This is a genomic window from Streptomyces coryli (assembly GCF_011044975.1).
Classification (GTDB): Bacteria; Actinomycetota; Actinomycetes; order Streptomycetales; family Streptomycetaceae; genus Streptomyces; species Streptomyces coryli.
Map to the genome: position 1 here is coordinate 1 of NZ_JAAKZV010000014.1, position 57,671 is coordinate 57,671.

The window sequence follows — 57,671 nt, forward strand, 5'->3', positions numbered from 1 at the left end:
TTTCGGGGGCGGGCGCGGGGTCGTTCGCGGGCGGGGCGGTGCCGTCCGCGGCAGGCTGGTCGGGCACCTCGTGGAGGTGCTCGAGCGTCCAGCCGTCGCCGTGTTTGGCGCGGGCCAGCAGGCGGTCTTCGGTCCAGGGGGTCATACGGTTTCCTCCAGTGAGGTGTCGAGGACGTAACCCCGGCCCCAGACGGTGCGGATGGCCAGTCCGAGCGGACTGATCCGCAGCCGGATGCGCATCATGTGCAGATCCAGGGCGTTGCGGGTGGTGGCGCATTCCTGTTCGCCGAGCCGGAAGCGCAGCTCTTCCCGGGGGACAACCTGGCCGTACCTCGCGACCAGCAGCGTCAATAACTCCGACTGGGCCGGCGAGAGCGTCACCGACTGGGCGCCGAAGTGCAGGACTCCGCTCGAGTCGAGGTGGGGCGAGTGGTTGTGCCGGTAGCGGTGCATGAGGGCGTCGGCGCGGGCCTTGAGGTCCTGTGAGGGGACCGGTGCCCGTACCCAGTCCTCGTAGATGTCGTGGCAGACGGGAGCTTCCAGGCCGGCCTCGACGACCAGAATCCGTGGCACGCCGCGGGACCGGAAGTCCTCCCGGAGGTCTCGCTCCACCGGCCAGCGAAGCAGCTGCACCGTGAGGTGGTTGGTGGCCGGGCCGCCTACCTCCTGCAGCTCGTAAGTGGTCATTCGAACCCCGTCTCTCCCGTGACCTGGCTCCGGTGTCGATGTCCAGTCAGGGCCCGGGACGCCGTGCCGATCGGGTCGGACGGAGAGGCATCCCGGGACCTGGGTGACCACGCGGATGAAAGGGAGGCTGCCGGGGTCACCACTACCTAGAAAAATACCAGGAAGTTGGTTTGTTTCACTAGCGGAGAGCGGGATTGTCCCTGATTGCGGCAGCGTCAACTCGGCTGTATTAGACGGCAGTTGGCGAGGGCGCGCATGAGTCCGTCCGGCCCGCGCGCTCGGGGGATCGTGAAGCGCGCGGACCGGACGGGGTACGGGGAGCTGCTGCTCCGGACGCCTGCTAGGGCTGCGCCGGGGGATCGGCCTGCTCGATCGCCGGCTGCTGCTCCTGGGTGAGGGCCGCTGCTTCCGCGGCCGCGGCGAGGACCGACTCGGCTGCCGAGTCGAGGGTGGTGAGGACCCACTCCTCCACCTCGATGCCGCTCCGTTCGGCCGCCTGGTGCCACCGCTCGAAGTGGTCGCCCGGCACCGGCAGACGGTGCACGGGGGTCGCCGCCGGGGTGCCCCCCGTCGGCTTGGCTTCGCGGAGGGCGCCGCGTAACTGCTTGGTCGTCCAGGAGGACGCCTCCGCCCGGTCGAGCCACTGGTCCTGCTCGTCGGGCGGCAGCGAGGCCACTTCCGCGTGGTGCTGGAAGGTCAGCCGGGCGCGTCTACGGTCCATGTCGAAGCGTCGCGCCACCCACGCATAGTTGCGCAGGGTCTGGTACTGCAGACCGGCCGTGCGGATGCCCTGCTGGTACCGGTCGGAGTAGTGCTCCTTGCCGTATGCCATCCAGTCGCCCAGCCACCAGGAGGACGAGTCGACCACGCCGGCGAGCCGGCGGCCGGCCTGCTGCCAGTCGTCGAAGGTGAGCAGGTCGGGGATGAGTAGCCCGACCCTGGTGGTGAGGACCTGATCGCCGCGCGGCATTCCGGGGCGGACTCCGTGCTGCGCGCCGGCGCCCCGGCCGGGAAGGGGAGCGGCTGCGCGCCCCTCCAGCCGCGCGGGCTGTGACTGCTCTCTGCCGCTGACACTGTTGTCCGCGATCATGTACCCGACCCCCGTCCAGGTGTTTTCTTCAAGGATTCGGAATGCTGCGCTGCCCGATCGCTGGGTGTGGTGGGCATGGCGTGACTGTCGCAGCTGGGAAGAATGTTCGGGTCCCGGAGGAAAGACACCGGACAGAGCCCGCGGCCGCGGTGGCGCCGCCGGCCCGCCGGCCGGGCGGTGCCGCCCCCGCGCGAGCGCCCGCGCGGGGGGTGTGCTGTGGGCCTTCAGGACGGATTCGGCTCCGTAATTCCCGCGCTCCGATAACCCTCCCGCTGACGGGCGTTATCGCCGTGCCTGGCGGACGAAAACCGATCGATAACGACGGGTAAATGCCGCTCTTTAGCGTTTCTTTCAGTCGCAGCAAGCACCGCTCAGACGGGAGAAACCAAGATGCGTAAGAACCTCATCACCGTGACGAAGTCCGCCGCCGTCGCCCTGACCGCCGTGGTGGCGGCGCTCGCCCTCAGCGGCACCGCGGCGGCCGCCGACGACGGCGCCTCGCACACCGTCAACGCGGCCGCTGCCTCCACCGACGGCGTCAACGGCGACCCGGGCGGCTGGCTCACCTCCGACCCCGGCGGCTGGAGCGCCACCGACCCGGGCGGCTGGAGCACCACCGACCCCGGCGGCTGGTGAGCCGCAGCCGCATACGGAAACCGGCGGCCGAAATCATGCGGCCGGACTTCCGCTCAACACCCGTCCGGATAAACCCGGAACCCGTTCGCACCTGAGAGGCCTGGATTAATCAGGCCGGTCACCTACATTGGTTCCTATCCGTGGATTGTTAATCCCGATAGGGGGCTGCTGTGGGTGAGCAGATCAAGTTCAGCGCATTGGGGCCGCTCACCGTAACCGTGGACGGCGCGAGCATTCCGCTCGGCGGCGCCCGGCAGCGTACGATCCTCGGCCTGCTGCTGGTGGTCCCCGGCCGGGTGGTCCAGCTCGACACCCTGGTGGACGCGGTCTGGAACAGCAATCCGCCGCCCACCGCACGCACCCAGGTGGCGATCTGCGTGGGGGCCCTGCGGAAGATATTCAAGAACGCCGGCGTCGAGGGCGACGTACTGCTCACCGAGCACCCCGGATACGTTCTGCGCACCGAGGGGCACTGGTTCGACCAGGCGGAGTTCAGCGAACTGATCCGCACCGCCGAGGCCCAGGCCCAGCAGGGCAGCCTCGAGGATGCCGCCCGGTCCTACGCCGAAGCCCTCGGCCTGTGGCGAGGCCCCGCCTTCGCGGGAGTGTCCACCCAGCTGATCGACGACGAAGCCGCCCGGCTGGAAGAGCTGCGGCTCAATGCCTGCGACGACGCCGCCGGCGTCGAGCTGGAACTGGGACGGCACCAGGAACTCATCCCCACCCTCGCCGCGATGGTCCGCGACCACCCGCTGCGGGAGCGCACCCGCTACCACCTGATGCTCGCCCAGTACCGCTCGGGCCGCCGGGCCGACGCGATGGAGACCTATCGCGACGCGCGCACCCAGTTCATCGAGGAACTCGGCATCGAACCCGGCCCGGACCTGCAGGAGCTGCACGACGCGATCCTGCGCGACGACCCCTCGCTCGCCACCCCGGCCCAGCCGGCCGCGGAGCGACGCGGCACCGCCCCGGCGGTCACCGTGCCCAGCGAACTCCCCGCCGACGTACCGGCTTTCACCGGCCGCGCCGATGAACTCGCGGCACTGGAAAGCCTGGTGACGGCGTCCGAGGACGCCGAGGACACCGCCGCGGCCGCCGCCGGCACCATCGGCCTGATCACCGGCGCCGCCGGAATCGGCAAGAGCGGCCTGGCGATGCGCTGGGGCTACCGCGCCGCGCAGCACTTCCCCGACGGGCAGCTCTTCGCCGATCTGCGCGGCTACGACGAACACCACGAGCCGGCCACCGCCCAGGACATCCTCAGCCGCTTCCTGCGCTCCCTCGGCGTCTCCGGCGAGCAGATCCCCGCGGACGTGGAGCAGCGCGTGGCGATGTACCGCAGCCTGCTCACCGACCGGCGGGTCCTGATCGTGCTGGACAACGCCCGCAGCCACGCGCAGCTGCGCCCGCTGCTGCCCGGCGGCGGCCGCTGCTGCGTCCTGGTGACCAGCCGCGAGCAGCTCGAGGAGCTGGTGACCTGGCCGCCGCAGGCCCGCGTGCACCTGGGCCGGCTCTCCGTCGACGAGGCCGTCTCGCTGCTGACCGCCATCGTCGGCGAGCGGCGGATCGCCACCGCCCGCGCGGACGCCGTCCGCCTGGCCGAGCTGTGCGACCGGCTGCCGCTCGCGCTGCGGATCGCCGGCGCCCGGCTCGCCTCCAAACCGCACTGGACCGTGCGGTACCTGGTGAAGCGGCTCAGCGACGAGCACCGCAGGCTCGACGAGCTGAGCCAGGGCGAGTCGCAGGTCCGCGCGGGCTTCGCGCTCAGCTACCGGTATCTGCCGGAGCAGGCGGCCCGGTTGCTGCGCCTGCTGGGGCTGCTGGACGCCCCGGACTTCACCGCCTGGGCGGCGGCCGCGCTGCTGGACGGCGACCCCATGGACGGCGCCATCGTCGTCGAGGAACTGGTCGACGCCCAGTTCCTCGAGGTGGCGGGGGAGGACCCGACCGGGCAGCTGCGCTACCGCATGCACAGCCTGGTCCGGCTCTACGCCCGTGAACGGGCCCTCGAGGAGGAGCCGGAGCCCGAGCGCGACGGCGCCGCCCTCCGGTATCTGCGCACCGTCCTGACCATCGCGGAAGCGGCCGACCGGCGCGAGGACGCCGGCACCGGCACCGGCATCCACAGCGACGAGGCGCGCACGGCGGTGGACGCCGGCCTGCTGGAGGAGCTGCTTGCCGTGCCCCTGGTCTGGTACGAGGCCGAGCGGCTCTCGCTCGTCGCCGCCGTGCGCCAGGCCGTCCGTACCGGACAGGCGGCGATCGCCTGGGACCTGACCGTATGCGCCTCGATCTTCTTCGGGATCCGCAACTACACCGAGGACTGGCGGCAGTGCTGCGAGGAGGCCCTGGCCGCCGCCGAGGCCGCCGGCGACCTGCGCGGGCAGGGGGCGATGCACTACGGGCTCGGGGCCCTCGAGCTCGGCCGCAGCCAACTGGACAGCGCCACCGGCCACTTCGAGCGAGCGCTGCGGCTGTACACCGACGCCGGCGAGGACCACGGGCGGGCGATGACCCTGCGCAGCCTCGCCCAGGGCGACCGGCTGCGCGGCGATGTGGACCTGGCGCTGGGCCGGTTCGCGGAGGCCCTGCCGATCTTCCGGCAGGTCGGCGACCGCTACTGCGAGGCGCACACGCTGAGCAATATCGCCGAGACCGAACTGGACGCGGGCCGGCCCGAGGCGGCCCTGCCCTCGGCCCTCCACGCGGTGCAGCTGGAGGAGAGCAGGGGCGAGGACACCCGTAACCTCGCCCAGGCGCTGTACCGCCTGGGCCGGGTGCACGGCGGTCTCGGCCGGCTGCAGGCCGCCGAGGAAGCGTTTCTTCGTGCGGTGCGGATCGTCAAGGAGAAGGCCGACATGATCGGTCTGGCGTACACGCTGCTCGGCCTCGGCGAGACGCGGCTGGCCCAGGACGACGTCGAGCTGGCCGAGGCCACGCTGACGGATGCGCTGGAGATCGCGGAGGAAGCCCGCAGCCCCATGGTGGCGGGCCGCATCAGCATGGTGCTGGGCGACATCAGCTGGCGTAAGGGGCAGACCGAGAAGGCGCAGAGCCGGATGGCTGCCGCCCGGGAGCGGTTCCAGGCGGTCGGGGCGTCGGCGTGGGAGCAGCGCGCGGCAAAGGCGCTGAGCGGCTTCGCCGCGGTCCACCGCTGAACGGATTCCGCGGGCTGCGCCCCCGGGCCTTCAGGCGGTCGGGTTCGAACGGCTTCTGCCGGATTTCTTTCTACGGGCCGGGTGTCCTGTCGCCAGGACGGTGACAGCGCTCAGGGCTTCGACCGCTCGTCCAGCAGGGCCGCCATGCTGGACAGGACCGCGTTGCAGGCCACTTCATGCAGGGCGAGGCGGTGCTCCAGCGCCACTACGAGACGGGCGGCATCCATGGATTTGCCGCCGATCTCGAAGAAGTTGTCGGTGCGCCGGATGCGGTCTTCGGGCACCCCGAGCACCCGCGCCCACAGGGTGAGCAGCCGGCGCTCGCTGTCGGTTGCGTTCATTTCGCTCCTCAACTGAGGCTTCGGGCCAGTGCGTCGGCTTCGTCCTGCAGGACGTGCTGGGCGAGCACCTCCAGGGCGCTGCTGTACAGCCCGGCGAGTCCCAGCACCTGCTGCCGGGGCAGTACGCCGGCGGGGTAGCCGAACCGGACGCCGAGCTGCGGTCCCCTGCCCGTGTCGGTGACGGCCGCGTCGATCTCCAGCGCGGCCGTCGCCGGCATGGCCGGATCGAGGGCGGCGGTCAGATCGTGGCTGCCGGGCACCAGGCCGAAGCCGGTGTCCCGCAGCTGATCCGGAAGGTCGGTGCGCCCGCACCGGTCCAGGTAGTTGAAGACGATCTGTCCGGCCGGGCGGCCGGCCAGCTCGACGGCGGTGCCGGGGTTGAGGTGGCGCAGCAGCCCGTAGCCGATCCCCTGGCCGGGGATCCGGCGCAGCTGCTCCTTGACCGCCCTGACCACCGCACCAGCCGCCGGCCCGCCGGCCAGCGCGTCGTCGAGGTCGCTCCCGACGATGTCGAGCCGGGCCGGATGGACGCTGGTGAACCGGCCCACCGTGGACGACAGATCGGCGCCCGGAAGCACGCCCTTCTCCCGGCCGTGCCCGACCAGCTGCACCAGCAGCGAGGATTCGTACGCGCCGCGCGCGGCCCGCCAGCGGGACACCGCCAGCGCCAGCGCCCCCAGCAGACCGTCGCGCACCCCGCACCGGCAGGCGGCGGGGACCTCGGTGAGCAGCGCCCTGGTGACCGACGGCGGGATGCTCAGCCGGACGTGCTCGACGGTGGCCTGGGTGTCGACGGCGGGGTCCAGGGGGCGCGAGCCCAGCAGGGGGTCGGGGCCCTCGAGCACCGAACGCCACAGCGGGAGTTCCGCCTCCCGCCGCGGCCCGGCCGCCTCCTCCACCAGGGCGTGCGCCCACCGCCGCAGCGAGGTGCCGGTCGCCGGCAGTTCAGGTGGCTGCCCGGCCCGTACGTACTGCCATGCCGCCGCCAGATCGGGGATCAGGATCCGCCAGGACTCGACGTCGGCCACCAGCTGGTGCAGCACGGCGACGAGCCGGCCGGGCTCCTGTGTGCCCGGGTCGAACCACACGAACTGTGCCATCACCCCGGCCACCGGGTCGAGCCGGCCGGTCGCCGCCCCGAGCTCGCGGGCGGCCTGCTCCCGCCACTCCTCGTCCCAGGCGCCGTCGCAGGCCACCCGGTGGACGAGGGGGGCGACGTCGATGCTTCCGGGCGCGGCGGTACGCAGTCCGCCGCCGTCCAGTGTCGAACGCAGCACATCGTGCCGGTCGAGTACGGCCGCGAGCGTGGCGGCGAGGCCGTACTCGTCGATTCCGGCCGGGAGTTCGAGCACCGCGGACGTAGCGGAGCGGCGGACGCCGCCACCCAGCTCCAGGAGGTGCTTCACGGCCGGGAGATGCGGCATCCAGCCGACGCCGCCCGCCAGTTCCGGCGGCACCACGGAGCCGCGGTCGGCGCAGAGCCGGGCCAGCTCCGCCACCGTACGGTGCTGGAAGATCTCGCGTGGCGAGATCTCCACGCCCAGCGCGCAGGCCCGCGCGGACACCTGAACGGAGCGGAGGGAGTCGCCGCCGAGGCCGAAGAAGTCGTCGTCCGCGCCCACTTGGTCCACGCCGAGCACCTCGGCGAACACCGTCGCCAGCTCCTGCTCCGGCCCGGTGGCCGGGGCCCGGTACACCCCGTCCCGGGCGACCGGGGCGGGCAGCGCCGCGCGGTCCAGCTTGCCGTTCGGGGTCAGGGGCAGCCGCTCCAGCACCATGAACAACGACGGCACCATGAACTCCGGCAGCCGGGCGGACGTGAACCGCCGCAGCTCAGGCACCGATAGCCCCGCAGCCGGGGCTCCGGGGCCCGTGGCGCCCGCCGGCACGACATAGCCGGCCAGCTGCTTGCGGCCGTCCCGCTCGTGCACGGTCACCACCGCCTGTGCCACCGCGGGGTGGGCGGTCAGGACGCCCTCCACCTCGGCCGGTTCGATCCGCAGGCCGCGGATCTTGACCTGGGTGTCGCTCCGCCCGGCGAAGTCCAGCCGGCCGTCGCGGTTCCAGCGGGCCAGGTCGCCGGTGCGGTACATCCGCGATCCGGGCGGCCCGAACGGGTCCGGGACGAAACGGGCCGCCGTCAGCGCCGGCCGGCCGTGGTAGCCGCGGGCCAGCGACTCACCGGCGACGTACAGCTCTCCCACCACACCGGGCGGGACCGGCCCCAGCGCCTCACCCAGGACGTACGTGCGCATGTTGCCGATGGGCGTGCCGATGGGCGGGTTACGGGCCGGATCCCACGCGTCGCCGGCTTCCACGGTGAAGGTGCCGGCGTAGAAGCTCTCGGTCTGCCCGTAGCCGTTGACCACCCGTACGCCGGGGAGGGCCTTGCGCACCCGGGCGACCAGCGACGCGGGCAGTGCTTCGCCGGCGAAGACCAGGGTGTCCACCGCGACCTTTCCGACGATCCGGTCCAGGACCTCGGAGAACACCGACGGAACCGAGGAGATGACCTCGCAGCGCCAGACGTCCCGCTCGGCCAGCTCCTGCACGTCGCCGACGACCTCGACGCAGCCGCCCGAGGTGAGGGCGGTGATGATTTCGAACACCGACACGTCGAAGTTCACCGACGTACTGGCGAGCATCTTCGCCCAGGGGCCCATGCCGACCACGGCGGCCAGGCGCAGCACCCCGTTGACCACATTGCGGTGGCTGATGCTCACCCCCAGCGGGGTGCCGGTGGAGCCGGAGGTGTACATCACGTACGCCGTGTTGTCCGGCCGTAATCCGGTGCTGCGCGCGGCCACCGGGGGGCCCGTGAGCTCCAGTTCGTCCAGCAGCACCATGGGCACCTGATGCTCCGGCAGCCCACCCGCGGCCGCCGAGTCGGTGAGCAGCAGCACCGGCCGTGCCTGCCCGAGGATCAAGCCCAGCCGGGCGCTGGGGAAGCGCGGATCCACCGGCACATAGGCCGCGCCGGCCAGCCAGATCCCCAGCACCGCCACCACCAGGTCGGCCGATCGCGGCACGGCCAGCGCCACCAGCGACTCGGGCCCGGCGCCGCGCGCCGCCAGCACCTCGGCGAGCCGGCCGGCCCGCTGGTACAGCTCCCGGTAGCTCAGCCGTTGCTGCCCGCAGACCACGGCCAGCGCGTCCGGCGCTATCTCCAGCTGCTCGGCGAAGAGTTCGGGCACCGTCAGCTCGGGGGTCAGCGCCGCCGCCCCGGCGGAGGCGGCCAGCCGCTCCCGCTCCTCGGGGAGCAGCACGTCCACCGCGCCGATGCGCCCCTCGGGGGCGGTGACGAGTGCGCGCAGGATCCGCAGGAAGCGGTCACCCATGAGCTCCACGGTGTGGGTCTCGAACAGGTCGGTGGCGTAGTCGACGACGCACCGCATCGCTTCCCCAGGGGGCCCGGCCTGGAAGCTGAACTCCAGGTCGAAGCGGGCGGTGCCGGTCGGGAGCGCCTCTAGACGGCCGGCCACGCCGGCCAGGTCCAGGGTGCCGCGGTCCTCGCCCTGCCAGCTGAACATCACCTGGAACAGCGGATGGCAGGCGGCGGACCGCTCCCGGGACAGCTCCTCCACCAGCCGCTCGAACGGGGCGTCCTCGTAGTCATGGGCGGTCAGGGTCTGGTCCCGCACCCGGCTGAGCACCTCGGCGAACGTCGGATCACCGGCGAGCTCCGCGCACAGCACCCACGTGTTGGTGAAGAGTCCCACCTGTTCCCGCAGCGCCGCGTCGGTGCGGCCGCGGAAGGTGCCGCCGATGGGGATGTCCTGGCCGGCGCCCAGATGGTGCAGCAGGACGGCCAGCGCGGTCTGCATCACCATCGAGGTGGTCGCGCCCCGCGCCGTGGCGAGGTCCTCGGCCGCGGCGAGCAGTTCCGGGGCGACCGGGAAGCCGGTGGACGCGCCGCGGTGGCTGACGGTGGCCGGCCGCGGCCGGTCGTAGGGCAGTTGCAGCTGCTCGGGTACGTCGGCCAGCCGTGCGCGCCAGTAGTCCAGCTGGCACGCCAGGACGCTGTCCGGGTCGCTCTCGTCGCCGAGCATCGCGCGCTGCGACAGCGTGTATGTGGTGTACGGGACGGCCGGCGCGGCCCAGCGCGGGGCCTCGCCGCGCAGCCGTGCGGCGTAGGCCCGGGACAGGTCGCTCATGAGCGGGCCGATGGACTCGGCGTCGGCGGCGATGCGGTGGACGCTGAGCACCAGGACATGGTCCGCCGGGCCGCGGCGCACCAGCGTGGCGCGCACCGGGAGTTCGGTCGCGAGGTCGAAGCAGTGCCCGGCCGCATCGGCGATCACGGCATCGGCTTCGCTCCCGGCCGCCTCGACGGTGGTCAGGACGGGATCCAACTGGTCCGCGGGCACGACACGCTGCTCCGGCACCCCCTCGGAGGCCGGGAACACGGTGCGCAGGCTCTCGTGCCGGACCACCACATCGTGCAGCGCGGCCGACAGCGCCGGGGCGTCGAGGCTTCCGTCGAGGTGCAGCAGATACGGCATCGTGTATGCCGCCGAGGGCCCTTCGAACCGGTCGATGAACCACAGGCGGCGCTGTGCGAAGGACAAAGGGATCATTGCGCGTCCACTCCTCGGTCTTCAGCCCAGTGCTTTCGGTGGGTGCGGCCATGCCGAAGGTTTATGGAACACCAGCTGAGCAGGCTGCGTGCGTCAAGCAGTTGGCCGTTTTCGCTGTCCTGGTGACAGGACAGGACGGCATTCCCTTCCGGGGTTGCGGAGAAATTCTCCGGGCCTGCCGAACACCACGGTAATGCCCGTCGTCGGAGGGTTTCCCACCCCGGAGAGCGGAGGTTTTCCTGCTGCCCCCTGGCCCCCTGCTGGACCAAGACTAGAAGGGCGGCGGACGAGCTGCCGCACTATGGAGGTGAAACCCCATGACGTCCTTCGCCGAGTGCCATGTCTGGTCGCTGCCACTGATGCCGAAGCCCTCGTCCTGGACCGGCTTCCTGGACGATACGGAGCTCAGCCGCTGCTCCGCATTCGACCAGGAAGCCGACCTGGCGCGGTTCGTCACCGGCCGGGTGCTCGCCAAGACGACCCTGGCCTTCCTGGCAGGCACTCGCCCCGGCGCGATCCGGCTCGGGGTCGAGTGCCAGGACTGCGGCGGACCGCACGGCAAGCCCCGGGTGCTCGGCGCCGCCAAGGGCTGGGAGCTGTCCATCGCGTACGCGGGCGAACTGGCCGTGGTGGCCCTCGCCCGGGGCACCGCGCTGGGGATAGACGTCGAGCGGGCCGGGGCCTGGCGGGGGCCAGGGCTGCCGCCGCAGTACGACCTGGTGCTCACCCCCGTCGAGCGGGCCACGCTCGAGCTGATCCCGCCCAGGCGGCGCGTCCGGGCCACCTTGGCGCACTGGACGCGCAAGCAGGCCGTGCTGAAGGCGACCGGCGAGGGGCACGGCACGCCCATGACCGACTTCTCCCTGTCGGGCCCGGACCGGCCTGCCGCCCTGCTCGGCTGGCATCCACCTGACCGCCGGCGCCCGGTCCCCGCCATCGCCGATATCGAGGTGGGCAGGGGGTACCACGGTGCGGTGGCCGCGCTCGGGGTGCGCAGGGTGGTGCCGTTGGTCCACGACGGCGCGGAGCTGCGCACGCTGCTTCCGGGCCTTGCGACCGGCACCCCATCGCCCGGCCGATTGCGCACCCGGAGGATCCGCGAGCTGTCGGCGCGGCTGGCGCGGCCGCCGCGTCCCGCGAGGGCCAAGTCCCCTGCCGCCGCGCTGATATGACCCGGCCGCCGTTTGATGCGCCGGCAGGAGGCCGCCGGGTACAGTGGAATGGCGGGACCGGAGTACGGGTAATGCCCCTTCATCGGCAGGAATCCCTTCCACGCCCGCGTACCGGGTGAATGGCCGAGAGTTCCTCCCCGGTCAAGTCTCGCAGTCGCGCCCGATTCCCCCCGACACCCTGAGGCGCGACTGCGAGCATTACGCGCCGATGCCTGACTGCCGATTACGTTCACGAGAGCAGCGCGTATTCCTCATGAGCACTCGCAAGCACACTGCCCTGCCCAAGGCCCGCACCCTCATCGAGGCGCTGCCGTGGCTGACGAGGCATCACGGTAAAACGGTCGTCATCAAGTTCGGCGGCAATGCCATGGTCGATGACGAGTTGAAGGCCGCCTTTGCGGAGGACGTCGTCTTTCTGCATCACGCCGGACTCAAGCCGGTCATCGTGCACGGCGGCGGCCCGCAGATCAGCGCGCAGCTGGACCGACATGGGCTGGTGAGCGAGTTCAGGGCCGGGCTGCGGGTGACCACGCCCGAGGCGATGGATGTCGTACGGATGGTGCTGGCCGGGCAGGTGCAGCGGGAGCTGGTCGGGCTGCTCAATCAGTACGGGCCGCTCGCCGTCGGACTGACCGGCGAGGACGCGCACACCATCACCGCCACCAAACACGAGCCGCTGATCGACGGCGCCCCCGTCGACATCGGCCGGGTCGGCGAGGTGACGCAGGTCGACACCGGCGCGATCGAGGCGCTGCAGGAGGACGGCCGCATACCGGTGGTGTCGTCCGTCGCCCGCAGCGCCGACGACGGACATGTCTACAACGTCAACGCCGATACGGCCGCTGCCGCGTTGGCCGCCGCCCTGGGCGCCGAGACCCTGATGGTGCTCACGGATGTCGAGGGCCTCTACGAGGACTGGCCGAACAGCGACGAGGTCATCAGCAAGCTCACCGCGAGCGAGCTGGAGAAGCTGCTGCCGGATCTGGCGAGCGGGATGGTCCCGAAGATGCAGGGCTGCCTGCACGCCGTACGCAACGGGGTGCACACCGCGCGCGTGATCGACGGGAGGGTCCAGCACAGCATTCTGCTGGAGATCTTCACCGACGAGGGGGTCGGGACGATGGTCGTGCGGGATGACGAGGAGGGGAGCCCGGCATGATGAACGACGAGCTGACCCAGCGGTGGCAGTCCGCCCTGATGGACAACTACGGCACCCCCCGCGTCCCTCTCGTCCGTGGCGCCGGCGCGAGGCTGTGGGATGCCGACGGCAAGGAGTACATCGACTTCCTCGGCGGCATCGCGGTGAACTCCCTGGGCACCGGGCATCCGGCGGTGGTGCAGGCCGTCACCGAGCAGGTCCAGACCCTCGGGCACGTATCGAATCTCTTCATCGCGCCGCCGCCGGTCGCGCTCGCCGAGAAGCTCCTCGGACTCTTCGGCCGTCCCGGCCGGGCCTTCTTCTCCAACTCCGGTGCGGAGGCGAACGAGGCCGCCTTCAAGATCGGCCGGCTGACGGGCCGTACGCACATGGTGGCCACCGAAGGCGGCTTCCACGGGCGCACGATGGGGGCCTTGGCGCTCACCGGGCAGCCGAAGAAGCAGGAGGGCTTCGCCCCACTGCCCGGCAACGTCACGCATGTCGCGTACGGAGACCAGGACGCGCTGCGCGCCGCCGTGACCGACGCCACCGCGCTGGTCGTCATCGAGCCGATCCAGGGCGAGAACGGCGTCATTGTCCCGCCCGCCGGCTATTTGGAAGCCGCCCGGCAGATCACGTACGCCACCGGCGCTCTCCTGGTCCTGGACGAGGTGCAGACCGGCATCGGCCGGACCGGCCACTGGTGCGAGGCACTCGCCCAGGGCGTCGAGCCGGACGTCATCACCTTCGCCAAGGGCCTCGGCGGCGGGCTGCCGATCGCCGCGACCCTCGCCTTCGGCGACGCCGCCGGGCTCCTCCACCCCGGCCACCACGGATCCACCTTCGGCGGCAACCCCGTCTCCTGCGCCGCCGCCCTAGCCGTCCTCGACACCATCGCCGCCGACGGGCTCCTCGACCACGTCAAGCGGGTGGGCGAGCGACTGCGGGACGGGATCTCGCGCCTCGGGCACCCGCTGGTGGACCAAGTACGCGGCAGCGGACTGCTGCTCGGTGTCGTCCTCACCCAGCCGGTCGCCCCCCGCGTCCAGCAGACGGCCCAGGACGCGGGATTCTTGGTGAACGCGGCCGTCCCGGACGTCGTCCGGCTCGCACCGCCGCTCGTGCTGGCCGAGGCCGAGGCCGACGCACTCCTCGCGGCCCTGCCTGGCGTGCTTGACGCGGCGGCCGGGTAGCACCGCTCCCGCTCGCTACGCCTGCTCGACCTCGTCCGCGCCATGGGCGCGGACGGTGCCGTGCCCCTGCACGGCGACGATGTACCAGGGAGCGGGATAGCGGTCGCCGGGGTCCTGTCCGATCGTCCGGTACAGGACGCGGCCGTCCCGCTGTTCGCCGAGGATGCGGACGAGGGCGTTGGTACGCAGCGCGGCCCGGCGGACCTCTTCGGCCTGCTCGCGGTCCAGGGCGGCGGCCTCGGTCCGCTGGTGCCTGATGTGCTGGGGGACGCTGTAGCGGTCCTCGCCGAAGCGGCGCAGGTCGATCAGTGCGCAACCGGTCGCGTGCAGCTGCCGCCTGATGTGCTGGGGCACGCTGTAGCGGTCCTCGCCGAAGCGGCGCAGGTCGATCAGCGCGCAACCGGCGGCGTGCAGGCGGGCGTTGCTGGGCGCCTGCGGCAGCATTTTCCACAACCGGCGGAACCGCTCCTGGAGCTCCAGGTCGGTCAGGCCGTCGATCTCGAGAAGGTCCTGGGTGAAAGGCGCGGTCGCCGGGAACCGTATGGCGGGCGCCTTAGGTTGGGCAGCGGACGCAACGGGCATGGCACATCACCTGCCAGAATTCTTTCGTCTGTCCTGTCGCCAGGACAGAGCCCTTTTACAAGCGAAATGGCGTGCCTCATCGGGTCATCGGCCGAGTGAATTCGCTTCGGTATGGTGGCATGGAATCCCGCCGGGCGACAGATCCGGAACGGCGGACGGTAGTTGCCTGACCCTGGCCGGCCTTGTGGCGCCGGCGGTCGAGTTCTACGGTGGCGTCTGCATCTGCATCGCGGTGATTTCCGATCTCCTGGAGATTTACCGGCAATTCAAACTCGTGACGATTGAGGACGGTGTCAGTGAGTACGAACCCTTTCGATGACGAGGACGGCCGCTTCTACGTCGTGGTCAACGACGAGGACCAGCACTCCCTGTGGCCGGTCTTTGCCGAGGTGCCCGCGGGCTGGCGGGTGGTCTTCGGTGAGGCGGCCAGGACGGAATGCCTGGAGTACGTGGAGCGGAACTGGACCGACATGCGCCCGAAGAGCCTCCAGGAGGCCATGCGGGCCGGCTGAGCACCGGCCGGGTCGCGCGACCCCGCGGCCGGCGGATGCCCGCACCGACACCCGCACGTCCCGATCGGAGTCAACTGGTGATACTTCAGGGAAAACGGGTCGCGCTGCCCCCGGCGCCCGTCGTCCACCGACAGTTCGAGAAGCACGCGCAGGCCACCCCTGACGCCGTCGCCGTCTTCTGCGCGGGGCAGCGGGTGACGTACGCGGAGCTGGACGCGAAGGCGAACCGCTTCGCGCACTTTCTTGCCGCGGGCGGCCGCGGCCGGGGTGCGAAGGTCGGCGTCTGCCTGGACTACTCGATCGACATGCTCGTCGCCATCCTCGGCACGCTGAAGGCGGGCGCGGCCTACGTGCCGCTCGACCCGGCCTATCCGGCGGCGAGGCTCCAGCTGCTGCTGGGGCAGATCCCCGGTCTCGCCCTGATCGTCGCCTCGCCGGCGACGGCCGGGCTGGTCGAGTCGGCCGCCGTCGAGATCGTCGATCTGGAGCAGCTGTCCGGCCGGCTGGCGGAACTCCCGGAGACCGGCCCCGACATCCCGGTCACCGGCGACGACATCTGCTACGCGGTCTTCACATCCGGCTCGACCGGTACGCCGAAGCTGACCGCGGTGCGGCACGAGGGCTGGTTCAACCTCATGAACTGGCTGATGCTCGAGTACGGCCTGCACAGCGACTCGAACAACCTGGTCGTGAGCGCCCTCGGGTTCGACCTCTCCCAACGCAGCCTGATGACGCCGCTGTTCTGCGGCGCCACCCAGTACCTGATGGCGAGCCGGAACTTCGACGCCGCGATGGCGTACCGGATGCTGACCGAGCACGAGATCCGCACGGTGCACTGCGCCTCGAGCACGCTGTATCTGCTGGTCGACTGGGAGACCGCGCGCCGCGGCGAGGCGCTCACCCGGCTCGACTACGTGCTCTTCGGCGGGGAGCCGCTGAAGGTCGAACGGGTCCTGGACTGGGCCCGCCGCCCGGGCAACACATGCACCCTCCTGCACCAGTACGGCGTCGCCGAGTGCACGGATGTCGCGACGTCGTACGACCTCGCCGAATACCGGCCCGGCGAGCACGACATCGCACCGGTCGGCAGGCCGGCGTACAACACGGACATCCACCTCCTCGACGAGCGGCTGTGCGGCGTCGGGGTGGGAGAGTACGGCGAGATCTGCATCTCCGGGACCGGCGTCGGCGCGGGTTACCTGGGCGGCACCGGACCCGAGGCCGAGCGGTTCACCACCATCGAGGTCGACGGCGCGCCGCGCCGGCTGTACCGCACGGGCGACCGCGGCTGCGTCGACCAGGCCGGGGACCTCGTCGTGTTCGGCAGGATGGACGCGCAGGTGAAGGTCCGCGGAATGCGGATCGATCCCACCGACATCGAGCGCGCGCTCGGCCGGCTGGCCGGGGTCCGGGAAGCCGCCGTCGTGGTCGCCGATTCCGGCGACTCCGAGCTGGTCGCGTTCATCGTCCCGGAGGGGGACGAACTCGCCGAGAACGACGTGCGGGCCCGCCTCCTGGAAACGCTGCCGAGAAACATGGTCCCGGCCCGGTTCATCAACATTTCACTAATTCCGTTGAGCCCGCACGGGAAAGTCGACCGCGCGGCATTGGTCGCCATGTGCCGGAACCAGTACGCTTGACGATCGAGAGGACCTTGATGATTGCCGATCAGGTGCGCACCATCTGGTGCCGGGAACTCCAGCGCGACGACATAGCGTTGGACGACGACTTCTTCGCCCTCGGCGGACAGTCTCTCATCATGGCAAGGATTCAGGCTGCCTTCATCGAGGAGCTGGGCGTCGAGGTGCCGGCGGATCAGATGTTCCTCAATCCGACGGTGGCCTCGATTGCTGCCTACATCGAATCCATGGACGCGGTAGCCCAATAGCGGGGGAGAGGTCGTCATGTACGACGTGATAGTCATCGGTGCCCGCTGTGCGGGGTCACCGACGGCCATGTTGTTCGCTCGGCAGGGATATCGCGTACTGCTCCTGGAAAAGGCGCGGTTCCCGCGGGACACCCTGTCCTCGCACTACCTGCACACCCCGGGCGTGGCCCTGCTCGGCCGGTGGGGGCTGCTCGACGAGCTCCGTGCCGCGGGCTGCCGGCCCATCGACCACCAGAGCTACGAGGCGCCCGGTGTCCGGCTGGACGGCTTCTCCCTGCCGGTCGACGGGCACCGGACCACGTACGCGCCGAGGCGGTACGTGCTCGACCCGATCCTCGCGCGCGGCGCCGTGGCGGCCGGCGTGGACTTCCGGGACGGCTGCGCGGTCACGGGCCTGGAGTACGAGGGAGACCGGGTCGCCGGGGTCCGCTACACCACGCCCGGCGGCGCCGAGGCGACCGACCGGGCCCGGCTGGTCGTCGGCGCGGACGGCCAGCGCTCGCTGGTGGCCCGCAAGGCGGGCGCCCGCAACGTCATCGAGCACCCGCGGATGACCTGCACCTACTACAGCTACTGGAGCGGCGTCCCCTCGCACTTCGAGCTCTACGAACGGCCGGAGCGCTGGATCGGCGTCATCCCCACCAACGACGACCTCACGCTGATCATGACCTACTTCCCGCAGGGCGAGTTCCAGGAGATCCGTACGGGAGTGGAGTCCGCCTATCTCGAGGCCGTCCGCACGACGGCGCCCGAGCTGTACGAGCGGATGTCGGCGGGCAAGCGCGAGGAGCAGCTGTACGGCACCGGGCATCAGGAGAACTTCTTCCGCAAGGCCTACGGGCCCGGGTGGGCGCTGGTCGGCGACGCGGTGCACCACAAGGACTCCATCACGGCGCGCGGCATCACCGACGCCTTCATCCAGGCCCAGTCGCTCACCGCGCACATCGGCCAGGAGCTGCACGACGACGCCGCGCTCGAGGCGGCGCTTGAGCGCTACGAGGCCGATGTCAACGACGAGTTCCTCGATCTCTACCAGGGCGTGCTCAACGTGGCCGAGCTCAAGCCCGGGGGGCGGGCCGAACTCCTGCGGAAGCTGGTCGGCCACCAGGAGCTGATCGACCGGTACTTCTCGACGCTGTCGGGCGCGTGCTCGATCGACGACTTCTACAACGCCGACCTGTTGGCAGTGCTCAACCAGAGCTGAAGGTAGGGGAGTTCAGTGTCTGTCACCGATGCCTCATCGTCCCAGGTGGGGATGTGGATCACTGACAAGGTCAAGCCGTCGATCCACAACAACATTGGCGCGTGGTGGGCCGTCGACGGCGCGCTCGACCCGTCCGTACTGACCGCGGCATTCCGGCAGGCGCTGCACGAGAACCCGAACCTGCTCGTCACCTTCGAGGAAACCGAGTCCGGGATGCGGGCGGTGCCGCGCGAACTCGGCTCCTGGCAGCCCTTCTTCTACGATCTGAGCGATGCCCGGAACGTCGAGGAAAAGCTGTATGACGTGCTCACCGAGGTGCATGAGACCAGGTTCGACCTGAGCCGCGATGTGCTGTTCCGGCTCGGCGCCATCAAACTCGGCGAATCGCGCTGGCTGTACTGCCAGATATTCCACCACATCGTGAACGACGGCCTCGGCTACAACAACTTCGCGGTGCGGTGCGCCGAAATCTACACCGCCCTGGCCGAGGGGAATCCGGTGCCGGAGGCGCCGGTCTTCGACAGCGGCATCGTGGCGGCCGAAGAGGCGGACTACCGGCGGTCTCCGCAGTTCGCGGAGGACGCCGCGTTCTGGCAGGACTACCTCGCCGATCCGCCGGATGCCGCCCGGCTGCCGAGCGTCCCCGGCGCTGGTGAGGCCAGGTCCGACGACGACCCGGCACCTGACCCCGGGCCGGCGCGGATCGCCCACGCGATCGGCATCGCGAACTGCACCAGGGTGATCCCCAGCGCGGAGGTCACCGAGTGGAAGCGCGTCGCCAGGTCCGTAGACATCTCGATACCCACCCTGGTGGCGACGGCCGCCGCCGTATTCCTGCACGAAAGCTGCGGGCTTTCGGAGCTGATGTTCTCCATCGCCGCGGGCAACCGTTCCGAGTCCACCCGTAAAGCGACCGGAATGGCCGCGAACTTCATCCCGTTACGGGTCGCGGTCCGGCAGACCGACTCGTTACTTGATATCGCCCGCGCGGTCGCCACGGAGAAGGCGGCCGTCATTCCGCACAGCCGGCGGCTGATCTCCGACATCCGGCAGGACATGGGGCTGACCGACGTCGCCCGCAATCCGCTCGGCGTGATCCTGAACTTCATCCCGATGCAGCGCCTGCGCTTCGGCACGTATCAGGCGTCCTTCTTCGGCGGCTGCTTCCCCTCGCCGGACGAGCTCATGATCACCGTCTTCCGGTCCGGTCCCGAGGAAGCCGTCACCATCAGCATGGACGCGCCCCGGACCATGTACTCCGCCGCCGAACTGGAGCAGTTCTCGGCACGGCTCGTACGGTCCGTGCGCACCCTGGTCGCCGATCCGCGGGCGCGGGTCGCCGCGGTGGACCCGCTGGACGCCGCCGAGCGGGACTGGCTGCTGCGGGAGCTGAACGACACCGGCGTACCGCTGCCGGGGCTGGCGCTGCCGGAACTGATCGCACGGCACGCGGAGCGCAAGCCCGATGCCGTGGCCCTGGTCGCGGGCGACGAGGTCCTGACGTACTGGGACCTCGACACGCGCGCGCGTCGGCTGGCGGGCGTGCTGCGGCGCCGGGGTGTCCGCGCCGAGACCGTCGTGGCGGTCGCCCTGCCGCGCTCGGCCGACCTGGTCGTCGCCCTGCTGGCGGTGCTGAAGGCGGGCGGCGCGTATCTGCCGCTGGACCTCAAGTCGCCGGCGGAGCGGATCAGTTCGATGCTGCGGGACGCGGACGCCCGCGTCCTGCTGACCGACGCGGCGACGGCCGGGACGCTGCCCGACGATCTGGCACCGTCGCTCGCCACCCTGCTGCTCGACGACGAGGCCGGCCCGGATTCCCCGGGCGGCACCGAAGCCGCATTGCCCGAGCTCCCGGTGCGGTGGGAGCCGGGCCAGTTGGCGGCCGTCATGTTCACCTCGGGATCGACCGGAGCTCCCAAGGGGACCGGTACGACGCACCGCAACCTCGAGGCGTATGTGACGGACCGCCGCTGGCGGGACGACAGCCACGCCGTCTCGCTGTTCCACTCGCCGCAGACCTTCGACGCGTTCGTCAAGGAACTGTGGGTGCCGCTGGCGAACGGCGGCCGGGTGGTGGTGGCGCCGCCGGGAGAGCTCGAGATCGAGACGCTCGCCGAGCTGCGGGCCGCCCACCGGATCACCGTGCTGTGGCTCACCGCGGGCCTGTTCACGGCCATCGCGGAGGAGCGCCCGGAGTGCCTCACCGGGCTGCGCGAGGTGTGGACCGGCGGCGACGCGGCGTCCCCGGCCGCCTGGCGCCGGGTGCGCGAGGTCTGCCCCGATGTGACGCTCGGCAACGGCTACGGGCCGACGGAAACGACGGTGTTCGCCACCGGGCACCGCATCGCCCCCGGTGAACCGGTGGGCCACACCGTCCCGATCGGCCGCCCGCTGGACAACACCGCGGTGTACGTCCTCGGCCCCGGCCTGGCGCCGGTCCCGGTCGGCACCGTCGGCGAGCTGTACGTGGCCGGCGCCGGCGTGGCCCGCGGCTACGCCGGGCGGCCGGGACAGACCGCGGAGCGGTTCGTGCCCTGCCCGTTCGGCCCCGCCGGCGAGCCGATGTACCGGACCGGAGACCTGGTGCGCTGGGACGGCGAGGGCCGGCTCGAGTACGTGGGCCGGGCCGACGCGCAGGTGAAGGTGCGCGGCTTCCGGATCGAGCCGACCGAGATCGAAGCGGTGCTGAACGAGCACCCCGGCGTAGCGCAGTCGCTCGTGATGGCCAGGGCCGACGGCTCCGGGCCCCGGCGGCTCGTCGGATACGCGGTGCCCGCCGGCGGCGGGATCGTCGGCGGCGACGGCGCGGGCGGGGTCGGCGACCTCGACTTCCAGGCGGGTGTCTCGGGCAGCGAGCTGCGCCGGTTCGCGGCCGAGCGGCTGCCGGAGTTCATGGTGCCGGCGGCGTTCGTGGTGCTCGACCGCCTGCCGCTGACCGTGAACGGCAAGGTGGACCGGGCCGCGCTGCCGGAGCCGGAGTTCCGCGGCCAGGCGTACCGGGCGCCCGGCAGCGCGGTGGAGCGGGCCCTGGCCGAGGTGTTCGCCGATGTGCTCGGCGTCGGGCAGATCGGCGTCGACGACGACTTCTTCGCCCTCGGCGGGGACAGCATCCGCTCGATCCAGGTCGTGGCGCGGGCCAAGGCGCGCGGACTGCGGGTCAGCACGCGGGACATCTTCGAGCACGGCACGATCGCCCGCCTGGCCGAGTTCACGGGCCAGGGGGACGACGGCCGGGAGCGACTGCCGGAGCTGCCCGGTGGCGGTGTCGGCCGGATCCCGCCCTCGCCGGTGGCGCTCCAGGTCCTCGGCGCGGGCGGCGAGGCCAACCGCTTCGCCATGGCGATGTCCCTGCGGCTGCCGGCGGACATCGACCGGGCCGGGCTCATCGCCGTACTACGCGCCGTGCTGTCCCACCACGACATCCTGCGCGCCCGGCTCGAACCGGAAGGCCTCGGCCTGTGGGTCGACCCGGCGGACGCGGTGGACGCCGATCCGCTGGTGCGCGAGGTCCCGTGCGCGCAGTGGCCGCCGTCGGACGAGGCCGTCGCGGCGGAGCTGGACGCGGCCGCGGACCGCCTGGACCCGGCCGGCGGGACCATGGCGCAGTTCGTCTGGTTCACCTCGGCGTCGGAGCCCGGATGGCTTCTCGTGGTGCTGCACCACCTGGTGGTCGACGGCGTGTCCTGGCGCATCCTGCTGCCGGACCTGGCCGCCTCGTGGCGCGAGGTACGTGCCGGAAGAGAGCCGGAGCTGCCCGAGGTCGGCACCTCGGTCCGGCGCTGGGCGCACGCCCTGGTGGAGGAGTCGGCCCGCCGGCACGCGGAACTCCAGCTGTGGCAGGACATGCTCGCCGGCGCGGAACCGCCGCTGGGGGCGCCGGACTTCGACCCGGCCGAAAACGTGGCGGCGACGGTGGACGAGCTGCGTGTGCAGGTGCCCGCCGCCGTAACCGAAGCGGTGCTGACCACGCTGTCCGCGGCGTACCGCGGTGGCGCGGAGGACGGGCTGCTGGCCGGGCTGGCGCTGGCGGTGGCCGGCTGGCGGCGGGCGAGGGGGCTGGACGACGCGTCGTTCACGATTCGCCTGGAGGGCCACGGACGGGAGGAAGGCCTCGTCCCCGGAGCCGATCTCTCGCGCACCGTCGGCTGGTTCACCAGCATGTTCCCGGTGCGGCTCGACCTCGCGGACGTCGACGTGGACGACGCGGCCGCCGGTGGTCCCGACGCCGGACGGGCGGTCAAGCTCGTCAAGGAGCGGCTGCGATCGATCCCGGACAAGGGGACCGGCTACGGGCTGCTGCGCCACCTGAACGAGGAGACCGCGGCCGAGCTGGCCCGGCACGGGGACCCGCAGATCGGCTTCAACTACCTCGGCAAGGTCACCGCCGCGGACATCCCCGAGGAGCTCCGGGCGGACGGCTGGACGCCGCTGTCCAAGCTGGGGGAGCTGATCCCCGCGCCGAACGCGGACATGCCGTCCCTGTCGGCGCTGGAGATCAACGCGGCGGTCGGCGAGGACGGGCAGCTGACGGCCGGCTTCGGCTTCCCCGCCGGGGTGCTGTCCCGCGCCGAGGTGGACGAGCTGGCGCGGCGGTGGGTCGACGCGCTGACGGGCCTCGCCCGGCACGCCGCGGCGCCCGGTGCCGGCGGGCTGACTCCCGCGGACGCGCCCCTGGTCGACGTGCACCAGGCGCAGATCGACGCCTGGGAGGAGCGGTACGGCAGGCTGGCCGCGCTGGGGCCGGTCACGCCCGTGCAGTCGGGGCTGTTGTTCCACACGATGCTCGCGGACAGCTCGTTCGACGCGTACCACCTGCAGTTCGTGTTCCACCTCGCCGGCGAGGTCGACCCGCAGCGGATGCGCCGCGCCGGGCAGGCCCTGCTGGAGCGGCACCCGAACCTGCGCGCCGGGTTCGTCGCCGCCGACCACGGCGGGATGGTCCAGCTCACGCCGCAGGAGGTCGAGCTGCCCTGGCGCTTCCTCGGCCGCACCGGGGACGGTGAGCTGGAGGCGTTCCTCGCCGAGGACCGCGCGAGCAACTTCGACCCCGCGGCACCGCCCCTGGTCCGGCTGGCGCTGGCCATGACGGCGACCGACCGGGCCGAACTCGTCCTCACCGCGCACCACGCGCTGTTCGACGGCTGGTCACTGCCGCTGCTGATGCGCGACCTGCTCCGGCTCTACGCGGCCGACGGCGCCCCCGCCGACCTGCCGCCGGCGCGTGACTACGCGGACTTCCTCGGGTGGCTCGCGGACCAGGACCACGAGGCGTCCATCCGCGCCTGGGCGGCGGAGCTCGACGGCTTGCCCGGGCCCACGCTGCTGGCGCCGGAGGGCGCGGGCGTGACCTCCGAGGGCGTCCGGCGGGTGGAGCTCGACCTGGGCTTCGACACCGCGCAGCAACTCGCCGGTCGCGCCGCGGCGTTGGGCGTCACGCTCAACACCCTGGTGCAGGGCACGTGGGCGATGCTGCTCGGGCAGCTGACGCGGCAGCAGGACGTGGTCTTCGGCGCCACGGTGTCCGGGCGGCCGGACGCGCTGCCGGGCTCCGACCGGATGGTCGGGCTGTTCATCAATACCGTTCCGGTACGGGTCCCGTGCCCGCCGGAACAGACCGTGGCCCAGCTCCTGGCCCAGTTGCAGACCCGGCAGAGCAAGCTTTTTGCGCACCATTACTGCGGGCTGTCCGACATTCAGGAGGCGGCCGGCCACGGGACGCTCTTCGACACCCTCGTCGGCTACGAGTCCTATCCGGTGGACCGGGTCGCGCTCGCCGAAGCCGATGCCGCGGCGGGCTTCTCGGTCACCGGAATGCGGCCGTATTACGGCTCGCACTATCCCGTCACGCTGAACGCGTCCGCGGAACCGTATCTCCAGCTCTCCATCGACTATCCGATCGGGCAACTGAAGCACGAGACGGTCGAGCTGCTCGCCGCCCGCCTGGTGCGCCTCCTCGAGCACATCGCGGGCGATCCCGGCACCGCGGTCGGCACGCTCGACGCCCTCGATACGCAGGCCCGTGACCGGCTGCGCGAGCTGTTCCACCTCGATCAGGAGCCGGCGGAGACCGCGGCACCCGACGCCGAGGGCGCGGCATACCGCGCGCCGCGGACGGCGCGTGAGGAATCCCTGTGCGGCCTGTTCGCCGAAGTGCTCGAGGTGGACCGCGTGGGCATCGAGGACGACTTCTTCGACCTCGGCGGGAATTCCCTGCGGGCGATCAAGCTGGTCAATCTGATCCGCGCGGAACTGAACCTGGAAGTGCCGATCCGCACGCTGTTCGAGACGCGCACCATCGCCGCCCTGTCGCAGGTGTGCGAAGAACTGTCCACTCCGAAACGGCCGGCCTTGCGCAGGAGGACGAAGGGCGGAGAAATCGTGGCTGATTCCCCTGTGGAGGTATGAGCAAGATGATCCCGTTGTCGTTCGCGCAGCGCCGGATGTGGTTCATTTACCAGTTCGAGGGCCCTTCGCCGACCTATAACGCGCCTTTCGTGCTCCGCCTTGCCGGCGAACTGGACACCGACGCACTGGAGATGGCGTTCCGCGATGTCGTCGACCGGCACGAGTCCCTGCGGACCGTGTTCGTCGAGGATGCCGACGGCACGCCGTACCAGCAGGTGCTGCCCACGGAGGCGCAGCCGTTCCGGCTTCCCGTCATCGAGGTCCCGGAGGAGGAGCGGGCGGCGGCGATCGACGCCGCGGTCACCCTGCCGTTCGACCTGACGGCGGACCTGCCGATACGGGCCAGGCTGCTGAAGTGCGGCCCGCGCGACCACACGCTGGCGATCGTCCTCCACCACATCGCCGCGGACGGTGAGTCGACCGATCCGCTCGTAAGGGATCTGCGGTCGGCGTACTCGGCCCGCAGGGAGGGCCGGGCGCCGGAGTGGGAGCCGCTCGAGGTGCAGTACGCGGACTACACGCTCTGGCAGCGCGATCTGCTCGGCGACGAGAACGACCCGGAAAGCCTGTGTGCCAGGCAACTGCGCTACTGGCGGCAGGAGCTGGCCGACCTGCCGCAGCCGCTGGCGCTGGCGACCGACCACCCGCGGCCGAAGGCGCCGAGCCACCAGGGCGACCTGGTCGAGGCATGGATCGAGCCGGAACTGCTCACCGCCGTGGAGAAGCTGGCCGCCCGGCGGGACACCACCGTGTCGATGGTCATGCAGTCGGCGCTCGCGGTCCTGCTGCAGCATCTCGGCGGCGGCGACGACCTGACCATGGGCTCGCCCATCGCCGGGCGTACCGACGCGGCGCTGAAGGAGCTCGTCGGCTTCTTCGTCAACACGTGGGTGCTGCGCGCGGATCTGTCCGGGAACCCGACGTTCGAGGAACTGCTCGACCGGGTGAAGGACAAGGCCATCGCGGCGTACGACAACCAGGAAATGCCGTTCGAGCGGCTGGTGGAGCTGATCAACCCGGACCGGTCGGCCGCGTACCACCCGTTCTTCCAGGTGATGCTCGCCTGGCAGATCTCCTGGCCGGAAGTGGAACTCCCGGGCCTGGAGGTGGTGTTCGAGCCGAACCAGAACCACGCGGCGAAGTTCGACCTGTTCTTCAACATGGTCCCGGACCCGGCCGGCGGCGCCGAGTGCCGGCTGGAGTACGCCACCGAGCTCTTCGACCGGGAGACGGCCGAGGGCATAGCGAACCGGTTCCTCCGGGTCCTGAGCCGGCTCGTGGCCGACCCGGAGCTCCGGATCGGCTGCGTCGACGCGCTCGACGCGGCCGAGCGGGACCGGCTGATCACGCGGCTCAACGACACGGCCACCGAGCTGCCCGAGCTGACCGTCCCGGAGCTGTTCGAGGCACAGGTGGCCAGAACCCCCGACGCCCCCGCGATCGCGTGCGCGGACCGGACGCTGACGTACCGCGAGCTCGATGACCGGGCCAACAGCCTGGCGCGGGAGCTGATCCGCCGTGGCGCCGGGCCCGAGGACCTGGTGGTCCTCGCGCTGCCGCGCACGGAGGACCTGGTGGTCGGCCTGCTCGGCATCCTCAAGTCCGGCGCCGGCTATCTGCCGATGGACCCGCAGTACCTCGGCGGGCGAGCGGCGGGTGTGCTGTCGGAGGCGGCGCCGCGGTTCGCGGTCACCACCACCGCGACGTGGCAGGACCTGCCGCACGACGGCATCACGGCCGTCAACCTCGACGACAGCGCGGACTGGGCCGCGCCGGACGATGCGGCCAGGACCGCGCCGCTCGGCCCCGACAACCTGGCGTACGTGATGTACACCTCCGGCTCCACGGGCAAGCCGAAGGGCGCGGCGATCACCCACCGCAGCATCGTCAACGGGGTGCGGGAGCTGGCGCGGGTGCTGGACGCGCCGCCCGGGTGGCGGCTGCTGGCCGGTACCTCCGTCAACTTCGACGTCTCCGTCTTCGAGCTGCTGACCACCCTGTCCACCGGCGGCACGGCCGAGGTCGTACCGAACGCGCTGGCCCTGGGCGAACGCGACGGCTGGGACGGCCACGTGATCAGCGCGGTCCCCACGGTGCTCGGAGAACTGGTGGGACACCTGCCGAAGACGACCGACGTGCGGACGGTCGTCTTCGCGGGCGACGTGCTCCCGGCCCGGCTGGTACGGCAGGTGCGCGAGGCCCTGCCCAACGCGCAGATCGTGAACTCCTACGGGCAGAGCGAGAGCTTCTACGCCACCACGTACTCCCTCCCGCCGGGCGAGGAATGGGCCGGGGGCGATGTCGCGCCCATCGGCACCCCGCTGGGGAACATGCGCGCCTACGTGCTGGGCCCGGGCCTCGCGCCGGTGCCGCAGGGCGTGATCGGCGAGCTGTACGTGGCCGGAACCTGCCTGGGGCGCGGCTACCACGGTCGCCCGGGCCTGACCGCGGAACGCTATGTGGCGAACCCGTTCGGCCCCGCCGGCGAGCGGATGTACCGCACGGGCGACCTGGCCCGCTGGAACGCGCAGGGCCAGCTGGAGTGCGTCGGCCGAAGCGACGGCCAGGTCAAGGTGCGCGGCTTCCGCATCGAGACGGCAGAGGTCGAGGCGGCGATCACGGCGCACCCCGGGATCAGCGAGGCGGTCGTGATCAGCCGCGAGGTGCCCGCGGGCGGGCGGCAGCTCGTCGCGTACGTGGTGCACGTCGGTGACGGCGCCGTCGGCGACGACGGCGCCGGCGGCATCGGCGATGTGAACGTGCAGGCGGGTGCTTCGGCAGCCGAGCTGCGCAAGTTCGTAGCGGCACGGCTGCCCGACTACATGGTGCCGTCGGCCTTCGTGGCCCTCGGCCGGATGCCGCTCGGCCCGACCGGCAAGCTGGACCATGCGGCGCTGCCGGAGCCGGAGTTCCTGGGTGAGACCTACCGGGAGCCGCGTACCGAGACCGAGGCGATCATCGCGGCGGCGTACGCGGACGTGCTCGGTGTGGAGCGGGTCGGCATCGACGACGACTTCTTCACCGTCGGCGGCGACAGCCTGCGGTCGATCCAGGTGGTGGCGCGGGCCCGGGCCCGGGGCCTGGAGCTCAGCACGCGGGAGATCTTCGAATGCCGCACCGCGGCCCGGCTGGCCGAGGTGGCGGCCGCCCGCGGGGAGCAGGCGCCCGCGCTCGCCGAGGACGAGGGCGGCGGCGTCGGTCCGATGCCGCTGCAGCCGGCGGCGTTGCACGTGTTCGAGCACGGCGGCGGCACGAACCGGTTCGCCATGGCGATGGCGCTGGACCTGCCCGCGGGCATCGACGCGAACGGGCTGGCCGCGACGCTGGACGCCGTACTCGACCGGCACGACCTGCTGCGCGCGCAGCTGGTGCGCGGCGACGAACTCTCCCTCGTCGTGCGTCCGCAGGGCGCGGTGCGGGCGAAGGACCTGATCCACCGGGTCCCCTGCGACGGCCGGTGGGACGACCCGGCCCTGCTCGACCTGGCGAAGAGGGAGCTGGACGAGGCGACCGGGCGGCTGGACCCGGCGGCCGGGACCATGGCGGACTTCCTCTGGTTCGCCGCGGAACAGGGCGCGGGCAGGCTGGTCATCGTGCTGCACCACCTGGTGGTGGACGGGGTCTCCTGGCGGATCCTCATGTCGGACCTCGCCGAGGCGTGGCAGCAGGTCAAGGCCGGCGATGCGGCTCCCGAGCTGCCCGCGGTCGGCACATCCGCCCGCCGCTGGGCGACGGCGCTGCAGACCGAGGCGCTCTCGCCGGAGCGCGAGGCGGAGCTGGCGTACTGGCGCGATCTCATCGAGGCGCCCAACCCCCCGCTGGGCACGCGGGCGTTCGACCCGGCAGTGGACGTGATGTCCACGGTCGACACGGTGCGGCTCCAGCTGCCCGCCGACGTCACCGAGGCGGTGCTGACCACGCTGCCCGCGGCGTTCAAGGCCAGCGGAAACGATGTGCTGCTCGCCGCGCTCGCGCTGGCGGTGAACCGGTGGAGCGGTGCGGACCGCTCCACCCTCGTCCGGCTGGAGGGACACGGCCGCGAGGAGGACATCGTCCCCGGCGCCGACCTCTCCCGGACCATCGGGTGGTTCACCAGCATGTACCCGGCCCGGGTCGATGTGCGCGGCCTGGACCTCGCCGACGTGCTGGCCGGCGGCCCCGCGGCCGGGACCGCGATCAAGCTGGTCAAGGAGCAGCTCCGCGGCATCCCGGACAAGGGCATGGGATACGGGATGCTGCGCTACCTCAACCCGGAGACCGCCCCGCAGCTCGCCGAACAGCCGGTGCCGCAGATCGGGTTCAACTACCTGGGCCGGATCTCCGGCACCGACGTGCCCGAGCACCTGCGCGCGGACGGCTGGGGGCCGGCCTCCTGGGCGGGCGAACTGATCCCGGCGCCGGACCCCGACCTGCCCGCGCTCTCCGCGCTGGAGGTCAACTCGGTCGCCACCGACACCGCCGACGGCACCCGGCTGCAGGCGGTCCTCATGTTCGCCACCGGCGTGCTGTCCCGCGAGCGGGCCGGTGAACTGGCCGAGACCTGGGCCGAGGTGCTGCGCGGCATGGCCGCATACGCCGCCCGCCCGGACATCGGCGGGCTGACGCCCACGGACACCCCGCTGGTCTCGGTGCGCCAGGACGAGCTCGAAGCCTGGGAGGAGCGCTACGGCCGGCTGGCCGAGGTGTGGCCGCTGGCCCCGTCGCAGTCCGGCATTCAGTTCCAGGCCGCGCTCGCCGACGGCTCCTTCGACGTCTACCACATGCAGTTCGTGCTGCACCTGACCGGGCACGTCGATCCGGAGCGGCTGCGGGCCGCCGGGCAGGCGCTGCTGGAGCGGTACCCGAATCTGCGCTCGGCGTTCGTCACCGCGGGGGACGGCGATCCGGTGCAGGTCGTGGCGGAACACGTCGACATACCCTGGCGGCACGTCGACCTGACCGGCCGGAGCGAAGCCGAGCAGGACGAGGCGCTCGACACGCTCCTCGCCGAGGACCGGGCCGACCAGCTCGACCCCACCCGGCCACCGCTCTTCCGGCTGGCCCTGCTCACCTGCGGGCCGCGGCAGGCGAAGGTCATCATCACGGCGCATCACACCCTGTTCGACGGCTGGTCGTCGCCCATGGTGATCACGGATCTGATCCGGCTGTACTCCGGGTCGCGCGAGCTTCCCGCGGTCCGGGATTACGGGGACTACCTGGCCTGGCTGTCGCGCCAGGACCGGGAGGCGTCGGCCGCCCGCTGGGCCGCGGAACTGGAGGGCTTCGACGAGCCGACGCTGCTGGCCCCGAACGCGCCCCTGGAGGAGGTGGAGGTGTCCGCCCTCGGCCGGGTGGAGGTGCCGTGGTCGATCGACCAGGGGCGCGAACTCACCCGGCGCGCGGCGGAACTCGGCGTCACGGTGAACACCCTGCTGCAGAGCGCGTGGGCGATCCTGGTCTCGAAGCTGACCGGGCAGCAGGACGTCGTGTTCGGCGCCGCCGTCAACGGCCGCCCGGCGGATCTGATCGGCTCGGACGAGATGGTCGGGCTGTTCATCAACGTCCTCCCGGTCAGGGTGCGGTGCCGGCCGGACCACAGCGTGGCCGAGGTCATCACCGAGCTGCAGGAGCGGCAGACCGCGCTGCTCGACCACCACCACTTCGGGCTCGCCGACATCCAGCAGGCCGCCGGGCTGTCCGCCCTGTTCGACTCGATCGTCGTCTTCGAGAACTACCCGATCGACCGCGAGGGCATCGAGGAGGCGAACGCTTCGGCGGGCCTGACGGTCGACGCCATCCGGCCGTTCGCGGGCTCGCACTACCCGCTCACCCTCAACTCGACCGATCCGTATCTCCGGCTGTCCCTCGACTACCAGAACAACGTCTACGACCGCGCCGCGGCCGAGGAGCTCGCCGCCCGGCTCGTCCGGGTGCTGGAGCGGATCCTCACCGACCCGCAGGTGCCCGTCGGCGCCGTAGAGGTGCTCAGCGGGGAGGAACGGGACCGGCTGCTGCGGGAAGTGAACGACACGGCGCACCCGGTCGCCCCCGACACCCTGCCGGGTGCGTTCGAGGCGCAGGTGGAGCGCGACCCCGAGCGCGTAGCGCTGATCGGCGAGCAGGAGACGCTGACCTACCGGGAGTTCAACCGGCGGGCCAACCAGCTGGCGCGCTGGCTGATCGAGCGCGGCGCGGGCCCCGAACAGGTGGTCGCGGTGCGCATCCCCCGCTCCGTGGATCTGATGGTGGCGATCTACGGGGTGGTCAAGGCGGGTGCGGCCTATCTGCCGGTGGACACCGAGCTGCCCGAGGACCGGGTCCGGCTGCTGCTGGAGGGCGCGGAGCCGCTGCTCGTACTCGATGAGGTGCTCCCTGACGTATCCGGGCTCCCGGAGGACAATCCGCGGCGCGCGCTGACCCCGGACAACGCCGCGTACGTCATCTTCACCTCCGGCTCCACCGGCGGCCCCAAGGGCGTGCAGGTCGCGCACCGCGCGATCATGAACCGGCTGGCGTGGGGACTGGGGCACTTCGAGGTGGGCGCCGAGGACCGGATGCTGCTCAGCACGTCGGCGAGCTTCGACGTGTCGGTGCCGGAGCTGTTCGCCCCGCTGCAGGTCGGCGCCGCCGTCGTCATCGCCCGTCCGGACGGGCGCCGGGATCCGGCCTATCTGGCCGAGCTGATCCAGCGGGAGCGGGTGACCGGCGCGGACTTCGTCCCCTCCCTGCTGGAGGCGTTCGTCGCCGAGCCGGCGGCCAAGGACTGCGCCGGCCTGCGCTGGATCGAGGTCGCGGGCGAGGCGTTCCCGCCCGCGCTGGCCAACAAGGCCGCGGCGCTGCTGCCCAACTGCGGCGTGCACAACGTCTACGGACCCACCGAGGCGGCCGTGGAGGTCACGGCATGGCAGCACGTGCCGGGCGCCGACCAGGTGCCCATCGGCGCGCCGATCTGGAACACCCAGGTCTATGTGCTGGACGCGGCGCTGCGCCCGGTCCCGCCCGGGGTCGCCGGTGAGCTGTATCTGGCCGGTGCCGGGCTCGCCCGGGGCTACCTCGGCCAGTCGGCGCTGACCTCGAACCGGTTCGTGGCCTGCCCGTTCGGCGCCCCGGGGACCCGGATGTACCGCACCGGGGACCTGACCCGGTGGAACAAGGACGGCCAGGTCGAGTACATCGGACGCACCGACTTCCAGGTCAAGATCCGCGGGTTCCGGATCGAGCTGGGCGAGGTGGAGTCGGTACTGACCTCGCACCCGGAGGTCGGGACCGCGGTGGCCGTGGTGCGCGAGGACCGCCCCGGCGACCAGCGGCTGGTGGCCTACGTGGTGCCAAACCGCAAGGCGGACCCGGCCGCGCTGGACATCGAGGCCGTACGGGCCCTGCTCCAGGAGCAGTTGCCGGAATACATGGTCCCCTCGGCGATCCTGCCGCTCGCCGAGCTCCCCACCACACCGAGCGGCAAGCTCGACCGCGGCGCGCTCCCCGCGCCGGACCACGCCGAGACCGGGACCCGGCGGGAGCCGCGCAATCACAACGAGGAAGTCCTCTGCCGGCTGTTCGCCGAGCTGCTCGGCATGGAGGAGGTCGGCATCGACGTCGACTTCTTCGGCCACGGCGGGCATTCGCTGCTGGCCACCCGGCTGATCGGCCGCATACGCAACGAGCTGAACGTCGACGTGAAGGTCACGACGGTGTTCCGCAATCCGACCGTCGCCCAGCTGGCGGAGCAGATCGACAAGCTGGCCGCCTCGAAACGCCCCCAGCTGCGACAGATGACCGTACAGGAGATGCGTTGATGATCCCGTTGTCCTTTGCCCAGGCCCGGATGTGGTTCCTGCACCGCCTGGAAGGCCCGTCCGCGACCTACAACGTCCCGTTCGTGCTGCGCCTGGCGGGGACGCTGGACACAGCGGCCCTGGCCGCGGCGATGACGGATGTCGTCACCCGGCACGAGAGCCTGCGCACCCTGATCGCCGAGAACGCCGACGGCACGCCGGAGCAGCGGATCCTGACTCCGCAGGAGGCGGTCCTCCCCTTCCGGGTGGTCGACGTGGCCGCCGACGCGGTGGACGCCGCGGTGCACGCGGCCGAATGCGAAGCCTTCGACCTGGAAACGGAACTCCCCCTGCGGACGACCGTCTTGCGGATCAGCCCGCAGGAGCACGTCCTGGTGTGCGTGTTCCACCACATCGCCGCGGACGGGTCGTCGATGTCGCCGTTCCTACGTGACCTGGTGTCGGCGTACACGGCCCGCCATCAGGGGAGCGCCCCGGCGTGGACGCCGCTGCCGGTGCAGTACAAGGACTACACGCTGTGGCAGCTGCAGCTCCTCGGCGAGGACGGCGACCCGGAGAGCGCCGCGGCGGAGCAACTCGCCTACTGGAAGGACGAGCTGGCCGCGGTGCCGCAGCCGCTGCAGCTGCCGCTGGACCGGCCGCGGCCGGCGACCGCCAGCTATCGCGGCGGCGACGTCCTGTTCGAGCTGACACCCGAGCTGCTGTCCCGGATGCAGGAGCTGGCCGCGGAGCGCGGCGCCACGGCGCCGATGGTGGCGCAGGCCGCGCTGTCGGTGCTGCTGCACAAGCTGGGCGCCGGGGAGGACGTGACGATCGGCAGCCCCTTCGAGGGGCGGCTCGACGAGCAGCTCGACGATCTGATCGGGTTCTTCGTCAACACGTGGGTGCTGCGCGTCGATCTGGCGCGGAACCCGACGTTCGGCGATCTCCTGGAGCAGGTGCGTGGCAAAGCCCTCGCCGCCTTCGACAACCAGGACATCCCGTACGAGCGGCTGGTGGAGCTGCTCAACCCGGACCGGTCCACCGCCTACCAGCCGCTCTTCCAGACGGCGCTGGCCTGGCAGTTCGTGTGGCCGGAGATCGAGATGCCGGGCCTGGAGGTCTCGCCCGTCCCGGCGGGCACCGGCACGGCGAAGTTCGACCTGTTCTTCAACATCGCCCCGAAGGAGTCCGGTGGTGCGCACGGGCTGCTGGAGTACGCGAAGGACCTCTTCGACCACACGACGGCCGAACGCTTCGTCCACCGGTTCGTACGCATCCTGGAGCAGGTGCTCGAGGACCCGGCGATGCCGGTCGGCGACATCGACGTGCTGTCGGCGGAGGAGCGGGACCGGCTTCTGAACGGGCTGAACGACACCGCGGTGCCGACGCTGCAGTGCACCATTCCGGAGCTGTTCGAGCAGCAAGTCGCCGAGAAGCCGGACGCGGTGGCGGTGCTGTGCGGCCAGGAGACCCTGACGTACCGCGAGCTGGACACCCGGGCGGACCGGCTCGCGCGGGTCCTGGCCGAGCGTGGAGTGGGCCCCGAGTCGGTGGTGGCGGTGGCGGTGTCGCGGTCGCCCGAGCTGGTCACCGCCGTGCTCGCCGTGATGAAGGCCGGCGGCGCGTACCTGCCGGTCGATACGGCCTACCCGGACGAGCGGATCTCCTTCATGGTGGCCGACTCCGGTGCCCGGCTGGTCCTGGTGGACGCCGTGACCGCCGGACAGCTGCCCGAATTGCCCGTGCCGACGCTGCAGTTGCAGGACCTCGACCTGTCGTCCGCACCTACTGGGGCGCTGCCCTGCCCCGCGGCGGTGGCCAACACCGCGTACGTCATCTACACGTCGGGCTCGACGGGCACGCCCAAGGGCGTCGCGGTCCCACACGCCGGGGTGGCCAGTCTGGCCGCCACCCAGGCCGAGCGGCTCGGCGTCACCGGGGAGAGCCGGGTGCTGCAGTTCGCCTCGTCGAGCTTCGACGCCTCGGTGTGGGAGATGTCCATGGCGCTGCTGGCCGGCGCGGCTCTCGTGCTGGCGGACAAGAGTGCGCTGGCCCCGGGGGCGCCGCTGGCCGAGACGGTCGACACGTACCGGGTGACGCACGCGACCCTCCCGCCCGCCGTGCTCCCCGCGCTGCCCGAGGGGTCGCTGTCGACCGTCGAGTGCCTGGTCGTCGGGGGTGACGCGCCCTCGCCCGAGGTGGTGGCCACCTGGTCGGCCGGACGGCGGATGATCAATGCCTACGGGCCGACGGAGACCACGGTGTGCGTCGCCATGAGCGCGCCGCTGACCGGCCGCGACGAGGTGCCGCCGATCGGCCGCCCGATCCGCAACACCCGGCTCTACGTGCTCGACGACGTGCTGCGCCCGGTGCCCCCCGGGGTGGCCGGCGAGCTGTACATCGCCGGCGAGTCGCTCACCCGCGGCTATCTGGGCCGGCCGGGACTGACCGCCGGGCGCTTCCTGCCCTGCCCGTTCGGCCCGCCGGGCGAGCGCATGTACCGCACCGGCGACGTGGCGGCCTGGACGGCGGACGGCGAACTGGTCTTCCGCGGCCGCGCGGACGACCAGATCAAGATCCGGGGCTTCCGGATCGAGCTGGGCGAGATCGAGCACGCGCTGGCCGGGCACCCCGGCGTCGCGCAGGCGGCGATCGTGGCGCGCGACAACCAGTACGGCGAGAAGCAGCTGGTCGGGTACGTGGTGCCCAAGCCGGGCGCCGAGGCGGCGGATGCCGGCGCCCAGGTGGACGAGTGGCGCGACCTCTACGACGACAGCTACGCGGAATCCGAGGACGGTCTGGGCGAGGACTTCCTGGGCTGGAACTCCAGCTACACCGGTGAGCCCATCCCGCGCGAACAGATGGTGGAGTGGCAGGACGCCGCGGTGGCGCAGGTGCTGCGGTACGCGCCGCGGCGGGTGCTCGAACTCGGCGTGGGCTCCGGCCTGCTGCTGGCGAAGATCGTCGGCGACGTCGAGGAGTACTGGGGCACCGACATCTCGGGCACCGTGGTGGACCGGGTCCGGGTCCAGGCGGAAGAGGCCGGATACGGCGACCGGGTCCGGCTGAGCGCCCAGGCGGCGGACGACATGTCCGGGCTGCCGCACGGCCGGTTCGACACCGTCGTGCTCAACTCGGTGGTGCAGTACTTCCCGAGCGCCGAGTACCTGGACCAGGTGCTGCGCCAGGCGATGGAACTCCTCGCGCCGGGCGGCCGCCTCATCGTCGGTGACGTCCGCAGCGCCACGACCCGCCGCTTCATGCGGACCGCCGTGCAGCGTACGGCGCACCCGCACGCCTCGCACGACGAGCTGCGGGCGCTGGTGGAGAAGGAGCTGCTCGCCGAGCGGGAGCTGACGGTCGCGCCGGAGTGGTTCGCCGAGTGGGCGGACGACGACGACTCCATCGCGCTCGACATCCGGCTGAAGCCCGGGCAGGCGCACAACGAGCTGACCCGGCACCGCTACGAGGTCATCCTGCACAAGCAGCCGGCCGACCTGCTCGACCTGGCCGGCGCGCCGTCGGTGCCGTGGGGCCGGGAAGTGTCGGACCTGGCCGGCCTGGCCGACCTGGGCCGCCGTGCGGACCGGGCGGACGGCCCGGTGCGGGTGACCGGGATACCCAACGCGCGGCTGGAAGAAGAGGTTGCCGTGACCGTCGCGGCGGGCCTCCTCGACCCGTCGTCCCTGCCCGGCAAGCGGGTCGACCCGCAGGACGTGCTCGCGTGGGCAAATGAGCACGGCCGGGAGGCGGTTCTCACCTGGTCCGGCGAGGACGCGCGCTGCTTCGACGCGGTGCTGCTGCCCGAGCCGCGGAGCCGGCAGCGGACGGTCTCCGGCTCGTACGTGCCCAGCGGCGCGGCCGGCCGGGTGCTGGCGAACGCCCCCGCGCTGGCCAGGTCGATGGGCCCGTTCCTCGTCGAGCTGTCCGAGCATCTGCGCGGCCGGCTGCCCGACTACATGGTCCCGTCCGCGGTCGTGCCGATGTCGGAGCTGCCGCTGACGCCGAGCGGGAAGCTGAACCTCCGGGCGCTGCCCGCGCCGGACAACGGGCAGGCATCGACCGGCCGGGCAGCGCGCACTGAGCCCGAGGAGATCCTGAGCGCCCTGTTCGCCGAGGTGCTCGGCCTGGAGAAGGTCGGCATCGACACCGACTTCTTCGCCGCCGGCGGGGACAGCATCCGCTCCATCCAGATCGTCGCGCGGGCGAAGGCCCGCGGCATCGAGGTCAGCACGCGGGAGATCTTCGAGCACCCCACGGTCGCCCAGCTCGCGGAGCTCGTCGAAGCCCGCGAGGACGAACGCGTCGTCCTGGCGGAGCTGCCGGGCGGCGGCCTCGGCTGGGGCCCGCTGCTGCCTACGGCGGCACACGTGCTCGCGCTCGGCGGCGGCCTCAACCGGCTCTGCATGTCGGGCATGCTGACCCTGCCCGAGGACATCGACCGTGCGGGTCTGGTGGCGACGCTGCAGGCCGTGCTGGACCGGCACGATGTGCTCCGCTCCCGGCTCGACCGGACGGAGCGGGGCCTGCGGACCGAGCCGCCGGGCAGTGTGGACGCCGGCGCGCTCCTGCGGGAGGTCGCCCTGGACGACACCGCTACGGACGCCGATGCCGACCCGGTCGCCGCCGAGCTGGACGCGGCGGCGGGCCGACTGGACCCGGACGCGGGCGTGATGGCGCAGTTCGTGTGGCTCACGTCCCCCGCGGATGCGGACCGGCTGCTGATCGTGCTGCACCACCTGGTCGTCGACGGGGTGTCCTGGCGGATCCTGATCCCGGACCTGGTCGCGGCCTGGCAGCGGATCCGCGACGGCCGCCCCGCGGAACTCGCGGAGACCGGCACCTCCATGCGCCGGTGGGCGCATGCGCTGGCTGAGGAAGCGGCCACCCCCGAGCGGGTGGCGGAACTGCCCGTATGGCAGAAGATCCTGCGCGCGGACGAGCCGGTGCTCGGAGCACGGGAGCTGGACCCGGCGCGCGATGTCGCCGACACCGTGGACACCCTCCGCATCCAGGTGCCGGCGGATGTCACCGAGACGGTGCTCAACAAGGTGCCCGGACTCTTCCGCAGCGGTGTCAACGACGGGCTGCTGGCCGCGCTGGCGCTGGCGCTGGTCCGCTGGCGCCGGACGCGGGACGAGTCCTCCTCCTCGACGCTGGTCCGGCTGGAAGGGCACGGCCGGGAAGAGCACGTGGCGCCCGGCGCGGATCTGTCGCGCACGATCGGCTGGTTCACCGCGATGTATCCGGTGCGGCTGGACCTGACCGGCGTCGACGTGGCGGACGCGTTCGCCGGGGGTCCGGCCGCCGGCCGGGCGGTCAAGGCGGTCAAGGAGCAGCTGCGGGCGGTCCCGGACAACGGGATCGGCTACGGCCTGCTGCGCCATCTCAACCCGGACACCGCCGCCGAGCTGGCCACGGGCCGGGAACCGCAGATCGGCTTCAACTACCTCGGCCGGGCGGCCGGCGCGGGCATCCCCGAGGAACTGCGCGGCCTGGGCTGGACACCGGACACCACCCGCCCCGACCTGATCGCCGCACCGGACGCGGACATGCCGGTGCTGTCGGCGCTGGAGATCAACGCGGTGGCCGCCGGCACCCCCCAAGGCGAGGAGCTGACCGCCTACTTCGGGTTCCCGACCGGTGTGCTCTCCCGCGAGGATGTCACCGAGCTGGCCGGGCTGTGGGTCGAGGCGCTGACCGCCCTGGCCCGGCACGCCGCGACCCCCGAGGCGGGCGGGCTGACCCCGACGGACGCGCTCCTGGCCGATGTGCGCCAGCGGGAGATCGACACCTGGGAGGAGCGGTATGGCCACCTGGCCGAGGTGTGGCCGGTCACCCCGGCGCAGTCCGGCATCGTCTTCCATTCGATGCTGGCCGGATCCTCGTTCGACAGCTACCACGTGCAGCTGGTGTTCCATCTCGCCGGTGACGTCGACCCGGAGCGGATGCGCCGCGCCGGGCAGGCGCTGCTGGGGCGCTACGCCAACCTCCGTGCGGCCTTCGTCAACCGGGCCGACGGCGATCTCGTGCAGGTGGTGCCGGCCGGGGAGGTGACCCTGCCGTGGCAGCACCTCGATCTGACCGGGTACGACGAGGCGGAGCGCACCGAGCGGTTCGAGCGTTTCCTCGCCGAGGACCGGGTCGCCCACTTCGACGTGGGCAGCCCGCCGCTGATGCGGCTCTCGCTCCTGGTCCTCGAGTCCGGCAAGGCCGAACTCGTGATGACCGCCCACCACGCGCTGTACGACGGCTGGTCCACGCCCCTGCTGCTGCGGGATCTGCTGCAGCTCTACGCCTCCCACGGCGACGTGGCCGGTCTGCCCGGCACGAGGAGCTTCGGTGAGTTCCTGGCCTGGCGCGCGAAGCAGGACCAGGGCGAGGCGGCACGGGCCTGGGCCGCCGAGCTCGCCGGCGTCGAGGAGCCGACCCTGCTCGCTCCCGGGGCCGCGGAAGGCGACGGCCTCGACCAGATCGAGGTCGCGCTCCCGTCCGATGTGTCCGGCGGACTCGACCGGCGCGCGGCCGAGGCGGGTGTCACCATCAACACCCTGGTGCAGGGGGCCTGGGCGCTGCTGCTCGGCCAGCTCACCGGCCGCCGGGACGTCGTGTTCGGCGCCACCGTCTCCGGGCGCCCGCCCGCCGTGACGGGCGTCGAGTCCATGGTCGGGATGTTCATCAACACCCTTCCGGTGCGGGTCGAGTACGCGCCCGGCGACACCGTCGCCGAGGTGCTCACCCGGCTGCAGAGCCGGCAGGCCGGCCTCGTGGACTACCACCACGTCGGGCTCACCGAGATCCATCAGTCCGTCGGCCTGCCGTCCCTCTTCGACACGCTGGTCGTCTTCGAGTCGTATCCGGTCGACCGGGAGGCCCTCGACGCCACCGCCGACGACCCGGACGGGATCGCCGTTACGGGCCTGCGCCCGACCAACGGCACCCACTACCCGCTGGCGCTGATGGCGGCGGCCGACCCGCACCTCCAGCTCCTCCTGCAGTACTCGCCCGATGTCTTCGACCGGGACACGGTCAAGGAGTTCGAGGCCCGCTTCGTACGCATCCTGCGGCAGCTCGCGGACACCCCCGGGCTGCGGGTCGCGCAGGTCGACACGCTGGAGACGGCCGAACTCGACCGGCTGCTCGGCGAGTTCAACGACACGGTCGTCCCCACCCCCGACGTCACGGTCCACGGACTGGTCGAGGCGCAGGCGGCGCGGACGCCGGGCGAGGTCGCCTTGGTCGCCGGGGGCCAGTCGCTCACGTACCGCGAGCTGAACGCCCGGGCCGACAGCCTGGCGCGCGAGCTGGCCGGACGCGGGGTGCGCCCGGAGACCGTGGTCGCGGTGTCGCTGCCGCGCTCGGCGGACCTGGTGGTCGCCCTGCTCGCGGTGCTGAAAGCGGGCGGCGCGTATCTGCCCGTCGACCCGAAGTACCCCGGCCACCGCCTGGAAGCCATCCTCGAGGACGCCCGGCCGCACCTCGTCCTGACGGACTCCGATACCGTCGCGGCACTGCCGGAGCACGGCGGGCCTGAGGTCCTCCTCGACGCGCTCGTCCTGTCCGGGGACGAAGCGCGCCCCGGACTGGCGCTCCCTGCCGAGCAGTTGGCGTACGTGATGTACACCTCCGGCTCCACGGGCAAGCCCAAGGGAGTCGCGATCACCCACGGGAACGTGGTCAACGGCGTGCTGCGGCTGGCCTCCCGCGTGGGCATGGAGCCGGGCAAGCGGCTCCTCGCGGGCACCTCGGTCAACTTCGACGTCTCGGTGTTCGAGATCTTCACGACCCTCGCCACCGGCGGCGTCGTCGAACTGGTCCAGGACGTCATGGCGTTGAGCGAGCGGGACGGCTGGAGCGGCAGCGTCATCTCCACCGTGCCGTCCGCCTTCGCCGAGCTCGTCGACGAGCTCTCCGGCCGTATAAGCGTCGAGACGGTCGTCTTCGCCGGCGAGCCGCTGCCCGCGGCGCTCGTCGAGAAGACGCGGAACGCCTTCCCCGGGGTACGGGTCGTCAACGCCTACGGGCAGAGCGAGTCGTTCTACGCCGCCACCTGCACCGTCTCCGGCGACACGGCGGACTGGGTGGGCAGCACGCCGGTGGGCACCCCGCTCGGCAACATGCGGGTCTACGTCCTCGGCCCCGGCCTGGCTCCGGCGCCGCCGGGCGCGGTCGGCGAGCTGTACGTCGGCGGGAACGTGAGCCGCGGCTACCACGGCCGCGCCGACCTGACCGCCGAGCGCTATCTCCCCGACCCCTTCGGCCCGGCCGGTGCCCGCATGTACCGCACCGGTGACCTGGCCCGCTGGAACGCCGAGGGCCTGCTGGAGTACGTTGGCCGTGGCGACGCGCAGCTCAAGCTGCGGGGCTTCCGGATCGAACCCGCCGAGGTCGAGTCCGCGCTCGTCGCGCACCCGGAGGTCGCGCAGGCCGTCGTCGTCGGCCGCGAAGGCCCCAGCGGCAGCACGGGCAAGCAGCTGGTCGCGTACGTCGTGCCCGAAGCCCTCGCGGACGGCGGGACGACCGATGACCAGTCGAGTCTGCTGAAGAAGGAGCTGCACGAGTTCGCCTGGGAGCGGCTGCCGGACTTCATGGTGCCGTCCGTCTTCATGGTCCTCGACCGGCTGCCGCTGGCTCCGAACGGCAAGCTGGACCGGGCCGCGCTGCCCGAGCCGGAGTACGCCGGCGCCGAGTACCGGGCGCCGCGGACCCCGCGCGAGGAGGCGCTGGCCGCGCTGTTCGCCGAGGTGCTCGGTCTGGAGCGGGTCGGCATCGACGACAGCTTCTTCGAGTTCGGCGGGCACTCCCTGCTCGCCACGAGGCTGATCGGCCGGGCCCGCGCGGAGATCGGGATCGAGATCCCCATCCGGAAGATCTTCGACCTGCCGACGGTGGCCGCGCTCGCCGAGTGGTCGGAGGAGTCGGCCGCTCCCCGCCGCCCCGGTCTGCGGAGGATGTTCGCGGAGGAGTGAGGCGCCGAGCACGAAGAAGCCCCGCTCGCCGGATGGCGAGCGGGGCTTCTTCGTGCTCTCGGTCAGGCGGTTCCGTTCGGCTCCTCGACGAGCTCGCGGCCGGTGAGGAGCTCGCTCAGCTCGGCCGCGGTCGGGTACACGTACAGCTCCCGGAGCGTCACCGGCGGCAGCCCGGCCCGGCGCAGCGCACCGGACAGGCGCACCGCGAGCAGCGAGGTGCCGCCGGAGACGAAGAAGTCGTCATGCGGGCCGACATGCTTGCCGAGGACCTCGCGCCACACCCGCAGCACCGGGTCGTCGGCCGGCTGTGCGGCCTCGGGAGCCTCGGCGGCCGGGGTGTCAGGGGTGACCGGCTTGAGCCTGCTCACGTCCACCTTGCCGTTGACGGTCAGCGGCAGTTCGGAGAGCAGCGTGAACGTCGCCGGCACCATGTAGTCCGGCAGGAAGCGCGCCGCCCGCTGCCTGATGTCCTCCACGGACACGGCCTCGTGCTTCGGCACCAGATACGCCTCCAGGTGGACGTCGGCCGCGTCGCCGTCGTGGTCGTTGAGGACCACGGCGGCGGCGGTGACGTTCTGGTCCTCCAGCAGGACCGAGCGGATCTCGCCGAGTTCGATGCGGAAGCCGCGCACCTTGACCTGGCCGTCGATCCGGCCGAGGTGGTCCAGGCGCCCGTCCGGGCGCAGCCTGCCCAGGTCGCCGCTGCGGTAGACCCGCTCCCCGGTGACCGGGTCGGACACGAACCTTTCGGCGGTCAGCTCCTCCTGGTTCAGGTAATGGCTGGCCACGCCCGCGCCGCCGACGTAGATCTCGCCGGGCACGCCGAACGGCTGCACCCGGCCCTCCGTATCCCGCACGGACAGCGACCAGCCCGGCAGGGCCCGGCCGACCGAACGGGACCTGGCGCTGACGTCCTGCGGTGTGAGCGTCTGGCTGGTGACGTGCACGGTGGTCTCGGTGATGCCGAACATGTTGACCATCCGGCACCGGGTGTGCGGATGCCTGCGGAACCAGTCCTGCAGGGACCGTACGTCCAGTGGCTCACCGCCGAAGACCACCAGACGCAGCGCGAGATCGGCGGAGCGCTCCGCGTCGACCTCCTTGAGCGTGGCGAACGCGGACGGGGTCTGGTTCAGGATGGTCACCCGGTGCCGCACCAGGAGGTCGTGGAAGTCCTCAGGGACGCGCGAGACGAAGTACGGCACGACGACCAGGTGCCCGCCGGTCAGCAGCGCGCCCCAGATCTCCCAGACCGAGAAGTCGAACGCGCTGGAGTGGAAGAGCGTCCACGTGTCGGCCGGTCCGAGCCCGAAGTCGTCGGCGGTCGCCGCGAGCAGCGCGCCGACGTTCCGGTGCGGCACCGCGACGCCCTTGGGCCGTCCGGTGGAGCCGGACGTGTAGATCACGTAGGCGATGGCGTCCGCGCTGACGTTCAGGTCCGCGACCGGCTCACCGGCGGCCCGCGACAGCTCGCTCGCCTGCAGCACGGTCACCCCGTCCACCGCGGGGAAGTCCGCCCTGGAGGAGAGCACCAGCCGGGCGCCGGCGTCGGTCACCATGTGGACGATCCGTTCCGCCGGATAGGCGACGTCCATCGGCACATAGGTGGCGCCGGCCTTGAGCACGCCGAGCAGCGTGATCACCAGGTCGGCGTCACGGTCGAGGCACACGCCGACCCGGTCCGCCGGGGTCACCCCGTAGCCGCGCAGCGCGGCGGCCACCGCGTCGGAACGGGCGTCCAACTCGCCGTACGTCAGCGTGCGGTCGGGATCGGACAGCGCGGTGGCGCCCGGCTGGGCGGCGACCACCTTGCGGAACAGTTCGTGGATGGGCGCGACCGCCGTATCGCCCCGGGCCGGGGTGCGCCCGGCGGCGACGATGGCGGCGGCTTCCGCGGTGTCCAGCAGCTCGATGTCACCGACCCGGGCGTCGGCCGGAGCCTGTGCGAGCGCCGCCACGAGGCGGTCGATGTGCCCGGCGAACTGCCGGGCGATCTCCGGGGCCAGCACACCCTCGTCGTAATGCAGGGCACCGCTCAGGGTGCCGTCCGCGTGCCGCTGCCAAGCCAGCGTCACCGGGAAGACCGGCTCGAGGACGGGCCGGTAGACCTCACCGGTGCGGCCCTCGGTCAGCAGGACCCCGACCGCGGACAGGCCGGACAGCGGCTCGCCGCCCGCGGCGCCGGCGTGTGCCGAGGCGTCGAGCAGGTCGGCGACGCGGGTCGCGTCCGCGACCGGGAGGGCGACCGACCGTTGCGTGTCCGCCGCCGCCAGGTCCCCGGTGATCAGCGTGAACCCGGCGCGCTCCGTCTGGCCGTATCGGGCCAGCACGACCGCGGCGGCCGCCACCGGCACCGCCGCTGCCGCGTCGTCCGCTACCGCGGTGGCGGTCAGCTCGACGGTGCCGGTCCGGCCCTTCTGGTCCGCGGCCCCGAGGCCCCACGGCAGCTCGGGCGGACCGCCCTGGAGGCTGCCGCCGGCCACCGGCTCCGGCAGTGTTACGGGATGCGCCGGGTCCGCCAGCGCCGTGGCCAGCTGGTCCAGGGCGCGCCGGTCCACGGCCCTGCGGTGTGCCACCAGCACCAGGTCGGCCGCGCCGTCGGCGTAGCCGAGGACGACGGCGCGCACGATGACCGGGGAGCCGTTGACCGCGCGGCCGGCCTCCCGGGTGCGGCGCCGGTGCGCGGCCGTGTGCTCCGCGCCGACGTCCAGTGCCTCGTCGAACAGCTGCATATCGCCGAGGACCGGGTGCCGTTCCGTCAGGGCGGTCAGGTTCGCGCGCACCGTCTCCGCGTCGGTCCCCGCGGGCAGCCGTCTGATCAGGCTGTGGCAGGAACGCGCTGGGTGAGCGTCGAACTCGGCGTGGGCGAAGAGCCGGCCGCTCGGATGATCGGCCGCGGGGGCCTCCGGGGCCGCTTCGCTGGAGACGGACATACTCACTCCTTTTGGTGAGGCCGGGAGAAGGGTCAGCGGGCGGAGAAGCCAGCATCCACGGGGACCACCGTGCCGGTGACCTTGCGGGAGTCGTCGCCCGCGAGCCAGATCGCGGCACCGGCGACGTCGGCCGGGTCGACCAGCGAATCGGTCGCCACCGACTCCAGATAGACGGCTTCCTGCTCCTCGTAGCTGATGCCGAGGGCGTCGGCGACGACCGAGGTCATCTGGCCGTCCACGGCCGGGTCGTCCCGCACCGGCCCCGGGCACAGCGCGTTGACCCGGATGTTCAGGGGCGCGTAGTCCAGCGCGGCGGCCTTGGTCAGGCCGATCAGACCGTGCTTGGAGGCGCAGTATCCGGCGAAGTGCCGGTAGCCGACGAGGCCGGCCGTCGACGCTACGTTGACGATGCTGCCCGACCGCTGGGAGACCATGACCGGCGCGACCGCCGTGATCACGTGCCAGGCCCCGGTGAGGTTCACGTCCAGGATGGCGTGCCACTCCTCGTCGGTGAAGTCGTGCGCGAACTTCCCCGACGGGGCGCCCACTCCGGCGTTGTTGATCAGGGCGTCGATCTGCCCGAACCGGTCCGCCGCGGCCGTGATGGCCGAGGACACGGCGGACCGCGAGCGCACGTCCGCCGTGGCGACGAGCACGGAGGCGCCGTTCTTGCGGCACTGCTGCGCGGTCTGCTCCAACTGGTCCGCGGAACCCAGGGCGTAGGGGATTTCCGGAAGGTCACCGGCGATGTCGATGAGCACGACGTCCGCGCCTTCCTCGGCGGCCCGCACGGCGCAGGCGCGGCCAATTCCCCTGGCCGCACCTGTGATGACGATGGTCTTCTCATGCAGTGCCATGGGGGAGCCCTCCGGACTCGACGCGGTCGGCGCCGATGGTCTTCGAGATCAGTTCGAGCAACGGCTTGGCGTCATCCGCCGGATACATATGTCCCCCGGACAATTCGACCAGGGAGAAGTCCGCGGTGGTCACGTCCTGCCACTTGGCGACTTCTTCGCGGGTGACGAACGAGTCGTCGTCCGCGTAAACCGCGGTCATCGGGACGTCGAGCGGGGCGCCATCGCGCGGCCGGTAGCCTTCGTCCATCGCGTAATCCGCGCGCAGGGTCGGTATCAGCAGCTCGCGTATCTCCGGTACGTCATACGCGGCATACTGTCGCCCGGTGGTTTTCTCGACGTGCTCGAGGAATTCGTCGTCGGTCATTCCGGACACGTCGCTGACCGGTCCCGCTGACGGCGGGCGCGCCGCGCTGACGAATAGGTGAACCACCTCGGTACGCGCGGTTTCGGTGATGCGCCGGGTGAGCTCGTAGGCGAGTGCCGCGCCGAGGAAACAGTGCCCGAACAGCGCGACCGGGCCGGTCCCCGCCGCCGCCAGCGCGGCCGGAAGCAGCCCGTCCGCGGCGGCGTGCAGGTCCCGGTACGGCTCGTCGTCCAACAGGCGTTCACGGCCAGGCAATTGGAGCGGTGCGGCCACCACCCCGCTCAGACCCTTCCCGATCACGTTCCACGGGCGGAAGAAATTCGCTCCGCCGCCGGCGAACGGAAGGCACAGCAGCGGCACCCCGCCGCGCTGCGAAGTCGGCTGGTTAGTCACTGCATTTCCTCCAGGCGGAAGCTATTGCTGCGGTCATCGCTGGGCGAAGGAGTTCGAGGTGACTGGATAAACCCGAGTTCGGGCTGGCCATGATGGCACAGTACGTCAGTTGGGCACAGGCCGTACGGACCCGGTGAGGGCTCGCGACGCTGCCGACCTTGCCGCGCTGGTGGTAGGGATTCTACGGTGGACAGCATTCCAGGGTGACTGCGGATGCCGGGTGTCCTGTCGACAGGACAGCGGCAATCCATGAACCCTTGTCAGGCCCTGGCGATTACCGATTCCGAGATACTCCCCGGCCTGCGCATGATGCTCGTAGAGGAGTAAGTGGCAATGATTCCCCTGTCCTACGCGCAACGCCGTATGTGGTTTCTGCACCGGATGGAAGGCGAGTCGGAGAACTGGAACATGCCGGCCGCCTTCCGGCTGACCGGATCCCTGGACCGGGCCGCGCTGGCCGCGGCGATCCGCGACGTCGTCGACCGTCACGAGGTCCTGCGCACCGTCTACGTGACGAACGACGACGGCGAGCTCCACCAGCGGATTCTTCCGACCGCGGATGCGGCGCCGGAGGTGCCGGTGGTCGAGGTGCCGCCCGACGACCTGTCCGGCGCGGTCGAGGAGGCCATGACGGCCCGCTTCGACCTGGCGGCCGACATCCCGGTGCGGGTACGCCTGTTCCGCTGCTCACCCCAGGAACACGTCCTGGTCCTGGTCGTGCACCACATCGCCGCGGACGGTTCCTCGTTCGCGCCGCTGATACGGGACCTGGCCGAGGCGTACACCGCCCGCCGGGACGGCGCGGCTCCGCAGTGGGAGCCGCTGCCGGTGCAGTACAAGGACTACACGGTGTGGCACCGCGAGCTGCTCGGTGACGTCGCGGACCCGGCGAGTCTCGCCGCCAAGCAGATCGCGTACTGGCGCGGGGAGTTGGCCGGAGTACCGCAGCCGCTGAACCTGCCGGTGGACCGCCCGCGGCCCGCGGAAGCGAGCGGACGCGGCGCCGTGGTCGACCTCGTCGTGGGTCCCGAGGTGGGGGCCGGGCTGCAGAAGCTGGCCGATGAGCGCGGCGTGACCCTGTCGATGGCGCTGCACGCGGCGCTCGCGGTGCTGCTGTGCCGGATCGGCGGCGGCGAGGACGTGACGATCGGCAGCTCGATCGCCGGGCGGACCGACGAGGCGCTGGCCGATCTGGTCGGGTTCTTCGTCAACACCCAGGTGCTGCGGGTGGACCTTGCCGGCGACCCGCGGTTCACCGAGCTGCTCGCCCAGGTGCGGAACAAGTCGCTGGCCGCCTACGAGCACCAGGACGTCCCGTTCGACATGACGGTCGAGGCGATCAATCCCGTCCGCTCCGCGGCGTACAACCCGCTGTTCCAGGTGATGCTCGGCCTGCAGAACTACGAGAGGTCGCAGCTCGAACTCCCCGGGCTCACGCTGGAGGTCGAGCAGGGCACCAAGTCGACCGCCAAGGTCGACCTGTTCTTCAACCTGGTCGCGGACGACGCGGGGGCGCTGCGCGGCGACATCTCGTACGCGGTCGACCTCTTCGACCGGGAGACGGTCGAGGCCGTCGGCACCCGGTTCGTGCGGGTGCTGGAGCAGGTGGTCGCCGATCCGGGCGTGCGCGTCGCAGACGTCGACGTGCTGAGTGCGGGGGAGCGGCAGCGGCTGGTGGTGGAGATGAACGACACCGCCGAGCCGACCCTCGATGACGGGCTGGTCGCGGCGGTGCGCAGGCACGTAGCGGCGACTCCGGAGGCGCTCGCCGTCATCGGCGAGGACGAGTCGCTCAGCTACCGGGAGCTGGACGCGCGGTCGAGCCGGCTGGCGCACTGGCTGGTCGACCGCGGGGTACGGGCGGAGTCGCGGGTCGCCGTATGCCTGCCGCGGACGGTGCACCTGGTGGTGGCGCTGCTGGCGGTGCTGAAGGCCGGCGGGGCCTCCGTCCCGATCGATCCCGACGATCCGCGGTCCCGGATCGACCGCATCCTCGAGCACGCGGATCCGGTGCTCGTCCTCGACGCCGACGCGCCGGCCGGCGCGGACTGCGCGGGCTACCCGGACGCGGCACCGGAGGTGGCCGTCCGGCCCGATAACACCCAGTACGTGACCTATCTGCCGGGTCCGGCAGGGGAGTTGGAGGGGGTGGAGACCCCGCGCGGCGCGGTCGCGAACTCCCTGGCCACGACGGAGCGCCGGTTCCCGCTCTCGGCCGCCGAGCGGATGCTGTTCAGCACGAGCGTGGCGCTCGGCATGGCGCACACCGAGCTGTACCTCCCGCTCGTCTGCGGCGCGGCCGTGGTGCTTGCGGCGAAGGACACCGTCGCCGACGCGTCGGCCGTCGCGGAGCTGATGCGCCGCCACGAGGTCACCGCGGTGCAGGCCACGCCCGCCTTCTGGCAGCGGCTCCTGATGCACGAGCCGCACGCCGCGAACGGGCTGCGGATCATCATCAGCGGGGAGGTCGTGCCGGAACGGCAGGCCAGGCTCCTGGCGAAGCAGGCCGCCGAGGTCTTCCATGTGTACGGCCCGGCGGAGATGACGACCTGGTGCACCGGAGCCCGCGTGAAGGTGGGGGCCGGGGTGCCGATCGGGGTGCCGGCCGGGAACACCCGGGCGTACGTGCTCGACGCCCGGCTGCGCCCCGTTCCCCGCGGCGTGCCGGGCGAGTTGTACGTCGCCGGTGCCGGGATGGCCCGCGGCTACCGGAGCCGGCCTGAGCTGACCGCGGAGCGGTTGGTGGCGTGCCCTTACGGTCCTGCCGGCGCCCGGATGTACCGCACCGGGGACCTGGTGCGCTGGGACAGCAACGAGCAGCTGGAGTACCTCGGGCGCACCGATCGCCAGGTGCAGATCCAGGGCTTCCGGGTCGAGCCGGCGGAGATCGAGCGGGTGCTGGCCGGGCATCCCGGTGTGGCGCGGGCGGCGGTCGTGCCGCGGGAGAACCAGGACGGCGGCAAGCGCCTCGTGGGCTATGTGGTGCCCGAGCCCGATGTGGCGGAGACCGAGGACGGTGTCCAGGCGCTGCTCGCCGAGCTGCCCGCGTACCTGCGTGAGCGCCTCGCCGACCACCTGGTGCCTTCCGCGCTGATTCCGCTTCCGGAGATCCCGCTCACCCCGGACGGAAGGCCCGACCCCGGCGCGCTGCCGTCCGGGGACACGGACACCGCGGACAGCCGTGGGCCGCGCAACTCCCACGAAGAGAAGTTGTGCGCCCTGTTCAGCGAGTTGCTCGGCGTCGAGAGCGTCGGCGTCGACGACGACTTCTTCGAACTCGGCGGACACTCGCTCCTGGCCACCCGGCTCAGCGCCCGTATCCGCAGCGAGTTCGACCTCGACGTGCCCCTCAGAGCGATCATCAAGTACCCCACGGTGGCCGAGCTGGCCGCCCTGCTGATCATCGGCACGCCCGGGGAGGTCTCCGACCCGTTCGCCGTCGTGCTGCCCCTCAACAGCGATCCCGGTACGGGAAAGCTCCCGCTGTGGTTCCTCCACGGCGGCGGCGGGCTGGGCTGGGCGTTCTTCAGCTTCGCGCTGCATGTGCAGGACCGGCCGGCCTACTCCCTGCAGTCCCGCGGCTGGAACGGCGTGGACAAGCTGACCGGGTCGGTGGAGGAGATGGTCGAGGACTACGTCGACGAGATGGTGAAGATCCAGCCGGAAGGCCCCTTCCAGCTGGTCGGCTGGTCCTACGGCGGCACCGTCGTGCACGCCGTCGCGGAGGCGATCGACCGGCGCGGGCGCGAGATCGCCTTCGTGGCCATCCTGGACTCCCAGCCGGGCGGGAAATACTTCGAGGCGCTGCACGCCGAGCGGACGCCGGCGGTCTACCGCGAAGAAGTCAGAAAAACCTTCGGCCAGTACTTCGGCACCGAGAACCGGCAGTATCTCGTGGACAGCATGGCGAGGATTCTGGCCAACAACGTGGCCATCATGTCGAAATTCGAACCGCCGGTGTACCGCGGTGATGTGCTGTTCTTCAACGCGACGCTCGAGGAGAACTCGTACGCGCATCTGTGGCGGCCGTACGTCCTCGGTTCCATCGAGATACACGACGTGCGTTCCGTGCATACCGAAATGCATATGCCCGGGCCCGCGGCCGAGGTCATGGAGATCATCAACAGCAAGATGGTGGATGGGGTTGGTCGGGGTGAATAAAGCACCCGGCAGGTCCGCGGAACAAGGCGAGCGGACCACGCTGTTGTGCGTGCCGTTCGCGGGAGCCGGCGGTTCGTTCTTCCACCCGTGGCGGGCGCTGTCCGCCGGCCGGTGGCGCGTGGTGGCCTTCGAGCCGCCCGGCAGGGAGCGGCGGATGCTGGATACGCCGTACCGGAATGTCGTCGAGGCGGCCAAGAACGAGGTCGACGATCTCGCCGCGACCCTCGGCGAAGGCGCGCGGGTCGTGGTGTTCGGGCACAGCCTGGGAGCGGTGCTCGCGTACGAGTTCGTGCATCTGCTGAGCACGCGTGATGTGCACGTCCAGCAGCTGGTCGTCAGTGGGTCGCCGGGTCCGTGGACCCAGCGCGAGCGACGGGCGACGGGGCTGCCGGACGAGGAGTTCTTCGCCCGGGTCGAGGAGTTCGCCGGATTCCGGCACGAGGCTCTCGATCACCCCGAGATGCGTGAGCTGATCCTCCCCGTGCTGCGGGCCGACTGCGAAATGCACGAGAACTATGTGCCGAGCACCGACGAACCGGTGCGGGTGCCGATCTGCTCGCTGCGCGGTGCCTCCGACGGCCTGGTCACCGCCGCGGAGGCGCAGCAATGGCGGGACGCGACCACGGACGAATTCAGCTATACGGAGCTCCCCGGCGACCACATGTACCTGACCGACAGCGGCCGGGAGGTGCTGGACGTGATCGATGCCCTGCAGGAAAGGCACTCGTGATTACCCACATCGTTCTCTTCAAGCTCAAGAACGGAATCGAGCGCTCCGCTCCCGATGTCGTCGAGGCCGAGAAGTTCGCCAGGGCGGTCGGCAGCAATGTTCCGGAACTCATCGACTGGCGAGTGGGCTGGAACACGATCGACCGTGACATCTCCTACGACTTCGCCGTGATCGGAGTGCTGCCGGATCTCGCCGCGCTGGAGGCGTATCAGGCGAATACGTACCACCAGCAGTCCGTGCAGAAGTGGCGAGCGATATCCGACTGGGTGGTCGCCGACCTGGAAGACATGTGAGGGAGGCCTCGTGTTCACACGATACGACCCGGAATCTGCGGCGCTCACCGACGAACTGCGCGAACGGTTCGACGAGTTCGGTGAGGGCAAGTGGACGGCCGCCGAGCTCGAGAACCATCAGACCGGCAAGCTGCGCGAGGTGCTTGCCTACGTACGCGCCAACTCCCCCTTCTATCGCGAGAAGTTGAGGGACATACCGGACAGTGTGCTGGCCGGACTGCGGGTGGGGGATATCCGGAATCTTCCCTTCACCACCAAGCAGGACCTGCAGCAGGCCCAGTTCGACGTGCTCTCGCTCCCCGTCTCCGACGCCTGGACCGTCTACGAGACCACCGGCACCACCGGGAACCCCACCCCGTGCCCCCGTACCAACGGGGACAGCATCCACAACAACACCGTGCTCACCGCCTATTACCGGGACATCTTCGCGCGGCACGGAAACCGCCAGGTCATCGGCATCTCCGGCCCCACCGAGCTGCACGCCACCGGGGACACGTTCGGCGACGTCTGCCGCAACCTGGGGCACACGGTGGCCAAGATGTGGCCGCACTCGCCGGTGATCGGCTTCGACCGCGCCCTCGAGGTGATGCGGCTGCTGCCGGTGACCGGGTTGTTCTGCACCCCGGGCATGGCCCTGCGGCTGGCCCAGAAGGCGGTCGAGGCGGGGCTCGACCCGCGGCGGGACTTCTCGCTCGACCTGATCATGCTCACCGGCGAGCTGCTGTCGCCCAGCCTCCGCGACAACATCGGCACGGTCTGGGGAGCGGACGCGCACAACTGCCTCTACGCCTCCCAGGAGGCCTCCGTCCTCGCGGCAGCCACCTCCGACGGCACGCTCCGCACCGCACCGCTGATCAACCACTACGAGGTGATCGACCCCGGCACCGGCGAGCCCGCGGCGCCCGGCCCCGACGGGGTGCGCTCCGGCGAACTCGTCGTCACGAACCTCTACACCGGCGCGAAGCCGCTCGTCCGCTACCGCACCGGGGACCTGGTGCGGATGTCGGAGCCCGGGCCCGGCGCCGCGGTGCCGGCACCCGCGCTGGAGCCCATCGGCCGGGTCCGCGACCGGCTCGAGATCAACGGGCATGTCGTGGGCGGCTACGACCTGGAGAACCTGCTGCTGCGCCGCTTCCGCGGCTATCTCGACTACCAGATCACCGTGACCCGCGACGATACGGGCACGGACCTGCTCACCCTGACCCTGAACACCGACCTGTACCGGCAGGGCGGGACGGACACCCAACGGGCCGTGGCGGACTGCCGCGAGGAGCTGGACACCGCGCTGAGCGTGGCCTTCGGCGACCCCGGCCCCATCACCAGCACCGGCGCCATGGTGAGCTGGAAGGCGGCCCGCGTGGTGGACCGCCGCGACCCGCGCGCCACCACCTCGACCGAGTCCCGCTCGGCCGAACGGATCGCCGCGGCGAGGGCATGATGGCCGGCCCGTTCCCCTCCGCCCCACCGCGGCCGGCGCAGCTCGGGCTCGGCGCCTGGGCGTACGACCGCGGGGAGTTCGTACCGGCGCAGGCTCCCCGGCTGCCGCTCTCCACCCAGGGCCTGCACTACGGGACCGGGGTGTTCGAGGGCATCCGCGCCTACCGCTCGGACGGCGGGCACCAGCTGTTCCGGGCGCACGAGCACTACGCGCGCATGCTGCGCGCCTGCCGGATGCTGCGGATCACGGGAATCCCGGCGACGACACCGGAACTCATCGACATCACCGTCGAGCTGCTGCGGAGGAACGCGCACGACGGCGACGTCTATGTGCGTCCGCTGGCGCACAAGCTCTCCCTGCTGCCGGACACTCCGCCCGGGGTCTCACTGGCCGGGGTGTCCGACGCGCTGTCCATCACCACGTTCGGGTATCCGACGGCCGGCGGCGTCAAGGAGGTGCGCTGCGCCCTCAGCGCGTGGCGGCGCCCGCCCCGCGACGCGCTGCCCGTCCAGGCGAAGATCACCGGTGGCTATGTGACCAGCGCCCTCGCCTGCGACGAGGCGCGGGCGGCCGGATACGACGACGCCATCCTCCTGGACCGGTCCGGCAACGTCGCCGAAGCGACCACCGCGAACGTCTTCGCGGTCCGGGACGGCGGCCTCGTGACCCCGCCGGACGCGGGCGACCTGCTGGCCGGCATCACCAGGGACACGGTGATCACCCTGTGCCGGGAGGCCGGCATGACGGTCCGGGAGAACCCCCTCAGCCCCGCCGACCTCTACACCGCCGACGAGGTGTTCCTCACCTCGACCGCCAAGGAAGTGGCCGCTGTGGTCGCCCTGTCCGGCCGGGACATCGGAAGCGGCACCGCAGGACCCGTCGCGGCCCGGGTGGCCGCGCTGTACCGCACGGCCACGACGGCTCCGGACGCTCAGGACGCTCACGACGCTCAGGACCGAGCCGGGGGCGCGGGTCATCCGGAGTGGCTGACCCCCGTTCAGCCCGCGTCCCGGCGTGCCCACCTCCCCGGTCAACACCCCCGCCAAGCGAAGGAAGATACGGATGACGCTGCCTAACTTCATCTCTCTCCTGCGCCCTGGCTCCGATCGCCCCGCGGTCGTCGGCACGCTCGGCCCGCCGGGCACGAGCAGCGAGGTCGCGGCGAAGCGGTACGCCCTGCAGATGGCCGGGTGGGAGGAGCCGTCCGCCGCCGTCCGGCTGTTCGACACGTACGAGCGGGCGGGCGAGGCGCTGCACGCCAGCGAGGTGAGCCACATCGTCGTGGCCAACGCCTACCGGGAGATCAACCCGTTCTACATGGACCCGGAGGTCGAGCTGGCCGGGGTGTTCGTGATGGACACCCCGCTGTACGGCATCGCCAAGCTCCGCGGGGGCGGGCCGGTGCCGGATTCGCCGACCATCGCGAGCCACCCCGCGCCCGAGCCGATCATCGCGCAGCTCCTTCCGGACCGCCATGTGACGTACAAGGTGCTGCACCAGGACTCCACCAGCACCGCCGCCTACGCCGTCGTCGACGGCATCGCCGATCTCGCGCTGACCACGGTGCCGGCCGCGCAGCTGCACGGCCTGGAGTTCATCTCCGGGACCCGGCCCATCCGCATGGTCTGGTCGGTGTTCACCAGAGCGACGCAGTTCGGCAGAGCGGCGCACGCCCACGACAAGGAGGCGAAGTTGTGCTCCTGATGACCGGAGACCAGGTACGCGAGGCCTTTCCCGTCGCCGAGGCGCACCGGGTGGTGGCCGAGGTCATGCGCCGGTTCAGCGCAGGAGACGTCGTCCAGCCGGTGCGTACCGTGCTCGGATCCGGCCGGGACGCCTCGCTGTTCGCCGCCATGCCGTGCCATGTCGCCGGTGAGTCCGATGCCGGCTACGGCCTGAAGGCGGTGCTGCACGCGCCCGGCAACAGCGCCCGCGGCCTGCCGACGCACGTGGGCATGGTGGTGGTGTTCGACCCCGAGACCGCCCAGCCGCTGGCCATGATCAACGGTGCGGCCGTGACCGCGCTGCGCACGGCCGCGGCGTCCGCCGTGGCGACCGAGGCGCTGGCCGCCCCGGGGGCCGGCGACCTGGCCCTGATCGGTGCGGGCACCCAGGCGCGCAGCCATCTGCTCGCGCTGCGGGACATCCGGCCGCCGCGCCGGGTGCGGCTGTGGAACCGGGGCCGCCCGCGGGCCGAGGAGTTCGTGGCGTGGGCACGCGCGAAGGCCGGCCTCGACGTCGAGGTGGCGGACACGCCGGCCGACGCCCTGCGCGGCGCCGACCTGGTGTGCACGACGGTCGACACGGTCGAACCCGTCGTAACGGCAGCGGACTTGGCGGACGGCGTGCACATCAACGCCGTCGGCTCCTCCGTCCCGGGCAAGCGCGAACTCGACGCCGCCGCGGTGGCCTCCTGCTCGGTCTTCGTGGACAGCAGAGAAGGCGCCCTGCGCGAGTCCTCCGAGATCGCGTCGCCCGTAGAGGAGGGCCTGGTGCCCGAGGACCGGCCGCTGCCCGAGCTCGGCGAGGTGCTGCTGGGCAAGCACCCCGGCCGTACGTCACCGGCCGAGCGCACGCTCTACAAGTCGCTCGGCATGGCGGCGCAGGACGTTGCCTCCGGATTCGCCGTCGTCCGTGCCGCGCGGCGCCTCGGCATCGGCACCGAGGTCGACTTCGCCTGCTGAGACCCCCCACAGGAAAGGACACGCATGACCGCACTACTGATCGGCAATGTCGGAGTCATCGGAGACGAACGGCAGATGGCGGAGTACCGCGCGAAGGTGCTGCAGACGCTGCGGCTCTACGGGGGCGGTTTCATGATCCGCGGCGGCGAATCCGAGGCGCTGGAGGGCGACTGGCACCCGGAGCACCTGTCGGTGATGGAGTTCCCGAAGGCCGCGGACGCCCGCCGCTGGTACGACTCGCCGGAGTACCGGGCCATCGTCCCGCTCCGTGCGGGCACGCACATGGACCTGATCCTGGTCGAGGGCGAGGGCGCATGACGCGCCCGTACCGCCGATGGCGCTCCTTCGCCCAGGTCGACGTCTTCACCGAGGTCCCCTACCTCGGCAATCCCGTCGCCGTCGTCCTGGACGGCGACGGGATCGCCGACGACGAGATGGCCGGGCTCGCGAAGTGGACCAACCTGTCCGAGACGACGTTCATCGTCCCGCCCGCCTCCGACGAGGCCGACTACGGGCTGCGGATCTTCACGCCGGGCGGGGAGATCCCGTTCGCCGGCCACCCCACCCTGGGGTCCGCGCACGCCTGGCTCGAGGCCGGGGGCACGCCGAAGGCGCCCGGCGTACTGACGCAGGAGTGCGGGCTGGGGCTCGTACGGGTGCGGCGCCACGACAACGGACTGAGCTTCCGCGCCCCCGCCCGCCGCCGGAGCGGTCCCCTGGAGGACGCGCATGTGGACCGCATCGCCCGCGGGCTGCGCATCGACCGCGCACGGATCACCGGCCACCAGTGGGTCGACAACGGACCCGGCTGGGCCGGCGTCCAGCTCGCCTCGGCCGCGGAGGTGCTGGCCCTGGAGCCGGACGAGCAGCACATGCGTGACCTGACCCTCGGTGTGGTCGGCGCCCATCCCGAGGGTGCGCCCGAGCAGTTCGAGGTCCGTGCCTTCGCGCTGCCCCAGGGCGTGCGCGAGGACCCGGTCACCGGCAGCCTCACCGCGGGGCTCGCGCAGTGGCTCGTCGGCGACGGCAGGGCGCCGCGCGCCTTCCGGGTCGGCCAGGGCGCCGCCCTGGGACGGAAGGGCGTGCTCACCGTGGAGACGCAAGGAGAGGACATATGGGTCGGCGGCGCGAGTGTGACCTGCGTACGCGGCACCCTGCAGACGCTGGAACGCCGTATCAGTGCGCGGGTCAGTGGTCGTGACGGATCGGTGACAGGCCGACTGAGGAGTGTGCAGGCATGAACAGCAAAGCGATCGCAGTCACCGGACTGCGCAAGGCATTCGGCGAAAAGGCCGTGCTCGACGGCATCGGCTTCGAGGTCGCCGCGGGATCCGTCTTCGCCATGCTCGGCCCGAACGGCGCGGGCAAGACGACGACGGTGAACATCCTGGCGACGCTGATGAAAGCCGACGCCGGGACGGTCCGCGTCGCCGGCCACGACGTGGCCACCGCGACCAGGCAGGTGCGCGCCGCCATCGGCGTCACCGGTCAGTTCGCCGCGGTGGACGAGCTGCTGACGGGCCGGGAGAACCTGCAGCTGATGGCGGATCTGAAGCGGGTGTCCGGCAGCCAGGTGGTCGACCGGCTGCTGGAGCGCTTCGACCTGGTGGAGTCGGCGGACAAGATGACGGCGACGTACTCAGGAGGCATGCGCCGCAAGCTGGACCTGGCGATGACGCTGGTCGGCAACCCGCAGATCATCTTCCTGGACGAGCCGACGACGGGTCTCGACCCGCGCAGCAGGCGCACGATGTGGGGGATCGTCCGCGATCTGGTGGCCGACGGCACCACCATCTTCCTCACCACCCAGTACCTCGAGGAAGCCGACCAGCTCGCCGACCGGGTCGCGGTGCTCGACCAGGGCCGGCTCGTCGCCCAGGGCACCCCCGCGGAGCTCAAGGGCCAGATCCCCGGCACCCACGTCCGGCTGCGGTTCGCCGCCCTCGACGAACTCGACACGGCGGCCCGGGCGCTGCCCGGGTCCACCCGGGACGACGAGGAACTGACCCTGCGGGTGCCGAGCGACGGCGACTCGAAGTCGCTGCGGGCCCTGCTGGACCGGCTCGACGACGTCATGATCAATGCACCGGAATTCTCCGTGCACACCCCGGATCTCGACGACGTCTTCCTCGCCCTGACCGGGCACAAGACCGCCGAGGAGGCGATGGCCCAGTGAGTACGGTCACGATGGCGCTGGAAGATTCCACGATCATGCTGCGCCGCAACCTGAAGCACACCATGCGGAACCCGGTCACGGTGTTCAACGCGGTGCTGTTCCCGATCGTCATCATGCTGCTCTTCGTCAAGGTCTTCGGCGGCGCGTTCAGCGTCGGCGCCGACTACATCGACTACGCGACGCCGGGCATGCTCGTGATGACCGTCAGCTACGGCCTCGGCGCCACCGCGGCGGCCGTGAACGACGACATGGCCAAGGGCGTCATCAACCGGTTCAAGGCCATGGACGTCTCCCGCGGCGCCGTGCTGACCGGGCAGGTCGTCGTCACCA

32 protein-coding genes (1 of these 32 running past the window's edge) are annotated in these 57,671 nt (G+C 71.6%); 24 read left to right on the forward strand and 8 right to left on the reverse strand.

Going from position 1 to position 57,671, the window contains the following annotated elements:
- Positions 1 to 141 precede the first annotated feature (141 nt).
- Complete coding sequence (locus G5C51_RS05690) at positions 142 to 687, reverse strand: helix-turn-helix domain-containing protein (RefSeq protein ID WP_165232710.1); 546 nt, start codon at positions 685 to 687, stop codon at positions 142 to 144.
- Positions 688 to 1,027: 340 nt separating this feature from the next.
- Positions 1,028 to 1,657 carry an LmbU family transcriptional regulator gene (locus tag G5C51_RS05695; RefSeq protein WP_206313463.1) on the reverse strand — a complete coding sequence of 210 codons (630 nt, stop codon included), beginning with the start codon at positions 1,655 to 1,657 and terminating at the stop codon, positions 1,028 to 1,030.
- Between the two features lie 510 nt (positions 1,658 to 2,167).
- On the opposite strand from G5C51_RS05695, the gene G5C51_RS05700 reads away from it, so the two are divergent.
- Together G5C51_RS05700 and G5C51_RS05705 are read left to right on the forward strand one after the other, a co-directional pair.
- Complete coding sequence (locus tag G5C51_RS05700; protein WP_165232713.1) at positions 2,168 to 2,413, forward strand: hypothetical protein; 246 nt, start codon at positions 2,168 to 2,170, stop codon at positions 2,411 to 2,413.
- Positions 2,414 to 2,583: 170 nt separating this feature from the next.
- Positions 2,584 to 5,574, forward strand: coding sequence for a BTAD domain-containing putative transcriptional regulator (locus G5C51_RS05705; protein ID WP_165232714.1), 2,991 nt, complete (start codon positions 2,584 to 2,586; stop codon positions 5,572 to 5,574).
- Positions 5,575 to 5,684: 110 nt separating this feature from the next.
- Here the strand turns inward: G5C51_RS05705 and G5C51_RS05710 are convergent, their stop codons facing one another.
- Positions 5,685 to 5,915, reverse strand: coding sequence for an acyl carrier protein (locus G5C51_RS05710; protein WP_165232716.1), 231 nt, complete (start codon positions 5,913 to 5,915; stop codon positions 5,685 to 5,687).
- 8 nt (positions 5,916 to 5,923) lie between these two features.
- The gene (locus G5C51_RS05715; RefSeq protein WP_165232718.1) at positions 5,924 to 10,492 is read right to left on the reverse strand and encodes a non-ribosomal peptide synthetase; all 4,569 of its coding nucleotides are present in this window, start codon (positions 10,490 to 10,492) and stop codon (positions 5,924 to 5,926) included.
- 317 nt (positions 10,493 to 10,809) lie between these two features.
- Between G5C51_RS05715 and G5C51_RS05720 the strand changes: the two genes are divergently transcribed.
- The 3 genes from G5C51_RS05720 (at position 10,810) to G5C51_RS05730 (ending at position 13,995) form a co-directional block, all read left to right on the forward strand.
- Complete coding sequence (locus tag G5C51_RS05720; RefSeq protein ID WP_165232720.1) at positions 10,810 to 11,664, forward strand: 4'-phosphopantetheinyl transferase family protein; 855 nt, start codon at positions 10,810 to 10,812, stop codon at positions 11,662 to 11,664.
- A 253-nt stretch (positions 11,665 to 11,917) separates the two neighbouring features.
- Positions 11,918 to 12,823 carry an acetylglutamate kinase gene (argB, locus tag G5C51_RS05725; protein ID WP_165232722.1) on the forward strand — a complete coding sequence of 302 codons (906 nt, stop codon included), beginning with the start codon at positions 11,918 to 11,920 and terminating at the stop codon, positions 12,821 to 12,823.
- Positions 12,820 to 13,995, forward strand: coding sequence for an acetylornithine transaminase (locus G5C51_RS05730; RefSeq protein ID WP_165232724.1), 1,176 nt, complete (start codon positions 12,820 to 12,822; stop codon positions 13,993 to 13,995). Before argB ends, G5C51_RS05730 begins: the two co-directional genes overlap by 4 nt.
- Before the next feature lie 15 nt (positions 13,996 to 14,010).
- Here G5C51_RS05730 and G5C51_RS05735 read toward each other — a convergent pair whose 3' ends face one another.
- Positions 14,011 to 14,577: a hypothetical protein gene (locus tag G5C51_RS05735; RefSeq protein ID WP_165232726.1), complete on the reverse strand. Its 567-nt coding sequence runs from the start codon at positions 14,575 to 14,577 to the stop codon at positions 14,011 to 14,013.
- On the opposite strand from G5C51_RS05735, the gene G5C51_RS05740 reads away from it, so the two are divergent.
- The 8 genes from G5C51_RS05740 (at position 14,576) to G5C51_RS42845 (ending at position 41,312) form a co-directional block, all read left to right on the forward strand.
- Complete coding sequence (locus G5C51_RS05740) at positions 14,576 to 14,896, forward strand: hypothetical protein (RefSeq protein WP_165232728.1); 321 nt, start codon at positions 14,576 to 14,578, stop codon at positions 14,894 to 14,896. The two genes, G5C51_RS05735 and G5C51_RS05740, sit on opposite strands and share 2 nt — an antisense overlap.
- The gene (locus G5C51_RS05745) at positions 14,874 to 15,089 is read left to right on the forward strand and encodes an MbtH family NRPS accessory protein (RefSeq protein WP_165232730.1); all 216 of its coding nucleotides are present in this window, start codon (positions 14,874 to 14,876) and stop codon (positions 15,087 to 15,089) included. The genes G5C51_RS05740 and G5C51_RS05745 overlap by 23 nt, the downstream gene beginning before the upstream one ends.
- 77 nt (positions 15,090 to 15,166) lie before the next feature.
- Positions 15,167 to 16,729, forward strand: coding sequence for an amino acid adenylation domain-containing protein (locus G5C51_RS05750; RefSeq protein ID WP_165232733.1), 1,563 nt, complete (start codon positions 15,167 to 15,169; stop codon positions 16,727 to 16,729).
- A complete protein-coding gene (locus G5C51_RS05755) occupies positions 16,726 to 16,977 on the forward strand; it encodes a phosphopantetheine-binding protein (protein WP_240929416.1) in 252 nt (83 codons plus the stop codon). Before G5C51_RS05750 ends, G5C51_RS05755 begins: the two co-directional genes overlap by 4 nt.
- Positions 16,978 to 16,993: 16 nt before the next feature.
- On the forward strand, positions 16,994 to 18,181 hold the full coding sequence (locus G5C51_RS05760; RefSeq protein WP_165232736.1) for an NAD(P)/FAD-dependent oxidoreductase: 1,188 nt from the start codon (positions 16,994 to 16,996) through the stop codon (positions 18,179 to 18,181).
- A gap of 15 nt (positions 18,182 to 18,196) precedes the next feature.
- Complete coding sequence (locus tag G5C51_RS43980; protein WP_338118028.1) at positions 18,197 to 24,586, forward strand: amino acid adenylation domain-containing protein; 6,390 nt, start codon at positions 18,197 to 18,199, stop codon at positions 24,584 to 24,586.
- Entirely contained in the window at positions 24,583 to 32,361 is a 7,779-nt protein-coding gene (locus tag G5C51_RS05770; protein ID WP_240929417.1) for a non-ribosomal peptide synthetase, read from the forward strand. The genes G5C51_RS43980 and G5C51_RS05770 overlap by 4 nt, the downstream gene beginning before the upstream one ends.
- Positions 32,361 to 41,312 carry a non-ribosomal peptide synthetase gene (locus tag G5C51_RS42845; protein WP_240929418.1) on the forward strand — a complete coding sequence of 2,984 codons (8,952 nt, stop codon included), beginning with the start codon at positions 32,361 to 32,363 and terminating at the stop codon, positions 41,310 to 41,312. The genes G5C51_RS05770 and G5C51_RS42845 overlap by 1 nt, the downstream gene beginning before the upstream one ends.
- 62 nt (positions 41,313 to 41,374) lie before the next feature.
- Here the strand turns inward: G5C51_RS42845 and G5C51_RS05790 are convergent, their stop codons facing one another.
- From G5C51_RS05790 to G5C51_RS05800, 3 genes are read right to left on the reverse strand one after another with little or no spacing between them, the layout of a single operon-like run.
- Entirely contained in the window at positions 41,375 to 44,245 is a 2,871-nt protein-coding gene (locus G5C51_RS05790) for an amino acid adenylation domain-containing protein (protein ID WP_165232742.1), read from the reverse strand.
- Positions 44,246 to 44,277: 32 nt separating this feature from the next.
- The gene (locus tag G5C51_RS05795) at positions 44,278 to 45,102 is read right to left on the reverse strand and encodes an SDR family NAD(P)-dependent oxidoreductase (protein WP_165232745.1); all 825 of its coding nucleotides are present in this window, start codon (positions 45,100 to 45,102) and stop codon (positions 44,278 to 44,280) included.
- Complete coding sequence (locus G5C51_RS05800) at positions 45,089 to 45,859, reverse strand: alpha/beta fold hydrolase (protein ID WP_165232748.1); 771 nt, start codon at positions 45,857 to 45,859, stop codon at positions 45,089 to 45,091. The genes G5C51_RS05795 and G5C51_RS05800 overlap by 14 nt, the downstream gene beginning before the upstream one ends.
- Before the next feature lie 333 nt (positions 45,860 to 46,192).
- Here G5C51_RS05800 and G5C51_RS05805 point away from each other — a divergent pair, with 333 nt between their 5' ends.
- The 11 genes in view from G5C51_RS05805 to G5C51_RS05855 are tightly spaced (at most 24 nt apart) and all read left to right on the forward strand, a layout consistent with a single transcriptional unit that may run on beyond the window.
- Positions 46,193 to 50,020, forward strand: coding sequence for a non-ribosomal peptide synthetase (locus G5C51_RS05805; protein WP_165232751.1), 3,828 nt, complete (start codon positions 46,193 to 46,195; stop codon positions 50,018 to 50,020).
- Positions 49,998 to 50,750: a thioesterase II family protein gene (locus G5C51_RS05810; protein WP_165232754.1), complete on the forward strand. Its 753-nt coding sequence runs from the start codon at positions 49,998 to 50,000 to the stop codon at positions 50,748 to 50,750. Before G5C51_RS05805 ends, G5C51_RS05810 begins: the two co-directional genes overlap by 23 nt.
- Entirely contained in the window at positions 50,747 to 51,043 is a 297-nt protein-coding gene (locus G5C51_RS05815) for a Dabb family protein (protein WP_165232757.1), read from the forward strand. The genes G5C51_RS05810 and G5C51_RS05815 overlap by 4 nt, the downstream gene beginning before the upstream one ends.
- A gap of 10 nt (positions 51,044 to 51,053) precedes the next feature.
- On the forward strand, positions 51,054 to 52,481 hold the full coding sequence (locus tag G5C51_RS05820; protein ID WP_165232760.1) for a phenylacetate--CoA ligase family protein: 1,428 nt from the start codon (positions 51,054 to 51,056) through the stop codon (positions 52,479 to 52,481).
- Positions 52,478 to 53,557, forward strand: coding sequence for an aminotransferase class IV (locus G5C51_RS05825; protein WP_206313476.1), 1,080 nt, complete (start codon positions 52,478 to 52,480; stop codon positions 53,555 to 53,557). The genes G5C51_RS05820 and G5C51_RS05825 overlap by 4 nt, the downstream gene beginning before the upstream one ends.
- On the forward strand, positions 53,544 to 54,185 hold the full coding sequence (locus G5C51_RS05830; RefSeq protein ID WP_206313485.1) for a hypothetical protein: 642 nt from the start codon (positions 53,544 to 53,546) through the stop codon (positions 54,183 to 54,185). The genes G5C51_RS05825 and G5C51_RS05830 overlap by 14 nt, the downstream gene beginning before the upstream one ends.
- Positions 54,185 to 55,165 carry an ornithine cyclodeaminase family protein gene (locus tag G5C51_RS05835; RefSeq protein WP_206313487.1) on the forward strand — a complete coding sequence of 327 codons (981 nt, stop codon included), beginning with the start codon at positions 54,185 to 54,187 and terminating at the stop codon, positions 55,163 to 55,165. The genes G5C51_RS05830 and G5C51_RS05835 overlap by 1 nt, the downstream gene beginning before the upstream one ends.
- 24 nt (positions 55,166 to 55,189) lie before the next feature.
- Positions 55,190 to 55,483, forward strand: a complete 294-nt coding sequence (locus G5C51_RS05840; RefSeq protein WP_165232766.1) for a DUF1330 domain-containing protein — start codon at positions 55,190 to 55,192, stop codon at positions 55,481 to 55,483.
- On the forward strand, positions 55,480 to 56,406 hold the full coding sequence (locus G5C51_RS05845; protein WP_165232769.1) for a PhzF family phenazine biosynthesis protein: 927 nt from the start codon (positions 55,480 to 55,482) through the stop codon (positions 56,404 to 56,406). Before G5C51_RS05840 ends, G5C51_RS05845 begins: the two co-directional genes overlap by 4 nt.
- Complete coding sequence (locus tag G5C51_RS05850; RefSeq protein ID WP_165232772.1) at positions 56,403 to 57,341, forward strand: ATP-binding cassette domain-containing protein; 939 nt, start codon at positions 56,403 to 56,405, stop codon at positions 57,339 to 57,341. Before G5C51_RS05845 ends, G5C51_RS05850 begins: the two co-directional genes overlap by 4 nt.
- Positions 57,338 to 57,671: the start of an ABC transporter permease gene (locus G5C51_RS05855; RefSeq protein ID WP_165232775.1), read on the forward strand. The gene runs 428 nt beyond the window's last position; the window shows 334 of its 762 coding nt (coding positions 1–334); the start codon lies at positions 57,338 to 57,340; its stop codon lies off the right edge, out of view. Before G5C51_RS05850 ends, G5C51_RS05855 begins: the two co-directional genes overlap by 4 nt.

What these genes read in the sequence shown, in the direction of transcription:
- G5C51_RS05790 (WP_165232742.1), bottom strand. Translation starts at nt 44,245, where the DNA reads ATGTCCGTCTCCAGCGAAGCGGCCCCGGAGGCCCCCGCGGCCGATCAT.
- argB (WP_165232722.1), top strand. Translation starts at nt 11,918, where the DNA reads ATGAGCACTCGCAAGCACACTGCCCTGCCCAAGGCCCGCACCCTCATC.
- G5C51_RS05760 (WP_165232736.1), top strand. Translation starts at nt 16,994, where the DNA reads ATGTACGACGTGATAGTCATCGGTGCCCGCTGTGCGGGGTCACCGACG.
- G5C51_RS05720 (WP_165232720.1), top strand. Translation starts at nt 10,810, where the DNA reads ATGACGTCCTTCGCCGAGTGCCATGTCTGGTCGCTGCCACTGATGCCG.
- G5C51_RS05735 (WP_165232726.1), bottom strand. Translation starts at nt 14,577, where the DNA reads ATGCCCGTTGCGTCCGCTGCCCAACCTAAGGCGCCCGCCATACGGTTC.
- G5C51_RS05740 (WP_165232728.1), top strand. Translation starts at nt 14,576, where the DNA reads ATGGCACATCACCTGCCAGAATTCTTTCGTCTGTCCTGTCGCCAGGAC.
- G5C51_RS05810 (WP_165232754.1), top strand. Translation starts at nt 49,998, where the DNA reads ATGGGGTTGGTCGGGGTGAATAAAGCACCCGGCAGGTCCGCGGAACAA.
- G5C51_RS05770 (WP_240929417.1), top strand. Translation starts at nt 24,583, where the DNA reads ATGAGCAAGATGATCCCGTTGTCGTTCGCGCAGCGCCGGATGTGGTTC.
- G5C51_RS05840 (WP_165232766.1), top strand. Translation starts at nt 55,190, where the DNA reads ATGACCGCACTACTGATCGGCAATGTCGGAGTCATCGGAGACGAACGG.
- G5C51_RS05845 (WP_165232769.1), top strand. Translation starts at nt 55,480, where the DNA reads ATGACGCGCCCGTACCGCCGATGGCGCTCCTTCGCCCAGGTCGACGTC.
- G5C51_RS05700 (WP_165232713.1), top strand. Translation starts at nt 2,168, where the DNA reads ATGCGTAAGAACCTCATCACCGTGACGAAGTCCGCCGCCGTCGCCCTG.
- G5C51_RS05850 (WP_165232772.1), top strand. Translation starts at nt 56,403, where the DNA reads ATGAACAGCAAAGCGATCGCAGTCACCGGACTGCGCAAGGCATTCGGC.
- G5C51_RS42845 (WP_240929418.1), top strand. Translation starts at nt 32,361, where the DNA reads ATGATCCCGTTGTCCTTTGCCCAGGCCCGGATGTGGTTCCTGCACCGC.
- G5C51_RS05715 (WP_165232718.1), bottom strand. Translation starts at nt 10,492, where the DNA reads ATGATCCCTTTGTCCTTCGCACAGCGCCGCCTGTGGTTCATCGACCGG.
- G5C51_RS05695 (WP_206313463.1), bottom strand. Translation starts at nt 1,657, where the DNA reads ATGCCGCGCGGCGATCAGGTCCTCACCACCAGGGTCGGGCTACTCATC.
- G5C51_RS05825 (WP_206313476.1), top strand. Translation starts at nt 52,478, where the DNA reads ATGATGGCCGGCCCGTTCCCCTCCGCCCCACCGCGGCCGGCGCAGCTC.
- G5C51_RS05730 (WP_165232724.1), top strand. Translation starts at nt 12,820, where the DNA reads ATGATGAACGACGAGCTGACCCAGCGGTGGCAGTCCGCCCTGATGGAC.
- G5C51_RS05805 (WP_165232751.1), top strand. Translation starts at nt 46,193, where the DNA reads ATGATTCCCCTGTCCTACGCGCAACGCCGTATGTGGTTTCTGCACCGG.
- G5C51_RS05710 (WP_165232716.1), bottom strand. Translation starts at nt 5,915, where the DNA reads ATGAACGCAACCGACAGCGAGCGCCGGCTGCTCACCCTGTGGGCGCGG.
- G5C51_RS05830 (WP_206313485.1), top strand. Translation starts at nt 53,544, where the DNA reads ATGACGCTGCCTAACTTCATCTCTCTCCTGCGCCCTGGCTCCGATCGC.
- G5C51_RS05690 (WP_165232710.1), bottom strand. Translation starts at nt 687, where the DNA reads ATGACCACTTACGAGCTGCAGGAGGTAGGCGGCCCGGCCACCAACCAC.
- G5C51_RS05835 (WP_206313487.1), top strand. Translation starts at nt 54,185, where the DNA reads ATGACCGGAGACCAGGTACGCGAGGCCTTTCCCGTCGCCGAGGCGCAC.
- G5C51_RS05795 (WP_165232745.1), bottom strand. Translation starts at nt 45,102, where the DNA reads ATGGCACTGCATGAGAAGACCATCGTCATCACAGGTGCGGCCAGGGGA.